Here is a 57,671-nt window from a genome sequence, read left to right on the forward strand (position 1 = left end):
TCTACGTCGATGCCATAACTGTCAACCGGAATCTTCAGGAAATGCGCACCGGCTTGTTGGAAATTGATGGTAGCGCCACTCCAGCCAGACTCCCCGACAGCAACATAATTTCCTGGTTCGATCAGCGCTGTACTCGCCAGGTGAAGCCCCATCATGGTACCTCTTACGATCAGAATGTTGTCCAGGGTGGTGTGCAGGCCGCGGGTTTGGTTAAGGTAATCCGACAGCTCGTGACGGAGCCAGTGGGATCCCCTGGTGTCGCCATACCCTAGTTTCTCATAGATGTTTCCGGTCATGAGCTGTGTTCGGTATGCCCGTGAAAGCTCTTCCAGCGGAGCAATTCTGACGTCCGGAAAACCATCGTCCAGGTGATAAGGAGAATGGATCCTTAATACAGGCCTGTTCAGGAAGTCCGGCGTTTTAAAAGCGAATCCGGCATTGATATTTTGACTTTTCCCCGTTCCTATTTTGTCACCTGCATCGGGCTGGAACCGGGGTATGTGCGACGCAACAAAGGTACCATTCCCGGTTTTGCTTTGCAGCCATCCCTGTGCCAACAGCTCGTCATAGGCGAGTACAACAGTCCTCCTATTGAGATGGAGCAGCTCAGCAAGCTGCCTGCTGCTGGGCAGGCGCTGAGCAGGTAGTAAAATTCCGGTTCGTATGAGTTCACTTATTTGCGTGGCTATCTGAAGGTACAGAGCTTGTTTCGCGGGTTTGTCAAGATGAATCAGCGATGCTAACGCTTGCATATTATTGGTCTATCAGAATTTTAAAAATTGGATCATTTTAGTAATCCAATAAACATAGAATTTTGTAAAAAACAAAAAACTATGACATCCATTCCACCGTACCTGATACCCAGTCGTTCTGCCAAACGTGCGCATTACGATCCGGCTGTTCTTCATTCTATTCTGGACGAAGCCCTGGTGTGTACTATCAGCTATTCTGTTGATAATATGCCATTTATGATCCCTACTGCATTTGTGCGGCATGAAAACAAAATATACATTCACGGATCTGTTGGCAGTCATTTCCTTCGTGAGATTGAAAAAGGAATTCCGGTTTGCATATCTGTAACGCTTATCGACGACCTGGTGGTAGCAAAATCCGCTTTTTCTCACTCGGTCAATTACCGTTCTGTTATTATTTTTTCCAAGGCTGAGAAAATAGAAGATTTCGATCTTAAAACTGCGGCCTTTGAATGGCTTACCGACAAAATGGTTCCGGGGAGCTGGGAGTACCTGCGTCCGATGAAACAAAACGAGGTGAATAAAACGATGGCACTGGCATTTTGTATTGATGAGGCATCTGCCAAGATCCGTACGGGAATGCCAAAGGACGAACCGGAAGATCTGGAGTTGCCGATATGGTCGGGACTTATCCCGGTAAGTGCCAAAAAACAGGCTCCGGTTCCCGATGAGTCAAGCGCAGGCATCCCATTGCCAAAGCACTTGAGGTACTGAATCGTCTTGAAATGCGGTTAATTTAAATCTTCTGATCATTTATTGTTTTGTAGTTCGTGATACCAAGACTACCTTAGCAGGTATAAGTTTTGATAAATACCTTTAAACCGGCTAAGCGTTATATGGAATACAGACAACTAGGGGCCTCCGGATTGAGGGTTCCCGTTTTGAGCTTTGGAACAGGTACTTTCGGTGGCACAGGCAACTTTTTTAAAGCCTGGGGTAATACACAGGTGGATGAAGCAACCAGGATGGTTAATTTGTGCCTGGACGCCGGATTGACACTCTTTGATACTGCCAATGTATACTCTCAGGGGCTCAGCGAAGAAATTCTGGGCAAAGCTATCACAGGTTTAAGAGATAAGGTATTGCTTTCGACAAAAGCAACTTTCAAAATGGGAGCGGGGCCGAATGATTTCGGTTCTTCCCGCTTTCATATTACCAAGGCCTGTGAAGACAGTTTGAAAAGGCTCAACACTGATTATGTGGATATTTATCACATGCATGGGTTTGATGGTATCACACCGGTTGAAGAAACACTGAGTGCTCTCAACGATCTGGTGCAAAGCGGAAAGGTGAGGTATATAGCCTGTTCCAACTTCTCTGGCTGGCATCTGATGAAATCATTGTCGGTATCGGAGCGCTATGGCTGGTCAAGATATGTGGCCCATCAGGCACATTACTCACTTCTGAGTAGGGAATTTGAGTGGGAACTGATGCCCCTTGCACTGGACCAGAAAGTTGGCACCATTGTATGGAGTCCGTTATCCGCCGGCAGGCTGGGAGGGAAGTACAGGCGTGGAGAGCCGCTTCCTGCGGAGGGGCGTATTGCACAGGGAGGCGGCGAAGGGCCTGCTATCCCGGAAGATTTCTTTTATCATATTATTGATACACTGGATGAAATTGCCGTTGAGACCGAAAAAACGGTAGCACAGGTTGCCCTCAATTGGGTTATACAGCGCCCTACAGTAAGTAACGTGGTGATTGGTGCGAGAAACGAAGAGCAGCTTAGGCAAAATTTGGGTGCAGTTGGGTGGAAATTATCTGTAGATCAGATCAAAAGGCTTGATCAGGCGAGCGAAAAGGCGCCGGTATATCCTTATTGGCATCAAAGAAAAAATCCGGACTTAAATCCTTTGCCGGAATTTTACAGATAGTAGGGTGGTACGTGAAGCTAGGTTATCTTTTGAATGCAGGACAAACAGTATTTATTTTAGACTAAGGGTTTAATTCTTTCGCTATTATTGATAAAATTGTCAATCCTTTATAGGTCGATACTTAACTTTTCCGGAAATGCCTCGAAGAAGAAACGCCAGGTTAAAAAAGAAGATAATTACAGCTGTTAAATGGTTGAGTGCGATTTTGCCCGTTGTGACATTCGTTTATATACTTTATTACTATCACCAGTTTGATTTTCTTTTCAAACAGGACGGGAAAGTGGTTAAAACGGTTGTATTGAATGAAGCCGGTTCGGGAGGCCAGTCGCAGAACGTGGCTACAGAAGTTTTAAAACAAGTAAAAGTGGCCTCTAATGAGTGGCATAGTGTGGGTGGGATAGCTGTCCATGATGTTACCATTGAAAATAATAGCGATCAGGCGCTTACAGGTGTTGAGATAGAGTTTAAATACCTGTCGGAGACGCAATCAGTACTCACCACGAAGGTGATAACCATTAAGTCTGCACTGCCAGCTAAAAAGGTTACCAAAGTGCCCGAAGTGAGTGTGGGGTATATTAACCGGTCTGTAACAGGCTGTGACACACGGATAATAAGAGCGTTTTACTAATATATTTTCACAGGATTATTTGTTCGGCCTTTTACGAATGTCTGGTACGGTTTTTTAATAATCAGGACATTGTAGAATCTAACAGAGAAGGCTATGGCAAGTGTAATGGAATCCGCTTTATTTGTGCTGCCCTATTTTTTGCTTTTTATTTTTGCATTGGCGTTTGGTGCGGCTTTTTGGTTGTTGTACAGTTTATCCAAGTCAGACAGTTCTTCACGAAGTTCGGGTTACGCTTCCTATTTCCGGAAGCGGCATACACACAAGTTTGCGTAGGTTACCTAAATTCCTTTTTTACGTCTCATTCACAGAATTACTTATACTGGTATAAAAAACATCCCTGAGGCAATGCCACGGGGATGTTCGATTTTACTCAACGTTATGAGAACCATTTTACTGGTTTTCAGATACAAAGATAATTAATTCTTTAATAGAAACTATGGGTTCAGGCCATTTAAATTGGCTGGATTCCTGGAGTTTAAGAAAGCAGAGCCCCCCTTTTTTGGACAAGATTAGTAAACGGAGGATTGTCACTCGTTTATTTTTCATCCATTATGATCATCGTTCTCCCTGCAAGGCGTAAACAGAAAGTTTATGGGAGGAATGAAAATAATTCTTCGCTTAATCAATGAAGTAACACTGTCCAGGCGTAATAACACTTTTTAAGAGGGGCGCATCAGAAATATAGATTAAATTTGTAGAATTAGTTTTCTAAATTTATTTAGGCGGTTATACTATTTTGACCCAATGCTTATTCTAGGGCCCCTATTTTATCAGCAGGGTCTTTCGATCTGATTATTAGGCAGAAAGAAGTTTTTTTCTAGAATTTATTCGATTATCTTTGTCCAAATTCACTATGCTCCTGTATCTTACATTTGATTCCTGATTCATGAGAACCAAAGCTGATATTATTCAGAAGTATGCCCTATTCGGTTCCCCTCTCAGAGGTACAGAGAAGGTGGAAAATGCTTTGAAGCAGCTCCTGGATGAAATGCAGACCCCTGAAAATATTCATAAACTGGGTGAGGCTATCGGGTTGGAATGGAATTCCTCTGAGGATAATGTAGCCGCACTCAGGAAAACTTTCAACAGGGCGGACAGGTTTGAAGGTTCCCGGTTAAAAAAGGAGAATATCAAGCCCAGAAAGTCCTCCAAAGTTAAGGTTAAGGCTTCTCCTGCTCCCGAAGGTAACACAGTGGACTAAGCATGCCTTAGTACTTGTACCAATCTCCCCACCATTGTCTCAGTTTTTTCCTTAATTCTTCCTCCTTGGCATTCAGGCCGGGTTCATAAAATTTGGTGCCCTTTATTTCATCAGGTAAGAAGTCCTGGACAGTAAAATTATGAGGGAAGTCATGCGAATATTTGTAGTCCTTTCCGTAGCCTATTTGTTTCATCAGCTTGGTAGGAGCGTTTCTCAAATGCAACGGGACCGGTAAATGGGCCGTATTTTTGGCAACCGCCAGTGCATCGTCAATGGCAACGTAACTGGCATTGCTTTTGGGCGAAGTGGCCAGGTAAATTGCTACCTGGGAAAGAATAATCCGGCATTCAGGATATCCTATAACATTCACGGCCTGCATGCAGGCGTTAGCCATGATAACAGCCGTGGGGTTAGCATTCCCGATGTCTTCAGATGCCATGATCAGCATGCGGCGGGCTATAAAAGCAGGATCTTCGCCTGCCACTATCATACGAGCCATCCAGTAAACAGCGCCGTTGGGGTCACTGCCGCGCAGCGATTTGATGAATGCCGAAATGATGTCATAATGCTGTTCCCCTGACTTGTCGTACCGGGCTATATTCTGTTGTGCCACCTCCGTTACGTATTCGTCGGTAATGACAATTTCAGGAACTTCACCTTTGCCCAGAACCACCAGCTCCAGAAGATTCAGGAGTTTTCTGCCGTCGCCTCCCGAAATGCGGAACAGGGCGTCGTATGACTCAAAACTAATATGCTTAGATTTCAGCCATTCATCCTTCTCAAGAGCTCTTTGGATGAGTGCAGTCAGTTCATCTTGCCCGAAAGCTTCCAGGATATATACCTGGCATCGCGACAATAGTGCCGAATTGATTTCAAAGGAAGGGTTTTCGGTGGTTGCACCGATTAGCGTAATTTTTCCTTTTTCAACGGCTCCCAAAAGTGCATCCTGCTGTCCTTTGTTATAGCGGTGGATTTCGTCAATGAAGAGGATAGGTGGGAAAAGGCCTGAGGGCCGGGATAGAATCTCTCTGAGCTCTTTGACTCCGGAACTGATAGCGCTCAGGTTGTAAAATTGCCTTTTGGTAACCTCTGCAATCAGTAAGGCCAGTGTTGTTTTCCCAACTCCCGGCGGGCCCCATAATATAATAGAGGGTACTGTGTTCTGCAATATGGCTCTTCTCAGAGGTCCGTTGGGACCCAGCAGTTTTTCCTGGCCAACATAATCATCCAGGGTGCGGGGTCTGAGGCGTTCGGCGAGCGGTGTGGTTAATGATACCATTCAAAAGATTGAGATGAAAAATCCTTCTACAAATTTTAACAAAAAAAGCGTGGCTAAGTTCTCGCCACGCTTTTTTTGTTAAAATTGAAAGGTTTTGTTCAGAAGGTCAGCCGTTCCAGTGTCATCTGTTTTTTCAGGTTCCCCAGTGCACCAAAAACAAGATTGTAAACCGACTGAATATTGATTTTCATAAGGTCAGCGATCTCATGATTATTCAGGTTCATATAAAACTTAAGAAAAATTGCTTCCCGCTGGCGCCTTGGAAGGCTGTTTATAGCCACATTGAGGTGCTGATTGGTGGAGTCAAACTCTTCCTCGGAAATCAGATGATTTTCGTGTGAAGGGGTGTTGATATGCCAGTACTCCACGGGAATATCCTCGTTGCTGGTATGCTTTTGCTGTGCGTTCAGATGGCGTACGAGTTTTCTCTTGATGGATGCCATAAGATAAAACCGGACAGAAGTGGTATCACCCAGTGTTGTCCGGTTTTTCCATAATTCAACGAATAAATCGTGAATACAATCTTTAATGAGTGGCTTGTCAATGGTGAACTGCGAACAATACTGGTAAAGAATGTGGACGTAAGAGCGGTACAGGCAGGCGTAGGCATTTTCATCGCCTTTTCTAAACTGATCCCAAAAGCTGAGTTCTTCTTCTTGTTTGTAGCGTAAGTGAGCCATTTTAAGGTTAGGAATTTAACTGGGGTTAGGAATGGTTAATAATAAAGGTCATTATTACACTTGTAAATATATTTATAAAAAAACAGATAAAAAAAATATTTTCAGGATAAAATTACATTTCTGAAAGTTTATGTTACAATTTCGAAGATTTATGTATATAGTTCCTGTGAAACAGGCACAAATTGAAACTTTTCGCCGTCAAATAGCCCTTTATCGCTTAATTTGAGGGAGGGAATGACCAGTAAGGCCATAAATGATAAAGACATATATGGTGACTTGAGTGTGGATTTTAAAGCGTCTTTGACAAAACGGTCCATCGCTGTGTACATGTCTGCCACCTGGTACCCGTCCGTATCGGTCATAAGTCCGGCAATAGGCAACGGCAGTACGTGAGCCAGTGAATCGTTAACGGCAGATATCCCTCCCTTGCACTCAATAATCAGATTAACGGCCTTGGCAATGCTGGCGTCATCGGAGCCGATTGAGATGATATTGTGGGAATCGTGACCCACTGAGGAAGCGATGGCACCCGCTTTCAGACCGAAATTTTTAATAAAAGCAACAGCTGGCTTCTCATGACGGTACCTGTTCACGACGGTTATTTTTAGTATATCTTTTTCGGGGGCCGTTTGCCACAGGCCATTTTCCTGGGATAGCGTAGCAAGTACTGCATTTGTTATGAGTTGGCCCTCAATGGTTTCAATGACCCTTACCTGGGAAGATCCTTTTTCTGCGGGGCATTCAAAATCTGCCGCAGTCTTTGGCAGGCAGTCAAACTGATTCACGTGCAGGCTTCTTAAATCGGGCAGAAGGGAAGCGCCGTTTGCTGCCACAAGTGCACCGTTTAACCAAGTCTGTAAAATGTTGAAATCGGTGAGATTGTCAATGGTAATAAAATCGGCTGGGTCGTTTACGCGTAAAAGCCCAACGGGTAGCCGGTAATGCAGAACGGGGTTGAGACATGCCGCATGTAAAACATTCCAAAGATCATAACCAAGGGCCAAAGCTCTTTTCACCAGCAAATTAATATGACCTTCTACGAGATTATCCGGATGTTTGTCGTCCGAACAGAACATGATCTGTTCGGGAAATTCTGCGAGTAAAGGTATGAGCGCGTCGAAATTCCGGGCTGCACTTCCTTCACGGATCAGGATTTTGACGCCGTAACTAATTTTTTCGCGAGCTTCGGCATAAGTAAAACATTCGTGGTCAGTGGTCATTCCGGCCTCCGCATAGGTTTTTGCCTGAGTACCTCTCAGGCCAGGCGCGTGGCCGTCAATGGGTTTTTGGTAATGTTTGGCCCAGTTAATTTTGGCAATCATCTCCGGGTCATTGTTTAGTACGGCAGGGAAATTCATTACTTCGGCCAGGTATCCTATTTCCGGCTTTTCCAGCAGTTGTCTGATATCTTCCGGATCAATAACCGCTCCTGCGGTTTCAAAAACCGTTGCGGGCACGCATGAAGGCGCTCCAAAGCAGAATTTGAACGGAACTCTTTTTCCGTCTTCAATCATATAATGTACCCCGTCCACTCCCAGTACGTTGGCAATTTCGTGCGGGTCGGACACTGTGGCAACGGTACCATGTACAACTGCCAGCCGGGCAAACTGTACAGGTGTTAGCATGGAGCTCTCAATGTGAACATGAGCATCCACGAATCCGGGCAGTACATACGGAAAGGCAGGGTTTTCCGGGCCAAGTATGTTCAGGCTGGAAATAAAACCGTTGTCAATGAAAATCTCAGCTTTTTGAATTGTTTTATCAAACAGGTTGACCAGATTGGCTATCATAATCAGGAAATAGTTGAATGCTCCAAATGTACTTTGAGAGTTTTTTATGAATGTTATTTCAAATCAATGTTTGTTTTAATGAGCTGCTGGTTGCGCATCACTTCAATGGCTGACTTTCCCGTCCAGTTTATTTCCTGATAGATATCAATCAGATCCGTTATACTATTTACCGGTTTGTTGTTCATCGTCCGGATCACGTCAGAAACTTTTAAAGCTGATTTTGATAAAATACTGGTCGCCGGGATATTTTCGATGATCACACCTTTTTCATCCGGTAAGCCATATGCAGACCGGTCTCCCAGGCCCTGGACGTTCCGTAACTTGGACCCCAGCCAGGATATTGCCGTTACGGCTTCCTTTTCCGATTCAATCATCGTAATGGGCAAGGGTACCTTGGCTGCCCTATTTTTCAGATCGCCAGACATGACACCGAACTGATCCATCGGGAAGTTTTTAAATCCGGTTTTTAAAGCCGGGCTTTCCGGTTTTACCCGAAAATCTCCGTTCGCCGGATCCATAAAAAGCGGATCGCCGTACATACTATGTTTGTCCGTACCATTTTTTCTGGCTGCTTCAATGGCCTTTTCGCTCGGGAAAAAATTATAATCCACTTCCTTGCCCCATGTAGTAATACCAATTGGATAGTATGGTTTCAGGACAATGTTTTTTCTGAAAACGTCTTCACTTTCCTTAAACCAGACGTGGGGGTGGAATGAGTTGTTAATAATGATATTGTTCTCAACTATCCGTTTGAAACCCTCGCGTAACTTTAAACCGCCATTCAGACATACATTGTTATAGATGTGGTAATTGCTGCTACCGTCGTCCAGGTCAATATCCCAGCCGTGGTCACAGCGGAACCGGTTGTTGCGGATGATTATCGTTTTTTGTGCATCCAGCAACACCAGTTCAGGGTGTTCCGAAGTGATCCGGTCCATTTTTTCACGGTCGGGATGCCAGTAACGGTCGCGTCCCCAGGAGTTAAAGGAGCCATGATCACCCGTTTCCAGAACGGTATTAAAAACCTCGTTGAATTCGATGATATGCCCGCCCCAGGTACCTTCACTTATGTTGATTCCCGACCGGGGTACATTATATATGGTATTGTGGCTTACCGTGATATCCATGGCCATAGATATCTCAACACCTGCTACTTGTTTTTCCACCTGGCCCAAGCCAAACATTAAATTGTCAGAGACGGTACATTCGGCGGGGTAATTGCTGGTTTTGGGACCCGGTGTTTTGTCTATCTTGTCAAGAGCTACAAACTGATTGTACTCAAAACTAGGGGAGCGTACTGCTCCCGGGTCTCCCACAAAACACACCCCGCTGGCACCTGCATGGGCTATGGTATTTCCCGAGACCTCATCTTTCCGGTTATAGTTGCTGAAGAAAACGGCATTTCCGCCCACCTGGTTAAAATAACATTTACGGATCGCACAGTTTTCGGTGCCTTCCAAAACGACGGCTCCGCCCCTGTAAATTGCCCAGTCGCTGCGCAAAAGAGGTTCTTTGGTTTCCATGAACGTTCTGCGTACATGAGCAAACTCAAAACCTTCCAGCGAAATATGCCGCACCGGTTTATCGCTGCTGCCGCGAAATTCGAAGAGATGTTTTAATTGTGGGGACAGAACCGATGCTTTTTCAAGATCGGTTTTGGCAGAAGGCCAGGCATACAATGTTTTTGTTTTTTTGTCAAAATACCATTCTCCGGCAGTATCCAGCTCTTCCCGGACATTTTCTATGAATCTGTATTTATCATGCATGCCCATCTGCCGATTATTCTGGAAACCGCCTTCCATTTCCAGCTTGCCCTGCGCGTCTTTTCCTTTGACTATGTAATGGTAGCCGCCCCACTCGTGTTTGTGAAGAGCATGGATATAAGCACCTTCCGGATTCTTCCATTGCTTCGTGTGTACCTCACTGAAAAGGTCTTCGGCATATCCCCCGAAATGACTGCTGGCTGGATGGTAGTTGGGGTACCTGGCCATGCGCTGCTGTTCATTGTTGATATAGAGCTGATCAAACTGTATGTCATTTGCGATCACCGCTTTTTTGATATCGCCCTCATAGGTTTCCCAGCGAAGGTTTAGGGCAGCACCACCACTTATTACGACTTTTTCGCCAGGATAGGGCTTGTATGTAACCGGCGCGCCTGCAGGCCGTGAGTCTTCTGCCGTAAAGATGACAGGCTTGTCAAGATAATAAATCCCTTCCCTCACCAGTATGGTTACAGGGCCTTTGATTTTTCTTGCTGCCAGTTGCGCTTTTGCAATCGTGGCAAATGGCCGGGTTTTTGAGCCAGGATTTTTATCATTTCCGGTTCGGGCGACATAAAGATCAATGCCATAACCATTCAGAGATAAAAAAAAGCTGATGAAAAAGAGAGCGATTGCTTTTGGAGAATTCAAATAATAGAAAGGATTCATGTATGAGGTATTATCCGTTTTAGTACAAAAGAAGAAGTAATAAAGTTAAAACTAACCTCTGTAAAATACCATGAATCTGGAGTAATTCAATTGGTGTATTATGGCATATTTTACAATAATTTTGGCGAAATAGGTGTGGAATAGAATGGAATCTGCCAAAATATCAACAGTTGCCCCAAGAATGGACGATGGTGACGCGAGTATTACCGGTAATTCTTCTGGTACTGAAGCGGACTCATGCCGGTATTGATTTTAAAGTACTTATTGAAATTGGCAAAATTATTGAACCCGCTTTCGTAGCAAATCTGGGCTACACTCAGTTTTTCTTCGATCAGCAGCTTGCAGGCGTGGCCGATCCTGAGTTCCAGAAGGAACTGGGAATAAGTTTTCCTGCTACGGCTTTTGAAATACCTGCAAAAGGAATGCGGGCTGATATTAGCCACGCCGGCAATTTCTTCGATACTTATTTTTTTGTGAAAATTGCTGAGCGAGTACTTATAAATCTCATTGATGCGGTCGGTATCGTAGGCGTCAAATTCCTGATGATAATAGGTATTGGACAGCATCTTTACTTCGGGGCATTGGGCAAGTGTTTCGAGAATCTCCAGCAAAAGGATGATAGAATTCCCGCTCGAATGGTCCAGCAGGCTTTGCATCAGCCTTTTCACTTTTTCACTCGTATCTCCTAAAAGCTTTATTCCCCATTGTGCTTTTTGAAAAAGATCTTTAATGGATTTATTCTCGGGAAGATTCAGGAAAGTTTTACCAAAAAGATCGGGCAGGAAGTGCAGTACCGTAGCCTGCGCATACAGGTCGCTTTCACCTTTGAAGTACTTTTCATCACAACGCCAGTAATGCGGCAGGTTTGGGCCGATCAGGAGCAGGTCGCCATTCTGGAAATTCTGAATATTGTCCCCAATGAACTGTGTGCCTGATCCCTGCTCAATATGCACAAGTTCCATTTCCGGATGGTAATGCCAGCGGTTATAGAAATAAAGTACCACGTCCCGCCTGATGCTGAACGACTGCTGAAGATCCTTGGGTACTTTTAATAGCTGAGGTTTCACGCTTATAATTACATTAATTTTGGCTATGTAATCTATTTTATGCCAATATAGTTTAAAAAATTGCTATTATTACAAAATATTGGATTCAAATATTTCTATTCATTTGTGTTATAATTCAAAAACGTAAAAAAGTATTTTTCATCAGGTAATTTATGTACCATTTTGCCTCTTACGCAGTATAATAGTAAACCGGCTTTTCTGCTTACTAAAATCTGCACAGATTCTGTTCCGGCAAATTGTTATACGGTTCTCTGAGATACTTTTTTTATTAAACTATGGCGTCTAATCTCTTAAAAATTCATCCATCCGACAATGTTATTGTCGCCCTTCGGGACTTGCCTAATCATGCTGTTGCTGAGTGGGATGGGCAGCAATACTCACTTCCTTACGGAGTATCAGCCAAGCATAAATTCGTGACCGAAGATATAGATACGGGCGGTGCTATCATTATGTATGGTGTGCTGGTAGGGCGTGCAAAACAGCCGATTAAAAAAGGTGAGCCTATCACAACCTTTAATCTTGCGCATGACTCACAGGATTACAGTACTGCCAACCGGCAACCATATACCTATGTTCAGCCAGATGTCACCAAATGGCAGGATCGTACTTTCAGAGGGTATCACCGGGAAGACGGGCGTGTGGGTACCTACAATTACTGGCTGGTGGTTCCGCTGGTTTTCTGTGAAAACCGTAACGTGCTCATCATGAAGGATGCTTTTGAGCGGGAGCTAGGTTATGCTCAAACCGATATTTACCGCGAGCATGTGAGGGAATTCCTTCATTTGTATCAGGCGGGTGATATGCGCAAGGTTAAAAGCCTGGAAGTTTTCACTGAACAGCCGGCCGTTAAAAAAATCACGGACCGTCCTTTCCAGAATGTTGATGGGGTGAAGTTTTTGACGCACGAAGGCGGATGTGGCGGCACCCGGCAGGATGCTAATACTTTGTGCGCTCTTTTTGCGGCATATGCCGTTAACCCGAATGTTGCCGGTATTACAGTATTGAGCCTTGGCTGCCAGAACTCGGAACTTAAAACACTGGAAGATGAGATCAAAAAACGTGATCCGCATTTTAACAAGCCGTTTTTCGCGTTTGAACATCAGAAAGGTACAGAGTATTCCCTCATGTCAGGAGCCATAAAGGAAACGTTTATGGGGCTCACAAAAATCAATGAATTTGAACGAGCGGACGCACCGCTTTCAAAATTGTCGGTTGGTCTGAAATGCGGCGGTTCAGATGGTTTTTCCGGGATATCAGCCAATCCGGTTCTGGGGCATTTGTCAGATATCGTGGTGGGCTTGGGCGGACAAACGCTTCTGGCTGAGTTTCCTGAATTAAACGGTGTGGAGCAGGAATTGCTCAACCGGTGTGTGACGGAAGAAAAAGCGGCGAAATTTGAAAAGCTCATGCGCGATTATGCCGGTAAGGCAGAGGCCGTAGGTTCAGCTTTTGCATTTAATCCATCGCCTGGTAATATTAAAGACGGGCTCATTACCGATGCCATAAAATCTGCCGGTGCGGCACGCAAGGGAGGAAATGCCTACATATCTGACGTACTTAATTATACAGAACGGGCAACGGTACCGGGTCTGCAGCTGGTATGTACGCCGGGTAATGACGTAGAAGCAACAACCGGACAAACGGCTGCGGGTGCCAATGTGATTCTCTTTACAACCGGCCTGGGTACTCCTACGGGTAATCCAATTTGCCCGGTTGCCAAGGTAGCTACCAACAGCGCACTGGCGAACCGGATGCCCGATGTGATTGACTTTGACTGTGGTCCGGTGGTGGATGGTACCCAGTCTATCGAAGAAAACGCAGAACATCTGCTGGAATATGTCATCAAGGTGGCAAGCGGCGAACTGACCAAAGCACAGCAACTTGGCCAGAACGATTTTATTCCATGGAAAAGGGGAGTGTCTCTTTAAACGACCGGCTGGAATAAACATATAATAAAAGGAAAGGGTATGCCGGATAAATTGAGTAAAGAACTCTAAGGATACCCTTTTCTGCATATACCGGGTGAGGTGTTTTAACTGATTATATTATTGATAAAAATAAATTCATGTTTGATTTAAATGGTAAAGTTGCCCTTGTAACCGGCGGGGCCAGCGGTATCGGGTTGGCAATCAGTAAGACATTTGCCAGACAGGGTGCCCAAGTGCATATCCTGGAACTGAATGCAGAGCTTGCACAGCAGGTAGCTGAAGAAATTTCTAAAGAGGGCGGAAAAGCACAGGCACATTCCGTAGATATTTCCAAACAAGCTGATGTAGTGAAAGTTATTGATGCTATTGCAGCAGAACAGCAGATCAACATACTTGTCAATAATGCAGGAATAGCACACATCGGGAAAGCGGATACTACTTCCGAGTCTGATTTTGACCGGATCTATAATGTCAATATCAAAGGTGTTTACAACTGTCTTTTCGCTACCATTCCTCATCTTAAAGCCAATGGAGGCGGGGTTATTCTCAACATGGCATCCATTGCCGCAACGGTAGGTATTCCCGACAGGTTTGCATATTCTACCGCAAAGGGTGCGGTGTACTCTATGACTTTATCCGTTGCGCGGGATTACCTGGGTGAGAACATCCGTTGCAACAGTATTTCTCCGGCCCGGGTGCATACACCTTTCGTAGATGGCTTTATCAGCAAAACCTATCCAGGCAAAGAAGCTGAAATGTTTGAAAAACTATCAAAAACCCAGCCTATAGGGCGTATGGCCAAACCTGAGGAGATTGGTGCGCTGGCATTATACCTCTGTTCAGACGAAGCAGGATTTATTACCGGCTGTGATTATCTGATCGACGGTGGTTTTGAGAAACTCAATAATTAAAAAAATGGCAGGCGGATCGTAAATGCCTGACGTAGATATTAAACCTGAATTACAATTAATAGCTGAGGGCAGCAGGCCGACAGCTTAACTAAACCATTTCATAATGAAACTTTTTCGCTTTGGTGCTTTTGAACAGGAAAAACCTGCAGTGGAGCTTCCTGATGGAACACAGATTGATGTATCTGCTTTCGGAGAAGATTATAATGAGAAATTTTTCGGAACCGATGGCGTAAACCGTCTCAGAACCTGGCTGGAAACCAATGCTGAGTCGGCTCCCCGAATTGAAAAGGGTTTTCGATATGGCTCTTGTATTGCCCGCCCGTCCAAGATCGTCTGCATCGGAATGAATTATGCCAAACATGCTTACGAATCCGGCGCTACGGAACTTCCCAAAGAGCCGATCATTTTTTTTAAGGCAACATCCGCATTGTGCGGCCCATTTGACCAGGTGATTATTCCCCGTAATTCTGAAAAGACAGACTGGGAGGTAGAGCTCGCGGTGATCATCGGTAAAAAGGCAAGTTATGTAGACGAGGCTAACGCGCTGGACTATGTTGCCGGATATGCCGTTCACAATGATTATTCGGAACGTGCTTTTCAGCTGGAGCGCGGCGGACAATGGGTGAAAGGAAAGAGCAATGATACTTTCGCTCCGCTCGGACCCTATTTTGTTCCTGCTTCGGAGATCAAAAATGCGAATAATCTGGACCTTTGGTTATCATTAAACGGTACCAAAATCCAGGATAGCAATACTTCGGATATGATTTTTCAAATACCGTTTCTGGTTAGTTATCTCAGCCAGTTCATGAGCCTGCTGCCGGGAGATATGATCACCACAGGTACACCGGCTGGTGTAGGACTTGGGATGAAACCGCAGGTATATCTGAAAGCTGGTGATGTGGTAGAGCTTGGAATAGAAGGCCTTGGGGTGCAAAAACAGGAAGCCATAGCTTGGAAGGCATGACGATTGATGCGCATCAGCACTTCTGGATTTTTGACCCTGTGAGGGATTCGTGGATTACACCTGAAATGGCTGTGATCCAAAGGAATTTTCTTCCGGAGGATTTAGAGCCGTTTTTGAGGCAAAACGGGGTGGATGGTTGTGTGGCGGTTCAGGCAGATCAGTCGGATGCGGAAACGGAATTTTTACTGCACCTGGCAGAGGCCAATGATTTCGTCAAAGGTGTTGTGGGCTGGATTGATCTGTGTGATAGCAACCTTTACAATCGGCTGGAGGCATATTCCAGTTTCGAAAAACTGAAAGGTTTCAGGCATGTTGTACAGACCGAGGCAGACGGCTTCCTGCTCCAGCCGGATTTCATAAAAGGTGTCGGCACGTTAATCGCTTTTGATTTTACCTATGACATACTGATCTATCCGCATCAGCTGAAAGAAGCGTATGACTTTGCCAAACAATTGCCGAAAGTTCGTTTTGTACTGGATCATATTGCTAAGCCTTACATTAAAAAAGGTGAAGTGGAGCCCTGGGCTACCGACATAGGAAGACTGGCAGAATTACCTAATGTCTGCTGTAAAGTGTCGGGCATGGTAACCGAGGCGGATTGGAAACAATGGGAGGGCGCAGATTTCAGACCTTACCTGGATACGGTCTTCGAAGCCTTTGGTACGGATCGGATAATGTTTGGATCCGACTGGCCGGTATGCCTGGTAGCCTCGGATTATGGCCGTATGAAAAGTATAGCCGACGAATATCTCAGCGCCTTTTCTCCAGAAGAAAGGCAAAAAGTAATGGGTGATAATGCCACCCGCTTTTATAATCTTGACTGATTTAAACAATAACCTAACCTGAAAACAACTATATCGAATGGCACAACTTCAATCTACTGGTAATGTAACTGTGAAAGATGGCTCCGGCTCTGGCCAGAAATATCTTATTCCCCTGGCGCTGGTCACGAGCTTATTTTTCCTCTGGGGATTTGCAATCAGTATGTTGGATGTGCTCAATAAACATTTTCAGGAAGTACTTGGTCTGAGTATTTCGGAGTCGGCCTGGGTGCAGGTGTGTACCTATGGTGCTTATTTTTTCATGGCTTTGCCCGCTGGTTATTTCATGAAAAAATACGGTTATAAAAAGGGGATAATTGCCGGGTTGTTACTGTACGCCATCGGGGCATTTTTGGTATATCCGGCAGGAGAGGCGCAGTCCTGGCCGTTTTTTCTGGTGGCCTTGTTTGTGCTGGCCTGCGGCCTGGCCTTTCTTGAGACAGCTGCAAACCCTTACACCACTGTCCTTGGCTCACCAGAAACCTCAGAGCAGCGCCTTAATATGGCACAGTCTTTTAATGGGTTGGGTGTAATTATCGGACCGCTGGTTGGAGGTTTGTTCGTTTTTGCCAATAAATCCGAAAGTATAGAGGCCGGTTTCGATTCGGTTCAGCTGCCCTACATGATCGTGGGCGCAGTGGTGCTTTTGGTAACTGTTCTTTTTTTCCTGACACCGATGCCAGAAGTACAGGAAGAAACGTTGGTGGAGGATACTTCCGGGCATGTTGGCAAAAGTCTTTTTCAACACACCCATTTTACCCTTGGTGCATTTTCTCAGCTATTGAACGTTGGGGCGCAAAGCTGTACCTGGGGATTTTTTATAAACTACGCTACTGAAAGTATTAATATTTCCAACCAGGAAGCCTCCATTTTGCTTTCGAGCGGGATGGTGGTTTTTATGGTGGGCCGGTTTGCAGGTACCTTTTTTATGCGCTTCGTGAAAGCCAGTACCTTGCTGGGTATTTACGGAGCGGCCATTGTGGTACTGTTGCTGATCGTAACTTTTAACTTACTTGGACAAGCGTCCATATATGCCTTTGTTGCTTTCTTTTTCTTTCAAAGTATCACTTTCCCTACCATTTTTGCGCTTGGGGTAAAAGATATGGGGAAATTTACAAAACAGGCATCGTCCTATATTATCATGGGGATTGTGGGAGGAGCATTGTTTCCACCGGTAATGGGTGCCATAGCCGATGCCACCAGTACTGCCTTTTCGTTTATCCTGCCCGTTGTGTTGTTTGCATTCATTTCCTGGTATGGATTCAAAGGTTCACAGATACGCTAATAAGATTGTTATTCAATTAATCCGGTTGATTGGAAAATTATGAAAAGATATTGTCTGGCCGTAGATCTTGTTGATGATCCTGTTATGATTGCCGAATATGAGGCATACCACAAAAAGATAAGGCCGGAAATCGAAAAGAGTATCCTGGATGCCGGTGTTACCCAAATGGAGATTTTCCGTACGGGCAACCGGTTGTTCATGATCATGGTAACCGAGGACGATTTCAGTTTTGAAGTAAAAGCCAAAATGGATCTGGAAAATCCGAAAGTGCAGGAATGGGAGAAGCTCATGTGGGGATACCAACAGGCGCTTCCGACAGCAAAAAAAGGGGAGAAGTGGGTTTTGATGGATCAGATTTTTGCTTTGGTATAAAACCCCGGAGCGCATCAGGCTGGTAAAAGAATAATTCGCAACGTTGAAATCTTCCTGGAAAATTACTTAAAAGCCGGGAGCTGTTGTATGCCCTCTGGCCGGAATTGTAACCCTTGCGGCTTTTATTTTGAAGAAATTTGTACCCTATCTGTTTTTGTGCTTTTTGAGTGTGGTATTGATTGCCTCACAGCCACCCCGCCGGGGTGCTGAGATCAAGGTCATGAGTTTCAATGTCCGTCATGGGGAAGGTATGGATGAGAAGTCTAACTTGATGGGTATCCTGAGGATAATCAGAGAACAAAAGCCTGATATTGTCACGTTACAGGCGGTAGATAGTTTGGTATCCGATAGTAAAACGCAATTTCAGTTACGGCAACTGGCCGTACAAACCGGGATGCATTATTTGTATGGCGTTGCGGAGGAGTCCGAAAACGGTTCGCAGGGCGTAGGTATTTTGTCCAGATGGCCTTTTGAAAATTCACAGGTGATCAAATTACCCTCCACTCCAGGAGCTGACCCGAAAATATTGCTGTGTGGGCTGATCAGCCATTCGAGGTACCTGACATTTCGTATCTGTAATTCGAGGCTTGAATATGCCTCCGTGATTGACAGGGCGTTACAGGCTGCCTATATCAACAGAATGCTCGAGGAAAGCATACAGCCGGTTATGCTGGGGATGGATATGGGAGCGAGGCCAAATGAGCAGCCTTATTTTTCTTTCAGGAAAAAATGGCAGGACGCAGGGCAAGGCTCTCAGTTAGGTACCTGGGCTGAGGGGCTCCCGGGCGACAGGCTGGATTATATTTTTGTATTACTCAACAACAAGGTGCGTGTTAAAAACTATAGGGTAGTCAGAGGTTACCCACAGGTTTCGGATCACTTTCCCATCGTTGCCACCATTGAATTCTGGTAATCACATGAACTTCTCAAATCTTAGAATAGGCCTTTTTATTCCCTGTTATGTGGACCAGTTCTACCCGCAGGTAGGTATTGCCACGCTTGAACTGCTGGAAAAGCTGGGTTGCAATGTTGTTTTTCCTCTTAATCAAACCTGTTGCGGGCAACCCATGGCAAACTCTGGTTTTGAAAGTATGACGGGTTCATGCAACAGCCTGTTTTATAATTCTTTCTCGGATTGCGACTATGTGGTGTCTCCTTCGGGAAGTTGTGTGCTGCATATCAAGGAGCACCTGAAGGTGGAGGACAAACCGGAGGAATCGAAGGTTTTAAGAAAGAGAGTGTACGAACTGGTGGAATTTATTACTGATGTTTTGAAAATTGATTCAATCCAGGCAGAGTTCCCACATCGGGTAGGATTACACCAGGGATGCCACGGGCAACGGGGGCTTCACCTGTCCCAGATGTCGGAACTGAATGCAGCACCTTATTCAAAGCCCGAAACGCTGCTTAAAAGTGTCAATGGATTGGAACTTATCAGCTTGGACAGGAAGGACGAGTGCTGTGGTTTTGGAGGTACTTTCTGCGTGAGCGAGGAAGCAATATCCGTTAAGATGGGTAAAGACAGAGTTGCGGACCATGTCAGACATGATGCCGAATATATTACGGGTTCCGATATGAGCTGTCTGATGCACCTGGAGGGAATCTTAAAACGAGGTAATTCAGGTGTAAAGGTGAAGCATATTGCAGAAATCCTGAACAGTGCTGTAAAACAAATACCGGCACCCTTATGAGCACCGGTATTTTACAAAGTTTACGGAAGTTCAGAATCTGAGAAGCGTCTGTCGTTAGTTGATAGAAGAAACGACGCGGCTCGTCTTGGTCAAAATATCAAACGATTGAGCATACTTCTCTTTGCCATCCGTGATTTCGAAGGTATAAGTACCGTCCATCAGGGTCGACAGGTCAAAATATTTCAGATAGTTTGAATCAGTACGTCTGTTTTCTGAAAAAAGAACATTTTTATCAGTATCCAGAATACGTACAGCAACTATTTTTGACTGAGGTGTGATATATGAAACGCGGAATTGCATGGGTTTAACCTGCACAACGCTTAACTTCTCGGAAGTAGTTTCGCTTTTGTCTGCAGTAGCTAAGTTATTCTGTGCATTAGAAGTAAATGCCGAACCTGATAAAAGCATGCCGGTCAGGGCTGCTGCGAATAGAGTGTTTTTGGTTTTCATAGGAGTTGAAATTTGTTTGTGTCTAAAAAAAGTTAAAATTAAACTTTGATCAGACTCCGATGCCCCGATCGAAAAACTTTGTAATTCAAAGGTATAAGCTATTGCAATACAATCAAATAGCATTTTTAAGATATTTTTAAAAATGTTTAATAAATAATCTGTTGACTTTAAATAGTACAATGAATGTGAAAAGTACAATTTAAGTTCTTTAAAAAGTACTATTAACTAATTGTTAAGAGAACCATGACGAAGGTAACGATGGATCACGCAGCAGCTTCCGAGGTGTTTAACCGCGATGAAAGTTATGTAGACTGGCATGACGAAACGCTGTGGTTTGTGCGCCAGAAACGTGACAGATCTTCCAAGCAGCTTCCTGAATGGGAAGCTTTGAGGGAATCGGCATCACAGATCAAAAATTATGTTTTGTCGCATCTGGATGAATTGCTGGTCGCTTTCGAAGAAAAGGCGAAGGCGAATGGCATACATGTGCATTGGGCAACAGACGCGGCGGAGCATAACGAGATTGTACTGGGTATCCTGAAAAAGCACAATGTGAAGCAAATGGTTAAAAGTAAATCCATGCTCACAGAAGAATGTCATATGAATGATTTCCTCTCGCGTAACGGGGTTGAGGTGATTGATACCGATTTGGGTGAAAGGATCGTTCAGCTGCGTGAGGAGCCGCCTAGCCACATTGTATTACCTGCGATTCACCTCAAGAAAAAAGATATTGGCGACTTATTTCATGAACATCTGGGGACAGACGAAGGTGCAACGGACCCGCAGTATCTGACCGAAGCGGCAAGGCAGCATTTGCGCGACAAATTCCTGACCCGCAAGGCCGCACTGACCGGGGTAAATTTTGCCATTGCGGAAACGGGAGGCTTTGTGGTTTCGACCAACGAAGGGAATGCGGACATGGGCGCCCACCTGGCCGATGTGCACATTGCCTGTATGGGATTTGAAAAGATTATCCCGAGGCAGGAACATTTGGGAGTATTCCTGAGATTACTCGCCAGAAGTGCCACCGGCCAGCCGATCACCACTTACAGCAGCCATTTCAAAAAACCACGGGCCGGGCAGGAGATGCATATCGTGATCCTTGACAATGGACGCAGTACCCAGCTGGGCCGGGCCGATTTCCGTAATTCGCTGAAATGCATCCGTTGCGGTGCCTGCATGAATACCTGCCCTGTTTATCGCCGTAGCGGGGGGCATAGTTACCACAACGCGGTTGCGGGGCCGATCGGATCTATTCTGGCACCCAATCTGGATATGACTAAAAACGCTGATCTGCCTTTTGCCAGTACCCTTTGCGGAAGCTGTTCCAATGTATGTCCCGTAAAAATAGATATCCACGACCAGCTTTATAAGTGGCGCCAGGTACTGGCAAGTCAGGGATATATACCCAAAAGTAAGGAGGTGGGAATCAAGGCAATGTCCGTAGTATTATCTCAGCCAAGATTTTATCAGTGGTCGGGGAGGTTGGGAAGAGCGGTGATGCGTACGGTTCCGTTTGTGGTTAACAACAGCCTCAATCCCTGGTTTAAACAACGGGAAATGCCCGAACCTCCCAGGGAAAGTTTCAGGGACTGGTATGTAAGAAATAGAAAAAACTAGTTGTATCGTATGAATGCAAGAGATAAGATACTGAGCCAGGTGAAAGCAAATAAACCAGCGGCAACGGCGCTGCCGGAGGAATTTACTTACCAAAGTGATTATTCGGATACGCAGCAAACTTTCACCGATGTACTGGCTGCTATTTATACCGAAGTGATTTCTGTCAAAAATTTGCAGGAACTGCTGGATAAAGCAATGGAAATGTACGGAGAGGTGGTTAACCGCGCCACAACCATTCCTGCACTTTTGCCCTGGGCTGATTTCAGCCTGGAAGTTTCCGATCCGCATGAACTTGAGCTGATCGAGATGGCCATTCTGAGGGCGGAATTTGGGGTGGCTGAAAATGGGGCGGTCTGGATATCAGATCAGTACCTGCCGCATCGGGCACTTCCTTTTATTACCCAAAACCTGGCTTTCGTCATTCCCAGGGACGCGCTCGTCAATAACATGCATGAGGCATACAATCGTCTCCAGGATACTACCGGTTGGGGATGTTTCATTGCCGGACCCTCCAAAACGGCAGATATTGAGCAATCGCTGGTGATTGGGGCGCATGGTGCCCGGAGTATGGTGATATTTTTAGTAGATGAGCTGTAATTAAAACGGGTACAGACCGGTTTGAATATTTCTTCAAACAAAAGCGTTCAAAAATTACGCCCCCTTATTCTTTCTTCTAATTTTGCACAGCTCATCTGTTGCTGTGTTTTACATACACGGACCATATGGAGGTTTTAGACAATGCCTGATTAGATACCTTATGCCCAAAATTATTGTTGCCATCGACGGCTATTCAAGTTGTGGAAAAAGCACAACCGCCAAACTCGTTGCAGGCCAATTAAATTACCCTTATATAGACACCGGAGCTATGTACCGGGCTGTTACCTTGTATTTTCTCCAGAACCATATCTCGCTCACCAATCCCAGGGAAATAGAAAATGCCCTGGACAACATTCATATCAGCTTTCGGCGGCATCCGGAATTAGGCAGAAATGATACCTATCTGAATGGCCTCAATGTGGAAGATGAAATCAGAAAAATGTATGTTTCAGAAAGAGTGAGCGATGTGAGTGCTGTGGCAGCGGTACGGCATGCACTGGTTGCCCAGCAGCAGCGTATGGGTAAGGCCAAAGGTATTGTGATGGATGGCCGGGATATAGGGACCGTCGTGTTTCCACAAGCCGAACTGAAAATATTCATGAATGCCGATCCGCTCATCCGCGCTCAGAGGAGGCAGCTGGAACTGCTTCAAAAAGGCGAAATGGTCGGTTTTCAGGAAATTGTAGATAATCTTAAAAACCGTGACTATATCGATACCCATCGAGCGGAAAGTCCGCTCAGGCAGGCGTCAGACGCCGTTTATATTGATAATTCCCTGATGACTCTGGACGAACAGGTGGAGCTGGTGGTACGGCTGGCTGACGAACAAATAGGGTTGTCTCTCAGAAAGCGGGAAATGCGCCATGACTAACAGGGGCGGTATATCTGTTGATTACGATTATCTTATCGTGGGGCAGGGAATAGGAGGTACTGCACTGGCCTGGCACCTGCATAGGCTTGGGAAAAAAATCAGGGTGGTGGGTGATTCATCCCTGCCCTCTTCATCCAGAGTGGCGGCGGGGATTTTCAACCCTTTGACGGGAAAAAAGCTGGTAAAAACCTGGCTGGCAGACCAACTCTTTCCTTATGCCAGTGAATTTTATGCATCTCTCGAAAACAAGCTGAATATAAAGCTTGTTTATCCTCTTCCGGTTTATCGACCTTACCGATCCATCGAAGAGCAGAATACGTATCTTGCTCAGACGGCTAACCCTGGCATAGCACAGTACATTACCAGCCAGACTGACGATTTGTTGCCGCTGGATTATATTAGCAATCCCTATGGAGGTCTGAAAGTGGGGCAATCGGGTTGGGTAGATCTGCCGCTTTTACTGGATCAGAGTAAGATTTATTTTGAAAAAGAGGGTATATACACCGAAGAAAGGTTTGCCGCCGAAGATCTGATCTTTACTTCGGATACTGTGGAGTGGAACGGGAAAACTTTTAATAAGGTGATTTTGTGCCAGGGAGTGATGGCGCTGGAAAACTCATTTTTTAACTGGCTGCCTTTCAGTCCTGTAAAAGGTGAGATTTTAGACATTGCCGTGGAAAATATTCTGAAACCTTATATCGTTAATCAGGGGATTTTTATTTTACCGCTGTCAAAGGACTCGGCACGGGTTGGAGCTACTTATTCCTGGGATCCGCTGGATTGGGAAACAACAGATGCGGCCAAAAATGAGCTGGCCGACAAGATCAGATCGTTACTGAATGTACCCTTTACCGTAACAAAACAAAATGCCGGGCTGCGGCCGTCCGTGAAAGACAGGAGACCTTTAATCGGGATACATCCCGAAGAAAACAGGGTGGGGATTTTTAACGGACTCGGTACCAAAGGAGTTACTCTGGCGCCATTTTTTGCAAATGAATTCGCTCAACATCTGGAACATGGCAAAGAATTGAATCCGTTAGTGAATATTAAAAGGTATTTTTCGTTATATTTCCATTGAAGTCAGCCGTCATACTATGAGCATAAGATCTATATTTAAATTGACCTTGCCGGTCAATCTTTTGATATTAATAGGATTATATACAGATACAATAGCACAGCGTTATCCGTCGCAGGAAACTTTCGGCAAAAACCGTGTGCAGTACAGGACTTTCGACTGGAAGATTTTCAGGACTACCAATTTTGAAATTTATCACTATCAGGGCGGAACAGCACTGGCCAAGCTGGCAGCGCAGTATGCTGAAAGCGAGTTCGACCGGATTACGGATGTACTGGGTTGGACGCCCTATAACCGCGTCAAGATTTTTCTCTACAACTCGCCTTCCGACCTTGAACAAAGCAATATGGGATTGTCCACGCTGGATAATCTGGAAGATCAGAAACTGGACCTGGCCCAGTCGCGGGTGGAGGTAGCTTATACCGGCGATCAGATCGGTTTTCGCAAAACACTGGTAAAAGATATCAGTCTTCTTTTTGTGTATGACATGCTTTACGGCGGAAATATGAAAGAAGCGCTGCAAAGCTCCCTGCTGCTCACCGTTCCGGAGTGGTTTATGAGCGGAACAGCGGCGTACATTTCGGAAGGCTGGTCTCCGGAGCTAAGCGATTATATGCGCGACTTTTTTAAAAACAGAAAGATCAGAAAACCAACGTTGATGACAGGGAATGACGCCACGCTGATCGGTCATTCTATCTGGAACTATATAGCGGAGAGATATGGCAAGGATAAAATATCCGATATACTGAACCTCACCCGTATCATACGCACTGAGCAAACCAGTATCACCAGTACGCTGGGCGTGCCTTCCTACAACCGTTTTTTAAGAGACTGGCGAGCCTATTACCTGGATGCAAACAAAAATGCAGAACAGTTTTACATTGATCCGAAGCCAACCTGGAAGCACCAGCTCAACGAATTCGGCTCAACGGACGTGAACGCAGTGGTAAAGCTTTCACCGGATAAGAAATGGACAGCCGTGAGTGAAATCAAAAAAGGAAGGTATCGGGTATATATCATTGACAGTGAAAGAGGAAGCCGGAAGGTGATTCGGCAGGGTAAGCTCGAAGTAGTAGGAGGAAGGGCCAAAAACTTACCCCCGCTGCTCGGCTGGACACGCACCAATAATCTGGCGGTGTTGGCCACGGAAGGAGACAGAAAAAACCTGTACGTTTATGAAAACGTAGGTACTAAAAAACTGAGAGTCAAAGTGAAAAGAAATATCCGTGGGCTGGATCAGATCGTGGATATGGATATCTCACAGGACGGAACCATGCTGGCGGTAAGCGCAGACAAAGGAGGCCAGAATGACCTTTACCTGATCAGCGTTGCACGGGCTTCAGCATTGCCCTTAACCAATGATTTGTATGACGACCTGTCTCCAAGGTTTGTCCAGGGGTCATCAAGAAGGGTAATTTTCGCATCCAATCGCCCCGCCGACACTTTGGGGACAGGGAAGGGCGATTATAAGTCTATTACACCTTATCTTTCCTTGTACGAACACGATGGAACCCCCAAATCCGACCGGATTCCCAAACTGATGCAGGGTAGCGGGAAAACCAAGGTAATGCCGGTATATGCCAATGATAAGGAAGTGATTTACTTATCTAACGAAAAGGGCATTAATAACCTTTATAAATTTGATAAAGCCTCGGGAAGTTCTTCACAGCTCACCAATTACATTTTTAATATACGGAATGCGGATGTAAACCTGGCTTCGGGAGGAGCTCTGGCTTATACCTACCTGAACGACGGTTATTACACAGCGGCTTTTACGAATTCATTTGATCCTAATGCTTCCCTGAATGTTCCCTCAGTGACTGAAAAAGGGCCGAAGGTTGATCAAAAGGCTGCTGGACAGACTGATACTAAAATAGATTCGGCAGCGAAAGCAAAAGCACAGGAATCCAGGATTGTGCTCAAAGATGGTGAGGTGGATACCGACAACTATGAGTTTGATGAAGATGTACTAAAGACATTTGAGTCACGCCAGCGCAGAGGGACTTTTGCAAGCAGCCCGAGTGCACTCACACGTACAAAGGCGGTGCGGGAGAACATAGCGATAAAGGGCCCATATCCTTACAAGGGGCTTTTTATCAATAATGATGCAAGTTCCGACTGGCGGATCGATCCTGTCCGTGGTTTCGGGTTTTCGCAATCAATTTCAATGAACGATTTGCTTGAAAACCATGTGATTAAGGCCGGTATTTTCATAAATTCCAACTTTCGTAACAGTGACCTTTTTGCGGAATATTGGAATAATACGCGCCGTATAGATTTTGGTGCAAGAGTTGACAGGAAGAGCCTTTATATAGATTCAGAAGGTGCGCCGCAGAAATATCGTTATAACCAGTTTACTTTTTCAGTGTCCTATCCGTTCTCTACGACAAGCAGGATCACGGTGTCTCCCATGTATACCTCAACGCGGATGATTGATGTATATATTCTTGCCAACCCAGATCTCACGTCTAGTTATGGTGGCTTAAGAACAGAATATGTTTTTGACAATACCCGTGTGAACGGGCTGAATATGCTGGAAGGTACCCGTTTCAAGATCAGATATGACAACCAGCTGGGCCTTACCAATACCAATCAGAGCTTCAACCGGGTCAGTCTTGATTTTCGGCATTACCAAAAAATACACAGGGATCTGATCCTGGCCATCAGGGCTTCGGCAAGCCATTCGGGAGGCAAGGCTCCCAAGCAGAATATTCTGGGAGGGATGGAAAACTGGATTTCTAACAAAAAAGATAGCAGGACGGCCAATGATCCGCTGCAATTTGGCCCGACAATCGATAACCGGGATATCTTCTTTGCAGATTTTGCCACCAATCTCCGGGGATTTAATCTGAACCGTTTATCCGGAACAAGTTACATGTTGCTGAATGCAGAGCTACGTATTCCGCTCATTAAGTATCTTTACCGGGGTGCGATTACTTCCAGTTTCCTGAGAAATTTCCAGATCGTAGGATTTGGGGATATAGGCACCGCCTGGACGGGCAAAGGACCATTCAGTGAAAATAACAGCCTGAATACGCAAATCATAGGTGGAGACGAGGACCCATTCAGAGCAACAGTAACCGACTTCAAAAATCCTTACCTGATGGGCTATGGCCTGGGTGCCAGAACAACTGTTTTCGGTTTTTATGTTAAGTTTGATTATGCCTGGGGCGTGGACAACGGCTATACCAACAAGCCAATTCCCTACGTAACACTTGGTTATGACTTTTAGTGGTAAAACTGAGTATAACGGCAACGAAAAAGTTTATTATTGTGGCAGGAGATTGTTCTCCTGCTATTTTTTTAATATCAAAAGGTAAAAATGTTAAAGCTGATCAGGGTAGCCCATCTCATAAAATGGTTCGTAATATTGGGGATATTGCTGGAAACAGATGGCGTGTACGCGCAGAAAGAGGTGATCTTTGAACAATACCTCCAGAATCCGATGGCGATCAACCCGGCTTTCACGGGTGTTCGGGAGACATTTAATATGACGGCCATGTTTCGCAGGAAATGGTTTACGATACCCAATTCCCCTTCAAGCCAGACTTTTGCCGCGGATGGTACTACTGCGGGAGGTAAATTGGGTATCGGGTTTCAGGCTATGAATGACCAGACAAGTTACTTTACCACCACCGGTGTATATGGCTCATTGGCCTATCACCTTGACGTGACGGAAAGCTGGAAATTTTCGTTGGGTGCACAGGGAGGAATCAACGTACTGCCCGTGGCTGGCGGAGGGTTGGGGGGAAATAACAGAGCATTGGGGAGTTTTGGACTTGGAGGATGGCTTTACTCCGATAAATGGTACGTAGGGGTATCCAAGCCGGAGATACTGGGCCAGAATTTTGGTGATCAGATCATCTCAGCTTTTTACCGCCGCCCGCTTTACGTTATGGCAGGCGGCAGCTATTACCTGAACCCCGACCTGATGATGCTGCCGCATTTGCTTCTGGTACAGGAGAAAGATCATAAACTTCGCGCAGATTTCGGAGCGAGATTCTGGTTCAGTGAAAAAGTTGGCATTGGTGCATCTTATCGTGTTGGCGGGGGGATCAGTAATGCCTCGGTACCAGTTAATTACCTGCAGTTTTCAGCTGAGGTACAGGTGGGCAAGAATGTAAGGCTGGGATATTTTTACAGTACACGGCAAGTGGAGGCGATTTATCATGTGCAGTCCGGCCCGAAAGGTATTCATGAGCTGATGCTGAAATTTATTCCCTCGCCAAACGGCTTTCAGAAATTTTAATTTTAAGTAAAGCAGATAATGTTTATGAGGTCCAGAGATAAGAAACTGACTTTTAGGCTTATATGTTGAAATACAAAATAAAGGTGATGTTGAATCTGTAACAGCTTGCAGAGAATTTGCCTTAAAGCATTAATTAGATTGCTAAAAAGGAGATTTTTTATACTTATGTAAACATAAGTCTTGTAACTTTGTCGTGCAAAAGAAATAATCACATTTGTGATGGATAAATACACATATATAGCAAATTCCGAAGGTGCTTACATAGAGGATTTATATAATTCCTATAAGCAAGATCCTGCTTCCGTTGATGAAGGCTGGCAGAAGTTTTTTGAAGGTTTTGATTTCTCTCAGAAATACCCGGTTAATGGTAATGGCCATTCCAATGGGGCTGTTAACGGGAAAGAAGCCGCTGTTGTAGGTAAGGTAGATGCTGCACAGATCCGAAAAGAAATGGAAGTGGTACACCTGATCCGCGGATTCAGGTCAAGAGGACACCTGCTTGCAACCACAAACCCGATTCAAAAGAGAAAGGACAGGCAACCACAGCTTGATATAGCAGATTTTAACCTTGGTCCGGAAGATCTGGACCTTGTTTTTGAAGCAGGGGTGGAAGTTTTCGGCAGACCGGCAACGCTTCGTGAGATTGTTGATTCACTGAAAACGATTTATACCAAAAATATTGGTTTCGAATATCTGTATATCCGAGACAGAGAGCAAAAAAGCTGGCTGCGCAAGAAGATTGAGAAAGAAGCCCTGAATATGAATTTCTCGATTGATGAGAAAAAGCATATTCTTTCAAAACTGAACGAAGCGGTAGTTTTTGAAAACTTCCTGCATACCAAATATCTCGGCCAAAAACGTTTCTCCCTCGAAGGAGGAGAGACAACCATTCCGGCCCTTGATGCGATGATCAATCGTGCGGCTGAAATGGGTGTGGTTGAGGTCATGATCGGGATGGCGCACCGCGGCCGTCTGAATGTGCTGGCCAACATCATGCAAAAAACCTATGGCCAGATCTTTAATGAATTTGAAGGTAATCTGCCGGACCAGGTCTGGGGAGATGGCGATGTGAAATACCATATGGGTTATGCAAGCCAGATTACCACAAAGGAAGGCAATAAGGTACATTTGAAGCTTGCTCCTAACCCCTCTCACCTCGAAGCAGTAAATCCGGTGGTGGAAGGATACATCAGAGCCCGTGCAGACGGTATGTATGATAGCGACTATGACCGTGTCCTGCCTGTATTGATTCACGGTGATGCAGCTGTTGCAGGTCAGGGGATTGTTTATGAGGTAACGCAGATGTCAGGGCTGAACGGATACTATACCGGAGGTACCATACACTTTGTAATCAATAACCAGGTTGGTTTTACAACTGATTTTATTGACGCAAGGTCAAGCATCTACTGTACGGATGTTGCCAAGATCGTTGACGCTCCTGTATTGCACGTAAATGGTGATGATCCCGAAGCAGTGGTGTTCTGTATGCGCCTGGCTGTGGAATATCGCCAGAAATTTAATAAGGATATTTTTATTGATATGGTTTGTTATCGCCGCCACGGACATAACGAAGCCGACGAACCGAAGTTTACGCAGCCTGTACTGTACAAAACCATTGAAACACATCAGAATCCGCGCGAGATTTACCAGAAAACACTGGCAGATCGTGGAGATGTGGATGCGCAGCTGGCAGCCAATATGGACAAGGAGTTCAAGCAGTTATTGCAGGAACGCCTTGATATGGTGAAGCAGAAAGCGCTGCCCTACGTTATGCCCAAGCTGGAACAGGAATGGCACTCGTTAAGAAAAGCAAAACCGGAGGATTTCGAAAAATCACCTGAGACAGGTATTGCTCTTGATATTCTTGAAAAAATAGGCAAAGCACTGATCACTACCCCTGATGGCTTTAATCGTCTTAAGCAAATTGATAAATTGCTGAAAGACAGGGAGCAAATGATATTTGAGAAGAAGGAGGTAAACTGGGCAACGGCCGAGCTGCTTGCTTACGGATCGGTACTGGCGGAAGGTAACATTGTCCGGCTAAGCGGCCAGGATGTGCAGCGGGGTACTTTCTCCCACCGCCATGCCGTGCTGAAAGATGTTGAAACCAACGCGGCGTATAGCAGTCTGGCACACATTGAAGAAGGGCAGGGTGAGTTTATGATTTATAATTCGTTGCTGTCTGAATATGGTGTACTGGGTTTTGAATTCGGATATTCCATGGCCAATCCTAATGCACTGGTTATCTGGGAGGCTCAGTTCGGGGATTTCGCAAATGGTACACAGGTGATCATAGATCAGTTTGTGACCTCCAGTGAAACCAAATGGGACCGCTGGACAGGCTTGGTGATGTTGTTGCCCCACGGCTATGAAGGACAAGGGCCCGAGCATTCTAACGCTCGCCCGGAACGGTATCTGCAGCTTTCGGCTAACTATAACATCATCGTTGCGAACGTTACCACGCCCGCTAACTTTTTCCACCTGCTGCGCCGTCAGATGAAGTTTCCTTTCCGGAAGCCACTGATCGTGATGTCGCCAAAATCGATGCTGAGACATCCATTGTGTGTTTCTCCGCTGGACAGCCTGGTGAACGGAAGATTCCAGGAAACAATTGGTGATACCTACGCAGATCCCGCAAAAACCAAAAAGATATTGTTCTGTACCGGCAAACTGTACTATGAACTGTACGAGAAACAGCAGGCTGATAAACGGGACGATGTAGCAATTATACGTCTTGAGCAAATGCATCCGTTCCCACAGAATCAGATTGACGAACATCTTGCCCAATTCAAAAATGCCAAAGCCTACTGGGTACAGGAAGAGCCTTTTAACATGGGCGGATGGACATTTATGCTGCGTATGTACAAAGGAAACAAACCTCTGGAAGTAATTGCGAGGGAGTCGAGCGCGTCGCCATCAACTGGTTTCTCCAAAATACATGCGAAGGAGCAGGCTGAGATCGTAAGAAGAGCTTTTGAATAAAAACGAGTAAATTAAGATACTTATTCTGATAACAAGATTGCAGATAAAATGGCTGAAATTGAAGTAAAAGTACCGCCCGTTGGCGAGTCAATCACGGAGGTTACAATAGGAAACTGGTTCAAGAATGATGGCGATTTTGTGAAAATGGATGAGGTTATTTGTGGACTGGATTCTGATAAGGCAACGTTTGAATTAACGGCTGAAGCTGAAGGTGTGCTACACATAAAGGCTCAGGAGGGAGATACCCTCAATATAGGGGACCTGATTGCAACGATTGATGCTGCGGCGAATGGTGCCAGCAAACCCAGCGAACCAAAAGCAGAAAAACCTGCGCCGGCTCCCGCACCGGTTGTTGAGGCGAAACCAGCTCCTGTTGCGGAGGCTCCACAAGCATCCGCCGCACCTGCAAAAGCATACGAAATGAAGGTACCTGCTGTGGGTGAATCCATTACAGAGGTAACGATAGCTTCCTGGAGTAAAAAGGACGGAGACCAGGTGGCAGTAGATGAAATACTTTGTGAGCTGGAATCTGATAAGGCAACGTTTGAATTACCCGCTGAGGCTGCCGGTACACTACGTATTGTGGGTAAGGAAGGTGAAACGCTGGCGATAGGAGCGGTAATATGTATCATTGAAGGAGGTACTGGTGTATCTGCTGCTCCGAAGCCTGCAGAAACTGCATCCGTAGCTGCACCAGAAGATAAAGGTTTTACAGAGAAGCATACTTCACCGGTTGCTGCCAAAATACTTGCAGAAAAAGGTATTGACCCGAAAGATGTGAATGGCTCTGGAGCTGGCGGACGAGTGATGAAGGAGGATGCGCTGAAGGCGGGAAGCAAGCCTGCTGAAACTGCTGCCCCTGCTAAGCCTGCTGCTCCTGCCCCGGCCAAGGTTGCCACGGCTCCTGCGATTCCGGGGTCACGTAATCAGCGCCGTGAGAAAATGTCGTCATTGCGGAAAACCATTGCACGGCGCCTGGTGGCTGTGAAAAATGAAACGGCAATGCTCACTACATTTAACGAGGTAGACATGAAGCCGGTGATGGATCTTCGTGCCAAGTTCAAAGACAAGTTTAAGGAGAAACATGAAGTGGGCCTTGGTTTTATGTCTTTCTTTGTGAAGGCAGTTACCGTTGCGCTTAAGGATTTCCCTGTGGTTAATGCGTACATTGACGGCGAGGAATTGGTATATAATGATTTTACAGATATTTCTGTGGCAGTATCAACCCCGCGCGGATTGGTGGTGCCTGTGATCAGAAATGCGGAGACACTTTCCTTTGCAGGGATTGAAAAAGAAATAGTTCGGTTGGCAGTACGTGCACGTGACGGCAAGCTAGGCCTGGACGAAATGTCTGGCGGTACCTTCACAATTACCAACGGCGGTACCTTCGGTTCGATGCTATCAACCCCCATCATCAATGCACCACAATCTGCGATCCTGGGTATGCATAATATTGTTGAGCGCGCTGTGGTGGTGGATGGACAGATCGTAGTTCGGCCGATTATGTATGTCGCGCTTTCTTATGACCACCGGACCATTGACGGGAAGGACTCAGTGAGCTTCCTGGTTCGTGTGAAGCAGTTACTCGAAGATCCGATGAGATTGTTACTCGATATGTAAATAAAAGGCCCGCTTTTGGCGGGCTTTTTTCTTTTAAGACAATTTTTCATTTTCCTTATGGCGGTCCTTGTCCCGGACCGTTTTCTTAGCCATGTTCTTCTCAAAGGCTTCCGTTAAATTAACACCGGTTTGGTTGGCCAGGCAGATCAGCACCCAAAGTACATCGGCCATTTCATCCCCAAGATCTTTTCCCAGATCTGATTTTTTAAAAGACTGATCTCCATACGTTCGTGCCATGATCCGCGCAAGCTCACCGACTTCTTCGGTAAGAATCGTCATGTTGGTCAGTTCCGAGAAATAACGGACGCCATAGGTTTTGATCCAGTGGTCCACCGTATTTTGTGCTTCCTGCAAGGTCATAATACTGAGTTTATATTCTGTTTTTAGAATCGATAATGATGGTCACCGGGCCGTCATTGAGCAATGATACTTTCATATCGGCACCAAACCTGCCACTTTGAATAGGCTTTCCTGTCTCTTTTTCCAGAAATGAGATCATTTTTTCATATAAAGGAATGGCAATTTCTGGCCGCGCCGCCTCTATAAAGGAGGGCCTGTTTCCTTTTTTTGTACTTGCATGAAGCGTAAACTGGCTGATCAGCAGGATATCTCCCGCAACACCCCGGAGGTCAAGGTTCATTTTCCCTTCGGGATCACTGAATACTCTAAGGCCAGTAATTTTACGTCCCAGCCATTCCACATCCTCGTTTGTATCGTTGTGTGTGATACCTAACAAAACCATAAAACCCAACCCGATTTGCCCTTCTATCTTTTCATCGATGGATACTGAAGCCTGAGATACCCGCTGAACTACTGCAATCATATCAAAACACAAATATTAAGTAAAGTAATGGCACGTTATGGAGGAAATTGATGATGTTCTCCATAGATCAAACAGCCTTTGAAACAGAGCGCAATCACAGCGGCTAGTTAACAAATTACTACGCCGTACCGCAATAGTTTAAATTAATAAGATTAATTGATAGAATTTATATCCGGATGTTTCTAACTTAGTAAATTAATGCTCCATTTTATTCTGGTTATTTGCAATAGATGGCTTTGTTTAATGAAGAACTTTTACTGATCAACGTTTCTCAGGGCAACCGGGAATCATTTTCGGAAATATACAATATGTATTTTTCCGACATTCATAAATATGTCTTCAAGTTTGTAAAGGCCGATGATTATACCGATGATCTTTGCCAGGAAATATTTATGAAAGTTTGGGAAAACCGTGAAAAACTCCCGAAAATTATTCACTTCCGAGCTTATATTTTTACCATTGCCAAAAATCAGGTATATGATTTTCTTCGTTATACCTCCCGTGATGAGCGGGTGAGGGTACAGATACAGAACGGGATCAGACTAACAGCAAACAGTACAGAAGATACCTTTCAGTCGGAGGAATATATGAGCCATGTACAGGCTGTACTGGATTCTATGGGCCGTAGTCAGGAAGTTTTTACCCTCTGCCGTGAGATGAATCAAACTTATGATCAGGCGGCCGAGACGTTGGGGATATCCCGCAATGCGGTTAAAAGACACATGATCAAAACCATGAAATATCTGAAACATTCGGCCCGGAAGAATTTTGGATTATCATTTAATTGAAGAACCGGCATTGTCTCAGTTGAGAGAGCCATAACAATAAAAGACCATCTCTGACAGGGGATGGTCTTTTGCCTGGTATCAGAATGTAATCTAAAACCGGGCGGTAATATTTATAGCTTTTCACATTTAATTTAACGCTCGTAACGTTTGATCCTGACTTTGGAAAGGCCGCCTTCAAATTTAACGTGCACCTTTTTAGCAGCACCATCATAACCCGGAGAGCGGTACAAACCATCGCTGACTTTTTCCAGGTCATCAAAAGACCTGATGTTCATAGCACCGTCCAGCCTTACCTCACAGCCCACGGACTCGGGTATCTCGAGAGTTACCGAAGCAACTCCTGCTTCTACAAAAACGTTGGTTTCTGCTTGTTTGTCACCAAGTTTGACATCCATTTCTGCAACCCCGGTACTGACTTTAAGGGATTCTACTTTATAATTGCTGAAATCAAAATCACCCTTTCCTGCTCCAATTCCCAGGTCAATATGCCAAACAGGCCTTTCGTTTAGTTGAATACTGGCTTCATTGGATATCTTTCCGTTTTTGATGGTTACATTTCCTTCTTCCATTTTCAGGTTCACTGTGGCAGAGCCTTCGAGCTTATTGACGGTACGGTTGGAAATAAAACCAACGGAACTCGAGCGGGTATTGGCTGCAAAAAGCTTATCGGTATTTCCTTCGAGTTTAAACGATCCGGCCCCTCCTTCGAGGTTCAGGTAGGCCTTTTGAATAAATTCCTCCATTTCGTACTGATAGTTCCCATTCAGCTGTTTTTTGCTGTCTTCCTGGCCGTTGTCGTCATTTTCATCCTCATTCTGATCTCCGTCATCATCATAGTCGTTATTATGTTCATCATTGTCATCATCATCGTTCCAGTTGAAATGCCAATCCCGGCCAGAATGATCAAATGCACGGTCGGTTTTATTGACAATTGCGCCAAAAACAGCGAGTGTGATCAAAAGGCCAACTGCACCGCCTGAGGCACCCCTTTCCTTGCCAGAAACCAGCAATATAAAACCAGCCAGGATAAGCAGTATGGGCCAGTATGGCAGGATACCATACCAGTCAATATCTATCAGGTCCAGATTACGGAGCAGCCACAGGATACCCAAAATAACCAGAAGGCCTCCCCAGAAAATTCCTTTTGAAGTTTTCATATCCATTATAAATTTGAACGGTTAGAAGAATGAGGATCCAAAAAGTTGCGGGCAAGCAACAATGCGCCGGTTGTAATGAGGATGATAGGCAGAAAAAAGCGGCCGAAATCAAAGTCTGTCAGTTCTTCAACCAGAAAGAGAGTGCCGGTAATGATGAGGATAATTCCCCAGAAAATGTTTCGGAAAGTCATGGCTGTGGTGTTAAAGTGAAAAATTTAGATATTAAAGAGTGCCGGTCTGACTAATTCACTTTAATGATATCATCATCATTGTCTCCGGGCCTTTTATTTTCAGGATCCTCCGGCCAAACCGTTGGGGAAGAATTTTCGGATGTAAAAGGGGTATAAGGTTGCGGGTCTGGTTCCACGGGCGGGGCTGGGTCCGCAGGCGGAGGAGTAGGATTATTGACACCATTATTATTTTCATGTTCTTTGTCGCGCTGGCGCAGAATAAGAAAGGCCCCGATGGCTATGAGCAAAACCGGCCAGAAATAATGCTTCATCTTATACCATATTGAAAAGTCATCCAGCAGCATAACGGCCCCAAAGAATATCAGCGCACCTCCCAGCACCATAATGGTCTGGTCGGATCTTTTCTTATCTGCCAAAGGATCAAAAGGTTTGGCAGTATCATTCGCCACGGGACTGATTTCAGCAGGTCCCGTAGGTAAAACGGCCCATAGGACAATGTATATCAAACCAGTCCATCCGAAGTTTGGCGGGATAGGAAGCAGCAACATGACGACAAGAATGACCCTGACGATGACAACATCTATCTGCATGTACTGTGCTATACCGGATGCGACTCCCCCGAAAACTGCCTGGTCGGGTATGCGGTGCAATTTCTTTTCCATAGTTGATTAACGTTTATTTGTAATCAAAGGTAGTAGGTTATGCAAGATACTGCAAGCCGGGAAATTATTAATGGTTTGAAAGCGGGTTGAAAGGTTATTTAAAAGGGCGGACCAGCAAACAGTGGCCCGTTTTCCTTCTGGAATCAGTTTTCTTCCAGTGCTTCCAGGATGTCCATCATACTTCCAAAGTCTTTAAAACCAGGACGTATTTCTTCACTTCCCTTCAGCGCAATACCAATTTTGGGGAAGAGCGTCGTGAGTGCAGTAACGGTAGATTCGTTTTCCAGGCCAAAGCCAACAAGTATCGGATATTCTTTGGAAAGATTACCTGAAGTTTGAATCCATTCGTCCGAAAGCGGGGAATCATCGTCACTTTCCAGGAGGAAATGGGCAACGTCATCAGCATACCTGCTCATCAGCAGTTCCATTTCGCCGGCATCATACTGGTCTGCACTCACCCGCAGGATGAGTGGTAAACCTAATTCACTTTTAAGATATCCCAGCAGATTTGATTCCGTTACCTGAATAGAGTGAACGGGGTACGGCGCCAGGGCCTGGATGATTTTCTCAGGGTCGGTCAGGGAGGTTTCTGCTACAAGGGTAACGCCAGCCAGCCAGGAGCAGATGTCTTCAAATTTTTTAGGAGAGATATAGGCAGCAGCATTTTCGTCAATTGAAAAACCAAGCATTTCCACACCCATTCCGGCGCAATACCGGGCATCGGACAAATTGGAAACGTTGCTGATTTTTACGGTATTAGTAAGCATTGCGGTGTTATGAAGTTGTATCTGACTGCAAAGATAATTTTTAACGAGAGAAATGCTTCATCTTATTTTAACGCTGGCGGCAACGTGGGGTAATAGCATTATGTAAAACAAAAAACGGGAACAGTGATAACCTTGTTATCTCCATTCCCGCTTTGATGAATCTTACGTCTATTGGTTATTTGGCAGAAAACTTATACATCGTAGCCGAGCTGTAAGTTTCGCCAGGTTTCAGTTCGGTGGTTGGGAACTGGGGCTGGTTTGGTGAGTCGGGATAATGTTCCGTTTCAAGACATAGGCCAAAACGTTTGGTATAAGTAGCATTTTTCCCTTTCAGGTTGCCATCCAAAAAATTTCCGGTGTAAAACTGTACCCCGGGCTCGGTTGTGTAAGCTTCCATAATTCTTCCGCTTTCGGGCTCGGTTACCGTGGCAAAATGCATTAGACCTTTATCTGTACCCCTGTTGATCACCCAGCAATGGTCATAACCTTTGCCGTTTTTAATTTGCTCATCCTCGGTTTTGTCGATCCCTGCACCTACGACAGTGGGTTTACGAAAGTCAAAAGGAGTTCCTTCCACCGCCCTTAGTTTGCCCGTCGGGATTAAGGTCGAATCCACGGCCACCATGCTGTCGGCCTTGATCATCATCTCATGATTGAGAATATCTCTTTTCAGACCCGACAGATTGAAATAAGAATGATTGGTAAGGTTGATAATGGTAGGTTTGTCCGTCGTAGCTGAATATTCGATCAGCAAAGCGTTGTCATTAGACAATGTATACGTGACCTTTACGGCGAGATTTCCGGGATACCCTTCTTCTCCGTCCTTGCTGGTATAAGTAAGCTCGAGGCCTACTGTGGAATCTTTTTTAATTTCAGTAGTTTTCCAGATCACTTTATCAAATCCTTTCAGCCCGCCGTGCAGGGCATTTGGTCCGTTATTGATGGGTAAGTTGTACTCCTGACCATTCAATTTGAATTTTCCTTTGGCGATGCGGTTTCCGAAACGTCCCACCAAAGCACCAAAAAAAGGATGACCATTCAGATAGGGAGGCAGAGAATCGAATCCAAGGACAACGTCGGCCCATTCCCCGTTTTTGTCCGGAGCGGTAAGTTTTGTAATGATTCCTCCGTAATTGGTGATATTCACGGTCATCCCGTTCGCATTCGTTAAGGTGTACAGGTCGGCGGTCTGACCGTCGGGAAGCTCGCCGAATACTTCTTTGGAAATCGTACTGATCATAGTTTGTTCTTTATTTTGGGTTTTGTTACAGCCTGTCAGCCATAAGCCAGCAAGTGCTGAAAAAAGTAAGATTGATTTTTTCATTGTTACGGATTTAAAGTACAGAAAGATCCACTTATTGCACCTGCTACTGATGCACTGCTATTGTATCATTATTTCTTCCGTACCATCTGTAATGACAACGCGATAGCAGGGAAGATCAATTTTGTATTTTTCCAGATACACTTTTTTCATTTCTGACTCAAATTCGTTTGCCGCATCTGCACGTACGAGATTTATGGTGCAGCCGCCAAATCCTCCGCCCATCATACGAGCTCCCAAAACATTTTCATTGCCAAAGGTTTGTTCAACCAAAAAATCAAGTTCGGGGCAGCTTACTTCGTATTCATGCTGAAGTCCATAGTGGGTTTCATACATTTTTTTACCAAAACTTTGCAGATCGCCTGCCGTCAGGAAATCACAGGCTAGCCGGACCCTTTCAATTTCTTCGGTTATAAATTTGCTGCGCCGGTATACTACGTCTCCTAGTTCCTCACGGTGTTCATGCACAAGCGAAATGGCAGCATCACGCAGACTATTGATTGTCTCGTCATATTTTTTCAGGATGGCTACACCCTGTTCACATTCCTGCCGACGGGTATTGTATTCTGAATTGGCCAGCGAATGCTTGACTTTGGTGTCACAAAGTACCAGAAGGTATTCCTTCATAGGGAAGGGAAAATACTCGTATTCCAGCGACCGGCAATCCAGCCGGATCACGGATTCTTTCTTCCCAAATGCAGAAGCAAACTGATCCATGATACCGCATTGTACGCCAACATACTGATTTTCGGCTTTCTGCGACATTTTTACGATTTCGAATCTGTCGAGATCCAGCCCGAAGATTTCGTTTAGTGCGAACAAAAGGCAGCACTCCAGTGCGGCAGAGGAGGATAAACCTGCACCAACTGGTACATCCCCTCCGAAAGCAGCCTGAAAACCATTTATCGAAAGTCCTTTTTTAAAGATCTGTTCAATGATACCGAGCTGGTAATGAGCCCATTCCTGTGATGGTTTTGATAAATCATTTACCAAAAAAGTATAGGTTTGGTCCAGATCTGCTGCATACAGTATGACCTGATCGTCCTCCCGCGGCGCTATCACAAAATATACTGCTTTGTCAACGCTGGCGGGAAGCACAAATCCGCTATTGTAGTCGGTATGTTCTCCAATCAGGTTTATTCTTCCCGGTGAGCGGAAAATTCTTGGGGAAGACTGGTTGGTCTCCGTTCCAAATTTCTTAAGGTATTCTGCCTGAATTCGTTTCGCTGTAACAGCTTCGTTTGAATGCATTTCTAAATGTATGGGACTAATAAAAATCTTTTTTCGGAGTGGTAGCCGTATCTTTTACACAAATTTTACCGGTTACAGGCTCAGTACCCTTTGGACAAGGTAATCTGATCAATGATTTCAGCACCGGATTCCAATGCAAAAATGTTATTGAGGAATAAATCTACTTTGCCCATATGTTCATTTTTGTGTCCCCCGCCGGTATGCTGCGTCAAAATCACATTTTCCATCTGCCATAACGGACTTTCGTAAGGAAGCGGCTCGGTTTCCGTTACGTCCAGCACGGCGCCATCCAGGTGGCCCGACCGCAGTGCTTCCGTTAAAGTGCTTTCATCTGTAGTACTTCCTCTTCCTACGCTGGCGTAAACACTGCTTTTTTTCATTGCGGCAAAAAACTCATCATCAGCAAAATGATACGCGGTTCCAGGTAACGTATTAATAACCAGATCAAAATTTGATAGCTCGCGCAGCAGTTCTTCTCTCGAATGTAAAGTGGCCATGGGAGAAGTCCGTGCCATAATATGGATATTACAGCCAAGCCCTTTGAGTATTTCATTAACCGCCTGACCAATGGTACCAGCACCAAGAATGACCACATTTTGTTTGTAAATAATTTTTAGGTTCTGCCGCAGGGGCGTACCAATCCACTCAGGTTTTTGTTTTAATAAAGTGAGTTTATCCAAGCCGCGGTAAAGTGCCAGCACACCGCCTATAATACTTTCAGCACAGGGCCTAGCAAACCAGTCTCCCATGTTGGCAACTTTGGTATCGTTGCTGAGTACCACCCCGGAATATTGGTCAAAACCGGCGGAGTCCAGCTGCCAGAAGACCAGATTATCGTGCGGTTTGTTAAACCAGGCAATGGGAGGATTTCCGAGAATGAGATTAGCTTTTTCAAAATTCTGCTGATTTTCGGTATCGCTTTCGGTACGAAAAAATATCTGATATTCTGAAGGGATCGCTTCGGATAAGCGCTGACGAAGCAGATCGTCAAATATGGAGTGACAGTATACGATCATTTTTGTAAAGTAATAGTGGTTTGATAATTCGTAAAAACGCATGCCTGTTCCATTTCACTGTAAAATAAAAGGACCGGAAGTTTCACGAAGTTAAAACGAATTATTCTCTGTGAGAGGTACTGACGGGATTTTCCCGATAATTATGGGCCTTAATTCCAAGCATATGTGCTGAGGCTGAGGATTTCTCCCGGTTTGGTTTAATCTTTCAGACGGCCCAGGTCCCGGTATCCGATGAGCTGGATACCCTTTTGTTTAATTATTTCTTTTATTTTTTCATTGGTAAACAAATCTGTCACGCCTTGCCGGTCCATGGCAACATCTTCATAGCCAATGTGATGAATGGCACGCAGTTCATCATTGTCCAGCCCCGGGTGATCCACAAATAGGTAGGTTTTACCTGTTTCAAGCTTATCCAGCATTTTGGTGAAGCTGTCCAGTTTTTCTTGCGGAGTTTTGTGTGGGCCTTCATAACCCACTCCCTGGTAGTTATCATTAACCGCAATTTTGTATTCTTTTGCCAGCCTGGCAGTTAGTTGCTGTACTTCCTGTGAGAGGTTTGTACATCCCATGTGAGAAGATAAATGACTGATGCGCGGGATATACCTTAAACCTGTTTCGATCTGGGCACGAAATTCCTTTTCTATATCTTCAATTTTCCATTGATTTTCTTTTATAGACCTGCCGGGGTAATTTTTATTGGCAAATACCATAGGGAAAAAGTATCCGTCCGCGTCTCTAAGGCTTGGGGCGTTTGTTAATGGCCGCCATTTTACATTATCCCACTCGCTGGTGAGGGCAAGGTGGATACCTACATCCACCCCAGGTGTTTCTTTCAGCATTTTAGCCGCTTCCGGAAACCAGGGGGAAGGTACTATCACCTCAATGGAAGTCATGAAGCCGTCCCGGTAGGATTTAATAAGTGCTTCGTTTCCCGAATGACTATACCCCATATCGTCCCCGCGAACGATCAGGCGAGCTCCGTTTTTCTGGGCGGTTCCGGTGAGGGAAAACAGGCTGAATAGCAAAATGGCGAGATATCGTTTCATGATTTGTAAAGTTTGGATATTTCTATCTTTAAAGTATCAATCATCGCTTAACTACGCATGGAGCACGTCGTGTCAATTTGAAGTTTTTTTACTTATCGTTTCACCACCTGGGTTCCTGGTAAGGGTGAAGGCTCAAAAGGCAGCCGGTTACAATTTTGCCAAAAACTTCCTCCCGCGTGAACGAAACGAGGGACTTTCATAATCCAGATTCTCCTCAATAATGAGCTTCAGTTCCTTTTTGATCTCAGGATAAAGGCTGGTCAGGTTAAAAAGGATTTTCATAGCAAATGCCTTGACTGCGACCGGGGTAGGTCTGGCAGAGATAAAATCAAAACATAAACTGACGATTTCTCCGTGATATTGTTCAGGGATTTCTATATCCTCCAGAATTCTGGTGCTGTTCCGGAGCACGGCCGGATGTACATCTTTTCTTTTTAGCTGAGATACCAGTTCACCGATATACGGACGGATTATTTCTGGGGTATGCAGGGCTGCAAACCGAACACACCAAGCAGCGCGCTGGGCAAGGCGGTAATCCGGAGACATAAAACAGTTCATCAGTTCCCGGAAGTTTTCATCGCATATCACCGCAAACTCAGCAATGCGCAAAGCTACCACCTTGGATTGAACCGGTTGTTTTAAGAGTTCCTCTCGAATGATCATCAGAAAATGAATCTTACCAAACGGATACTTATCTGAAACTCCCAGCCATGACCGTCTGTGGTTTGCCTTTTACCAGCGTTACTGTTACGGTTTTGGTTCCGTATCGGAGCGTTTGTTTTTGAGAATCAGGTGATACCAGCTTTACTGATACCAACTGGCCCGCTTCCCATTTCTCGTCGACTGTAATATTACCACGAGCTTTAAGGCCTTTTACCTCACCGGATTTCCAGGCTTGGGGCAGCGCAGGAAGTATTTCCAGTATCCCCGCCTGCGACTGCAGGAGCATTTCTGCTACTCCGGCCGTCGAGCCCATGTTGCCGTCGAGTTGGAATGGTGGGTGAGCGCACAACAGGTTGGGATATGACCCACCCCCGTTACTCATGTTGGTGCCTGTGTCTCCCACGGGGCGCAACACACTTCTGAATAGTTTGTAGGCTCTGTTGCCGTCCTGCAGGCGGGCCCAAAAGTTTACTTTCCAGGCAAGGGACCAGCCGGTCCCGTCATCGCCGCGTGCGTTCAGGCTTACCCTTGCCGCTTGTGCTTCTGCGGGAGTCTTTGTTAAAGAAATTTGTTTCCCGGGGTGGAGCCCAAACATATGAGATACGTGGCGGTGTTTGCTGGTAGAATCATCCACGTCTTCTTTCCATTCCTGCAGTTGCCCCCATCGGCCGATTTTTAAAGGAAGAATTTTGTCTTTTATCTTCTGAGCCTGGGCCGCAAATGCCTGGTCTGTATCCAGAACTTTTGCAGCTTCAATGGTATTGGTAAGGATATCCCAGGCTATTTCGTGATCCATGGTGGCACCTGTTGATATTCCTCCGTGTTCAGGAGAATAAGAAGGCGAAGATACCAGCTTGCCGTTTTCGTCCTCGGACAGATAGTCCATCCAGAACAAAGTAGCTTCTTTCATGACAGGGTACGCCGTGTTTCTGAGATACTCCTTGTCGTTAGTAAATGCGTAGTGCTCCCACATGTGCTGGCACAGCCAGGCAGCACCTCCCGGGAAAAATCCCCAGGGGAAATCCCAGCCCGGAGAGGTATACCCATAGGCGTTAAGCATGGTGTTGACGGTCCAGCCGCGTACATTGAAAAATTCTTTTGCTGTTAGTTTGCCTGGTTCGACAATGGATTTGGTAAAATCAAATAAGGGTAAATGGCACTCCGACAAGTTTGTTACCTCGGCCGGCCAGTATAACATCTGAATGTTGATATTGGTATGATAATCATTCGTCCATGGCGGATCAGTACTGTCGTTCCACTTACCCTGCAGGCTCATAGGCATGGTTCCCGGACGGGTGGACGAAATCATCAGGTACCTGCCGTATTGAAAGTATAACTCCTCGAAACCCGGATCGGACCTTCCTTCAAAATAAGCTTTTTGTCTTAGATTGGTAGGCAGCTGATTGTCGGCTGATGCCCCCACTTTCAATGAAACCCGGTTAAAAAGACTATGATAATCTTTTTGCTGTTCTGAGAATAAAGCAGCAAAGGTTTTTCCGGCAGTTAAGGCCAGTGCATTACGATTGAATTTCTTATAGTCGTTGCCTTTGTAATCAGGGAATTTTAAGAGATAATCGGTTGAGGCCGTATGGACGAGCATGACACTTTTGGCATCTGACACGGTCAGAACCCCATCCTTGTAGCTGGCTTTTCCATCCGTTACGACCCGGTACACCGTTTCAAATTCCTGGTGATTGTCTTTCAGGCTACCGCCAAAGGTATATTGCCCATTATTAAAGGACTCATATTCCTTTTTGTGCGGAGTACTGTATCGGACGGAATAGGTTTCCGGAGAGCTGGATGAAAACTGATATACCATTACCCTTGAAGGGTAATTCCCGAAGAAAATCCGCTCAAATTTTGACGTCCCTGCCTCATAACTTACCTTGCCGGTGGCGCCGGAGATATTCAGCTCCCTGCGGTAATTTTTAATTGTTCCTTTATGGGAAACAGTTACATAAATATCTCCCATGGTTTGCTGCGCCCCGAAATCACTTGAAGGTGTATTTTCTTTTTTCTCATGGATAGCACCGGTAAGTTCCTGATTGGCCAGCTGATGTGCCTCCTCCAGTTTTCCCTGTGCGAGTAGTTTTCTTACTTCCGGCAGATTTTTACAGGCATCTTTTCTCAATCCGAAATTATATTCCTTATTGGCGTTTTTACCACCGGCCCACAGTGTTCCTTCTGAAAACTGCAGCCGCTCTTCCGCCGGGTCTCCAAAAAACATAACACCCAGGTAGCCATTTCCAATCGGTAGAGCTTCAGTCATCCAGTTTTTTGCCGGAGTATCATACCAGAGCCTGAGCGGGGCGTTCTGAGAGAAAGCAGGAGTCAGAGATGCACAAAGACATACCAGCATAAAGGCTTTAAGGAAAGAATATCTCATGGGTAGGTGGTTTGGGTAATGGGAAGTGCAAAGTAACGCAAAAACGAATTATCCCTCATTGTAGGGATAAAGAATCCTTACATTTGGCAGAGTTTTCAGCCTATAAGGCTCTCCTGTTCCTGTAAATACCTGATTCGCCAGCGCCCTTTAGTTGGGGATGAAAATATGGCATTTTGATTGTTTGTTAAAATATTTCGATACCGGTCTGTTACTATTTCTCGCCTCAATTTCAATAACCTTAAAATGTTCAAACAAGCCAATCCGTTGCATAATTATCGGATTGTAAATAGCTTATACCCAAATGCATTTATTAATTCTTCAAGGTGCCCAAAATAGATAACTATGAAATCTTTGATACTATTATTCTCCCTGCTATTTACGATTAGCCAGGTGGTCTCAGCGCAAAAGCTTAAAGCAGGTCGATTGAAAAGTGATGCCCAAACCTTTGATGTTTCGAAAGTCAGAGATCACTTTGTTGTCGGTAACATTACCAACAAGGTTGTTGATAAGAACAGAAAACTTCCGGAACGCCTTGCTAAGGGTGGTTATGAACAATATTTGAGTTTCGGCTCGGAGGATATTTTCAAAATCAATTCTTTGGTATCTGCTGAATATTCGAAGGCAAGCAGAGATTTACCTACGGAAAACCCTCTTATTACCTATTATGTAAGCGAAAACGGTGAAATACTCGCTATGGAATTTTTGATATCCTCTTCTAGCAGCCTAACCATTGATGACCTTCGAATTATTGAATCTGCCATTAAAGGCAAATTCAAATTTAATACTGATCAAAAAATGTTGGCTGGGGCGGGCTACGTGGGTTGGACCTCACGATTGTCTTTGACTCAAATCTTGGATAATCCAAAATAGGTACTAAATTTCAATGAGACAGGAAGAAAGACTTGGCACACAATACTGGTTAGCTGTGCTCTGAATAATAAATCTGATTTAAGTTTCAAAACAGCCGGAACTTACAACCTCGTGACAATAGATTTTGGAGATACTCTACATTTTGCTTTACTAATTCATTTTAATGGTCTTTATTCTAGCGAAATACCCGCAAAAAGAATCCGGGACAAATATTAAAAGGCCTTCCCCGGAAAATTTTCCAGGGAAGGCCTTTTAATACTTGTCAGGAAGATTTTGAATGTCAGGCTGTCACCTGATTTCTCCTACCATATCTTCCGGTTTTACCCATTCGTCAAATTCTTCCGGCGTGAGATATCCCAGTCCAACGGCAGTTTCCTTTAATGTAGAACCGTTTTTGTGAGCAGTTTGTGCAATTTCGGCTGCTTTGTAGTAACCGATTTTGGTATTCAGAGCAGTCACGAGCATCAGCGAATTGTTCACATGTTTTTTGATATTGTCGTGCAGGGGTTCTATTCCAACAGCGCAGTTGTCGTTAAAGGAAACACATACGTCGCCTATCAGGCGTGCAGAATGCAGGAAGTTATAAGCCATCAAAGGTTTGAACACATTCAGTTCAAAATGTCCGTTGGAGCCACCGATTCCTATGGCCACGTCATTGCCCATTACTTGTGCCGCCACCATGGTCATGGCTTCGCATTGTGTGGGGTTCACTTTACCCGGCATGATCGAGCTTCCCGGTTCGTTGTCGGGAATGTGTATTTCCCCGATTCCCGAACGTGGGCCGGACGATAACATTCTGATGTCATTTCCAATTTTCATCAGGCTTACTGCTACTGTTTTCAGTGCGCCGTGGGCCTCCACAATGGCGTCATGCGCGGCAAGCGCTTCAAATTTATTTTCAGCGGTTATAAATGGAAGGCCGGTGAGCAGTGCAATATGTTTTGCTACATTTTCGGAATATCCCGGAGGCGTGTTAATACCGGTACCAACGGCCGTTCCACCCAAAGCAAGTTCCGAAAGGTGAGAAAGTGTATTGTGAATAGCCTTTAGGCCATGATCAAGCTGAGATGCATAACCCGAAAACTCCTGTCCGAGGGTCAAAGGAGTGGCATCCATGAAGTGTGTTCGTCCAATTTTTACTACATTTTTGAATGCTTCGGCCTTGGCCCGCAAAGTATCCCGTAATTTGGTAATGCCAGGGATGGTCACGTCGATCAGTATTTTATAGGCGGCTATGTGCATCGCCGTGGGGTAAGTATCATTGGATGACTGCGACTTGTTCACATCGTCATTCGGATGAAGGAATTTTGTTTTGTCGGCTAATTCTCCCCCTTGTATTACATGGCCGCGGTAGGCAATCACCTCATTGCAATTCATGTTGGACTGCGTGCCTGAGCCGGTTTGCCACACGACGAGCGGAAACTGGTCGGCCAGCTGGTCTGTCAGGATTTCATCACATACCTGGCCAATGAGATCGCTTTTTTCTTTTGGAAGTATTCCTGCCTCGTAATTGGTTATGGCGGCAGCCTTTTTTAGATAAGCAAATGCCTTGATGATCTCCTTCGGCATTTTATTGATATCCTGCGCAATCGGGAAATTCTGGATTGAGCGTTGCGTCTGAGCGCCCCAGTATACATGGGCAGGTACCTGCACTTCGCCCATGGTGTCTTTTTCTATACGGTATTCCATTTTTTAATTGTGAATTTTTAAAAGGTCAGAATTTGTGAAAGTCAGAGGTCAGAAGTGGTAGTATTGACTAAATTGGCAGATTGGCGTCTGTAAGCTACCGTCCATCGCCTGAGCTTCGGCGCGTAAAGTTAGGGTTGGACCGGGAGTTTTTGGTATTTTTTCTGATAAATGTTTGGAATAATAAAGTTAGAATTGTTCGACAAGGTAATGGGCAATCCGACGCGGAACAATCAAGGAACTGTTAATACTGCAAAGCATAAACTTTGAAGTGAAGGAAGGCCCGAAAACCCGGCCGCGACCTCAGATAACCTTGTTTGATAAGTATTCTGCTGCTACCTTGCCGTTCGAATCGGTAACCGTGGCGAAATAATTTAAGAATTTGCTTATTTTTTTGAATTTACCCGCGGTTGTTACCAGCCACGGGTAAACTTTTTATGATGGATAGTCTGGAGGAAAAAATCGAAAGGTCGGAAACAAGAGTTTTTAAAACTGTTTTTCCCAACAATACCAATCACTACGACACGCTCTTTGGGGGCACTGCCTTGTCCATGATGGATGAGGTTGCATTTATAGCTGCCACACGTTTTTCGCGCCTGCGTTGTGTAACGGTATCTTCTGATCGTATTGATTTTACGCACCCCATACCTGCCGGGAGTATTATTGAACTGGTAGGCAGAGTAGAGCATGTAGGAAATACAAGCATGAAAGTACGTGTTGATATTTATGTGGAGCAAATGTATCATGAAGGAAGGGAAAAGGCAGTTTCAGGGCTCTTTACCTTTGTTGCACTGGATGAACAGCACCAGCCTACACGTATTGCCAGGTAATCTGCGATGAAAGTCAGCAGCGTAGCGGGACTTGTGCTTTTCGGCTACCGTATACAAAGCTGGTGCGTATGGGCAGCGAAAGTAATATTTGGACGAGATAGGCATTGACTTATACTAAGATTCTTATCTGGACACAATCTTTTTTACAACCTCTGGATTTAGAATATGAGGTACTTTCCCTATTAATCAGTATTGAATCTTCAAAAGCAGAGGGCAATTGTCGGTTCTCCCGTTTCTTTCACTGTGTATGAACGTACGGAGAAATAGCAGTGTAATTTATTGACTATAAAGTTTTTGTAATTTACACTTTTACAAGATCCGGCCACCGCCGTTCAAAGTCGGCGTATTGGATTTATTCATAAAAGCGGCAGCTTACTGCTGGATTATCAGGAGTTGCCGTTTGATAACTTCTCTGATTTGTTTTTAGAATCGTGGGTAACTTGCAGAATTGTTAGGATATTTGCACATTCTCCCTTAGCAATTAAGGTAATAAAAAATATGATTAAAGTTAGTTTTAAATGTCACTGTCTGCATACTTATTTAACAGACTGCGACCAATAGTTTGGAGTTACTCATATTAACAATACTAAATTCCGCTTGATGAAGATTTTAGGTATTTCGGCCTTTTACCACGATTCCGCAGCTGCACTTATTGATAATGGAGAAATCGTTGCAGCCGCCCAGGAGGAGCGGTTTACACGGAAAAAACATGATCCCGGTTTTCCATCCCATGCAGTTGAGTTTTGTCTGGAATATGGAGGGTTAACGATTAATGATCTGGATGCAATCGTATTTTATGATAAGCCACTTTTAAAGTTTGAAAGGCTTCTTGAGACATACTATGCTTTTGCGCCTAAGGGTGTAAGGTCTTTTCTGACTGCGATGCCTGTTTGGATCAAAGAGAAAATGTTTCTTAAGCGGCTTATCAATGAAGAGCTTGAAAAACTCGGCTACGATAAGAAGAAAAAGGTTAAAATGCTTTTTCCTGAGCACCATCTGTCACATGCGGCAAGTGCTTACTATCCTTCTCCTTTCGAAAAATCGGCTATTCTGACCATCGACGGGGTAGGTGAATGGGCTACGGCTTCCATTTGTCTGGGTGAAGGAAAGGATATAAGTATCCTCAAGGAACTCAGGTTTCCGCATTCCTTGGGGTTGTTGTACTCTGCTTTTACTTACTTTTTAGGCTTCCGTGTCAATTCAGGTGAATACAAACTGATGGGATTGGCACCTTATGGAAATCCGTCCTCCCCCGATATAAAAAAATATGAAGACATTATCCTGAAAGAACTTGTTGATCTGAAGGAAGATGGTTCTGTCTGGCTCAATCAGGAATATTTTGACTATGCCACAGGCCTGAAAATGGTGAATGAGGAGAAATGGGAGGCCCTGTTCGGATTTAAAACAAGAAAACCCGAAGATTCCCTTGAAGCCATTCATTGTAATCTGGGGCTTGCCATTCAGAATATTACCGAGGAAGCGGTTTTAAGGATGGCCCGTGAAGCCAAAAAGATCACCGGCGCCGACTACCTGTGTATGGCAGGAGGGGTGGCGTTAAACTGTGTGTCAAACGGAAAGCTTCAGAAGGCTGGTATTTTTAAAGACATATTTATTCAGCCTGCTGCCGGAGATGCCGGAGGAGCCCTGGGAGCAGCGCAGGCAGCGTATCATATCTTCTTTGGGCAGGAGCGTAAGGTAACCTGGAAAGCAGATGCCATGCGCGGATCGTACCTCGGTCCCACCTTCTCCGATCTGGATGTTGAACTGACGGCAAAAAAATATAAAGCAGTGTACACTCACTACGATAATTTCGTCACGCTATCTGATGAGGCTGCGAAACTGTTAGCGGAGGGAAATGTAGTAGGATGGGTGCAAGGGCGCATGGAGTTCGGGCCAAGGGCGTTGGGAGGCAGGAGTATACTGGGAGATCCGAGAAATGCCGAAATGCAAAAGAAGCTTAATCTGAAAATCAAGTACCGCGAATCCTTCAGGCCGTTTGCGCCCTCTGTGATGGCGGAGCACTGTTCGGATTACTTCGATTATGATGGTATTTCGCCTTATATGTTACTTGTACATCCAGTTGCCGTCGAAAGACGTAAACCGGTTCCGGAAAATTATGATTCACTGGATTTAAGGGAAAAACTCTATTTCCAGCGATCGGATCTGCCTTCCATTACGCATATAGATTATTCCGCTCGTATTCAGACGGTACATCAGGATACAAACCCCAAGTACTGGGAGCTTATCAACGCCTTTAAAAAATTAACGGGTTATGCTGTAATCGTAAATACAAGTTTTAACGTACGTGGAGAACCGATTGTGAATACTCCCAATGACGCCTACCGTTGTTTCATGCGTACCGAAATGGATTATCTGGTTGTGGGTAACTATATTTTTGACAAGAAAAAACAACCGGAATGGATGGAAAAGGATAATTGGAAAGAAGAGTTTGTCCTCGATTAAAAAGAGAAATAATTAATATCCCCGTTATGGCTTCTAAAATAGTAACCAGTGTAGTTAGAATTGTTTTTCTGGTTATATTCTTCCTATTCTTATTTTATCCGGATAAACTTCATATCCGGTTTGACTATCCTGATTATCCGCGGAGTGACAACTGGTTCGTACGGCTTGCAAAACTTGCATTTTGGTTTTTGCTTATTATCGAAATTCTCAGGATTTTCTATTACGGTGTAGTCAAAGCCAAAGCGAAGGGGATATTGGCTAACCTTGTGACGATTACAATCCCGCTCATCGTTACACTGATCTTCCTGGAGATTATTTTTATGTATGTACCTCAAAGCCACGAAGGAGTGTTGTCGAAAGCATCCCAGATCTGGTGGGAGAAGTACTGGAAACCCGTCAATTCCCTTGGTTATCACGACAAGGAAGTAGAAGGAAATAAAACGGAAAAAACAACTATTCTGGTAATTGGTGATTCTTTTGCGGCAGGTCATGGCCTTGAAGATGTGAAGGACAGGTTTTCCAATATGCTGGAGGAAAAATTCGGACATGATAAAACGCAGGTATATAACCTGGGCGTTTCCGGTGCAGATACAAGGGATGAGGCAAAAAGGTTACAAGAGTTTCCGGTGAAACCTGACGTTATTGTGCTACAATACTTTCCCAATGACATTGAAAAAGTGGCACGGGAAAAAGGTGTGGAACTTTCAGGCGCGGAACCGTATGCGGATATTTCAGGTTTGTCGGCAAGCATTGTAAGGCGTTTTTATCTGCCTAATTTTATATACTGGCAATTGCCGCATACCGGTTTTAGTACTTTTGAGAAATTTGTTCAGACTGCCTATACCGATACAACCGTTCTGAATGCGCATCTGAGGGATATGTCACAGATGATTGCGTACCGCGATAGTACCAAAGCTAAAATGTATGCGGTTTTTGTCCCCTTCCTTTTTCAGCTTGATAAAAGTGCGGTTTATACCAAACCTGTTGAAGATTATCTGCGCAAAAATGGAGTTACTGTGGTAACCCTAACCGATGGTATTGCCAGAATCCCGGAAAAAGAAAGAGTAGTGGGCAAAAATGACGGGCATTCAAGTGCCCCCATTAATAAACTCATTGCCGACAGGCTGTATGACGTGATGAAGAACCGTTAGCAGAAGGATGTATATATAAATTAGGTATTAGTACTATTTTCAATAAAAATTAAATATTAAAACAATGGATTTTTTGACTGATTTACTGGCATTCATGAAGGAGCGTAAAAAATGGTGGCTCGCACCTGTCATTCTGGTTTTACTTCTCATTGGTATCCTGATCGTAATTGGTGGAGGTTCTGCAGTAGCTCCCTTCATTTATACATTGTTTTAATCCGGGAATTAACTTTAAAGATATTCAGGCCGGTTCTGAAAGTTGGAACCGGCATACCCTTTTATTCAATTGAAGATGACAGAAGCAGATAAGTCCAAGGCACAGCTTGTGATTGTAACAGGGCTGGTGGTGTTGTATTTTATTTTTAAATCGAATTATTTTCTTATAGCCGCAGCCGCGGTTGGGATTGTCAGTATTGCCATTCCGGTGGCGGGTGATCTTATCGTAAAGGGCTGGTATAAGCTGGCAGAAGTCCTGGGTGCTATCAATGGAAAGATTCTTTTATCCATTGTTTTCTTTGTGGTACTGTTTCCGGTAGCGCTCTTGGCGAAGTTTGGAAAGAAAAATCCACTGGCGCTTAAAAAGGAGGAAACGGATACGGTATTCCATACCAGAAACCATAGGTACACAGCCAAGGACCTTGAACAGGTTTGGTAGATAAGAAATTGTTTGGAAAGAATTACCCAAAGGCCTTTTCAGGCCTTTTTTTTGCGGCATGCCCTGTCGTAGAGTAACTGGAGCATCCCGTCTTTCAGGCCAACGTCAGGAACATGAATGACTTCGGCACCCGCCCATCGCATGGCCGAAGTATAAATATCTCCCGCTGGCACAATCACATCGGCGCGGTCCGGATTGAGCTGAAGTTTATTAATCCTGTCCTGAAGCGAAAACTGGGCTATATAGTCCCGCATGCGCTGGATCTCATCCAGGCTGGTAGAACTTTCGGTCAGTTTGGAGGACAAATCAAATAGTTTGTTGATATTTCCACCGGTACCTACCGCCTGGATCGGCTGGGTGTAATCTACATGATCATTGATCCATTCTTTGATTTTTATCCAGGAATTTTTAGATTCTTTCCCTTCCAGTAACCGCACGGAACCCAGCTTGAAAGATTTAGCAATGATCTTGCTTCGGTCCTTGTAAAGGTTAAGTTCGGTACTTCCGCCACCTACGTCTATATGGATGTACTGGCCTTCACCAAGCGACTTTACGACCACATTATTGACAAGATCCGCCTCGCGTTGTCCGTCTATGATCTGAATATGAATGCCGGTTCGCTGTTCGATATTATCTCTTACCAGATGACCGTTTTCAGATTCACGCATCGCAGACGTAGAGCAGGCCATGTAGTCGTCCACCTCATGCAGTTCCATCAGCAACTGGTAGGCCAGCATCAGTTTGATCATCCGATCCTCACTTACAGCTGATATTTTGCCCTGGGTGAAAACATCATGGCCCAGACGTAAAGGGAAACGAACATATTCAACTTTTTTAAAACGGACAATACCCTCGTCGTTCAGTACCGACGAAATCTGCATACGTGCACCGTTTGATCCAATATCTATTGCAGCGAATTTCAAAACTTTGATGTAAGGGAAAACAAAAACCAAAAATAGAGCTTTTCAGTAAGAAAAGCTCTATGGTGGTAACTTCAATCCTGCTGCGCAGGCAGTGTTACATTTTTTTTCCTATCTGGTAAAGCAGCTTGAACCGTACCCCTGGGCCTGTTTTAGCGCTGGAAGGAGATAGTGGCGTGAAATAAGTATAAAGATAACCTTCGGCCTGCAGCACAATCGGGTGCCATGATTTTTCTATGCCAAGCGCAAAATTAAGGGAGTTGATCAATGGCATATCCGACTTTTTCTCGAACGATTTATTGAAAAAAATGATCGGCCCCGGACTTGGCGGTATGCAGTCGAACGAATATTGCTCTTTCGCCCTGACCGTTACATTGGTTCCGGCACTTACGTAATAATCCAGGTCCTTGTTAACACTGTTCCGAAAAGCAACTGTGAGCGGAATTTGGACCAGAGTAGGCTTAACGTTGATGTTTCGGACGTCAACCGCGAAAGGTACCTGGTCAGGATGGCTTCTTTTGAAGTCTTTTTTGTTTTTCTCACGGAATATCTTTTCAGTAAAAAAATCCATGGGTTTTACTTTGAGCCAGCTCACACCGGTAGAAATTGAGAATTTTTTCCCAACCAGCACCTCTGCCACCACCGATTTAGCCTGGTTCTTTCCTTCAAACTGTATTCCACCGCCGAAGCGGTAAGGTGTTTTCAACGGAAGCTGCGGGATCACATTTTCAGCCTGGTTGGTCCGGTTTACTTTCTGCTCAGCTGTGGGAGCCGTGGTTGTTTTTGCTATGTTTTCACGGGAAGAAACAGCCGATGTTTGCCCTTGAATCGCTTTTCTTACCTGTTTGGGCGAAATACGATTCAGCAGGGCGTAGTTCATGCTGTACGCAGTTCTTTCAGCGCTATTCTGCTGCACCGGCTGCCGTAAGACAAGTTGAGAACTTGCCATACGGGGCCGTTGGTAGTCTACGGTCGGGTCGGGAATACCGGTGTCTTTTTGCTCCGTTTCGGTGAGCCTGCTGCCTGAGTCAGCATTTTCGTTGCGGACGGTTTCCCTGCCCGAGGAGGTTTCACGATTGGCCACTGCATGAGAATTTTCTTTTCGCCGAATACCTGTCTGAGAGGAAGCCACTTTGTCGGTGTTCCGGGATTCATCAGGTACTAAGTTGCCGTTTTGCAATGAAGGATTGGTTGCATTGTCTGTCAGATTTTGACTCGGGCTAACTTCTCTTTCCGCCGCTGACTCCTTCGCTGCGAACTCGTTGTGTACGTTATTTATTTTTTTATCTATTTCATTATCAGTGATTTCTTGCTGATCTTCTCCTTTGCCTGGTGCAACCAGATAAGGTTGTGGAACAAGTTCTTTCTGCACAATATATACGGTATCTGTTTTCACTGCACCCGCAGCGGCTGGTGTATTTTGAATTACTTCGATCCGGGATTTGAGGTTTTTTACATCGGCAACCAGCTCGTTATTTTTATCAAGCTGGTTGATGTACATCAGGGAAACCACCGTCGTTACGGCAGCGGCGGCTGCGTATCCCAGCCAACTGCTGTATTGTTGCCAAAAACCAGGAGGTGTGTGCACCTGCATGTACTGCTGCATTTTGTTCCAGTCATCCTCATGGAATTCCGGCGAAATGCTTTCTAGTTTTCGGCGTATAGTTTTTTCAAATTTATCAGTTTTCATTGCCTTTGAAAGTCTTTACACCCCAATCACTTGGGAAGAGATGTGGGTAATTTTGTTTGATCAAATGTTGTAACCGGGCTCTTGCTCTCACATAATGTGATCTTACCGTTGCTTCATTGATCTCTAGAATATCTGCTATTTCTCTATGGTTATAGCCATCCACAACATATAGCAGAAACACGTTTTTATAAACCGGCTTGATACCTTGTATCAACTGAAGAATCTCTTCCGCGGTAATCTGCCCAACGATATCGTCATCAAACCGAGGGTATGGAGCATCCTCAAGGGATACCATATCTTCACTGTGTTTCTTATGCTTCCGGTAATAACTAATGGCTGTGTTGACCATGATCGTCCGCAGCCAGGCTTTAAAGGGATGCGCAGAATCATATTTATCCAGATTGTTGAATACCTTCAGAAATCCTTCGTTCAGTACCTCTTCGGCTTCCTCGGTTGTTGAGGTATAACGCAGGCAGATACTTTTGGAATAACCAAAATACTGTTTGTATAATAGCCTTTGAGCCTGGTTGTTACCGGCCATGCAGGCGGACACGATCGATTTGAAATCGTTCTCATCAAATGATATTTTTCTTCCAAATAGCAAAGTTAGGGTATCAAGTTGTCAGGGATTCGGTTTCTTATCTACCTTTTACGCCATTTACAATGACTATGTTGCAGCTGTCCTGAAAATAAATTTATCAAAAAAAACGGACAAAACTGCAACACCGGAAAAGCAGGCGGCGTAATGGCTTTCAAAAGGTTTTTAATACACATCACACAAAACAAACTGACAATGAAAAAATTATTAATACTGGCATTTGTGACAATCGGTGGACTTGGGTTTACAGGTTGTCAGAAGGATGAAACCGCGGTTGACCTGTCCACGGAAACGGCAGCGGATTTGACAAGTGTAGAAAATGCGGCTGCAAGGTATGCACTGCTGGCAGATTCGGTAACAACACAAAAATGCAAAGGTAAGCTTACCGAAGTCGCGACGAGCGAGCTTGCGGCTTCAATCACATCGTATATCACCGCCAGTTATGCAGGTGCTGAAATTAAATTTGCGGCGAAAGATGAGGCGGGAAGGGTAGTGGTGGCCATTGTACTGGCCGACGGAACAGCAAAAGGGCTGCTGTTTAATGCAGACGGTACTTTTAAAGAGGAGTTAAAAGACCATGGGCGTAAAGCAAAGCTGACCGAAGTGGAAGTAAGTTCTTTACCTGCAAGCATTACGGATTATGTAGCTGCGAATTATGCCGGTGCTGAGATAAAAAAGGCCGGAACCAACACAGACGGTGAATATTTTGTTGGCATCCTGGCAGATGGCACCATGAAAGTGCTGCTCTTCAATGCAGACGGTACTTTTAATAAGGAATTGGAAAAACCGGCAAAAGGCCACGGTAAGAAAAGAAAATAAATTTTGTTAGGGGTGAGTTGGAATACGGAGCAGGATTTTCCAGCTCCGTATTTATTTTTTTTCGACCCTGGTTTCAAGATGTGTGGAGTTCTTGATCTCACCCATAACAAATAAGCTGTGCGTACTTCCGATATTGTCCAGAGAGCCGAGTTTTTGCATCAAAAATTGCTGATACTGAGACATATCTTCCACCACCACTTTAAGCAGAAAATCGTAATCACCGGAAATATTAAAGCACTCCATCACTTCCGGCATGGCGCTTACCGCCTTCACAAATTTCTCCCCCATTACCTTCGAGTGCTCTTTGAGGGCAATGTTACAGAACGCCATCAGTTTTTTTCCGACTTTCTCGCGGTCTACCAGCGCAACGTAACCCTTGATAATGCCTTCTTTTTCAAGGCGCCGGACACGTTCATAAACCGGTGTATAGGATAAATTGAGCTTTTCTGATAACTCACGTGTTTTCAGAGTGGCATCCTGTTGCAGGAAATGTAAAATCTTGGCATCGGTTTCATCAAGGCTATGCATAGATAGAATATCTTTATTCACTTTAAAAGCTACAATATTATAGACAATAAGTTTAGCAAGTATGTATATGTCAGACTTATAGTCTGTTTTTTTTAATTTTTTTGAACAAAACATCTATTAAGGATAAATTTGCAAGCTTCTGTAAGCCTATTCCGGAGATGCAGAAGAATTGTTAACACCAGACTGTTAGAAAGGAATAAGAAATGACAATAACACAGCAATACGATATCCGTGAGATTTTGAAGAGCCGTATTCTGGTT

At 44.8% G+C, this 57,671-nt stretch carries 53 protein-coding genes (2 of these 53 cut by a window edge); 30 read left to right on the top strand and 23 right to left on the bottom strand.

The genetic code is table 11. The features are described 5' to 3' along the window. Positions 1-752, bottom strand: the 5' portion of a protein-coding gene (locus tag KOE27_RS05430; protein WP_215237810.1) for an aminotransferase-like domain-containing protein. Its footprint begins 724 nt before the window's first position; only the first 752 of its 1,476 coding nucleotides appear in the window; its start codon is at positions 750-752; its stop codon lies off the left edge, out of view. An 81-nt stretch (positions 753-833) separates the two neighbouring features. On the opposite strand from KOE27_RS05430, the gene KOE27_RS05435 reads away from it, so the two are divergent. From KOE27_RS05435 to KOE27_RS05450, 4 genes are all read left to right on the top strand, one after another. Next, positions 834-1,466, top strand: coding sequence for a pyridoxamine 5'-phosphate oxidase family protein (locus KOE27_RS05435; protein WP_215237811.1), 633 nt, complete (start codon positions 834-836; stop codon positions 1,464-1,466). Between the two features lie 122 nt (positions 1,467-1,588). Then, complete coding sequence (locus KOE27_RS05440) at positions 1,589-2,623, top strand: aldo/keto reductase (RefSeq protein ID WP_215237812.1); 1,035 nt, start codon at positions 1,589-1,591, stop codon at positions 2,621-2,623. 136 nt (positions 2,624-2,759) lie between these two features. Beyond that, positions 2,760-3,251, top strand: a complete 492-nt coding sequence (locus KOE27_RS05445; protein WP_215237813.1) for a hypothetical protein — start codon at positions 2,760-2,762, stop codon at positions 3,249-3,251. An 886-nt stretch (positions 3,252-4,137) separates the two neighbouring features. Then, entirely contained in the window at positions 4,138-4,452 is a 315-nt protein-coding gene (locus KOE27_RS05450) for a hypothetical protein (protein ID WP_215237814.1), read from the top strand. 7 nt (positions 4,453-4,459) lie between these two features. On the opposite strand, the gene KOE27_RS05455 is transcribed toward KOE27_RS05450, so the two are convergent. The 5 genes from KOE27_RS05455 to KOE27_RS05475 form a co-directional block, all read right to left on the bottom strand. Then, positions 4,460-5,731: a replication-associated recombination protein A gene (locus KOE27_RS05455; protein ID WP_215237815.1), complete on the bottom strand. Its 1,272-nt coding sequence runs from the start codon at positions 5,729-5,731 to the stop codon at positions 4,460-4,462. A gap of 98 nt (positions 5,732-5,829) precedes the next feature. After that, entirely contained in the window at positions 5,830-6,411 is a 582-nt protein-coding gene (locus KOE27_RS05460) for an RNA polymerase sigma factor (RefSeq protein WP_215237816.1), read from the bottom strand. A 149-nt stretch (positions 6,412-6,560) separates the two neighbouring features. Then, positions 6,561-8,201 carry an adenine deaminase gene (gene ade, locus KOE27_RS05465; RefSeq protein WP_215237817.1) on the bottom strand — a complete coding sequence of 547 codons (1,641 nt, stop codon included), beginning with the start codon at positions 8,199-8,201 and terminating at the stop codon, positions 6,561-6,563. Between the two features lie 53 nt (positions 8,202-8,254). Beyond that, a complete protein-coding gene (locus KOE27_RS05470) occupies positions 8,255-10,630 on the bottom strand; it encodes a PDZ domain-containing protein (RefSeq protein ID WP_215237818.1) in 2,376 nt (791 codons plus the stop codon). Between the two features lie 203 nt (positions 10,631-10,833). Beyond that, on the bottom strand, positions 10,834-11,697 hold the full coding sequence (locus KOE27_RS05475) for an AraC family transcriptional regulator (protein ID WP_215237819.1): 864 nt from the start codon (positions 11,695-11,697) through the stop codon (positions 10,834-10,836). Between the two features lie 275 nt (positions 11,698-11,972). Between KOE27_RS05475 and KOE27_RS05480 the strand changes: the two genes are divergently transcribed. The 8 genes from KOE27_RS05480 to KOE27_RS05515 all read left to right on the top strand — a co-directional run bounded on the left by KOE27_RS05480 (position 11,973) and on the right by KOE27_RS05515 (position 19,669). After that, the gene (locus KOE27_RS05480; protein ID WP_215237820.1) at positions 11,973-13,625 is read left to right on the top strand and encodes a UxaA family hydrolase; all 1,653 of its coding nucleotides are present in this window, start codon (positions 11,973-11,975) and stop codon (positions 13,623-13,625) included. Between the two features lie 137 nt (positions 13,626-13,762). Beyond that, positions 13,763-14,536 (top strand): SDR family NAD(P)-dependent oxidoreductase, encoded by a 774-nt coding sequence (locus KOE27_RS05485; RefSeq protein WP_215237821.1) that lies wholly within the window; start codon positions 13,763-13,765, stop codon positions 14,534-14,536. 103 nt (positions 14,537-14,639) lie between these two features. After that, positions 14,640-15,500, top strand: a complete 861-nt coding sequence (locus tag KOE27_RS05490; RefSeq protein ID WP_215237822.1) for a fumarylacetoacetate hydrolase family protein — start codon at positions 14,640-14,642, stop codon at positions 15,498-15,500. Then, positions 15,497-16,324 (top strand): amidohydrolase family protein, encoded by an 828-nt coding sequence (locus KOE27_RS05495; RefSeq protein WP_215238387.1) that lies wholly within the window; start codon positions 15,497-15,499, stop codon positions 16,322-16,324. The genes KOE27_RS05490 and KOE27_RS05495 overlap by 4 nt, the downstream gene beginning before the upstream one ends. 37 nt (positions 16,325-16,361) lie before the next feature. Further along, on the top strand, positions 16,362-17,606 hold the full coding sequence (gene fucP / locus KOE27_RS05500; RefSeq protein ID WP_215237823.1) for an L-fucose:H+ symporter permease: 1,245 nt from the start codon (positions 16,362-16,364) through the stop codon (positions 17,604-17,606). A gap of 39 nt (positions 17,607-17,645) precedes the next feature. After that, entirely contained in the window at positions 17,646-17,978 is a 333-nt protein-coding gene (locus KOE27_RS05505) for an L-rhamnose mutarotase (RefSeq protein WP_215237824.1), read from the top strand. A 127-nt stretch (positions 17,979-18,105) separates the two neighbouring features. After that, a complete protein-coding gene (locus tag KOE27_RS05510; RefSeq protein WP_229252654.1) occupies positions 18,106-18,891 on the top strand; it encodes an endonuclease/exonuclease/phosphatase family protein in 786 nt (261 codons plus the stop codon). A 4-nt stretch (positions 18,892-18,895) separates the two neighbouring features. Then, entirely contained in the window at positions 18,896-19,669 is a 774-nt protein-coding gene (locus tag KOE27_RS05515; protein WP_215237825.1) for a (Fe-S)-binding protein, read from the top strand. Between the two features lie 54 nt (positions 19,670-19,723). Here KOE27_RS05515 and KOE27_RS05520 read toward each other — a convergent pair whose 3' ends face one another. Further along, the gene (locus KOE27_RS05520) at positions 19,724-20,119 is read right to left on the bottom strand and encodes a hypothetical protein (protein WP_215237826.1); all 396 of its coding nucleotides are present in this window, start codon (positions 20,117-20,119) and stop codon (positions 19,724-19,726) included. A 243-nt stretch (positions 20,120-20,362) separates the two neighbouring features. Here KOE27_RS05520 and KOE27_RS05525 point away from each other — a divergent pair, with 243 nt between their 5' ends. The 8 genes from KOE27_RS05525 (at position 20,363) to odhB (ending at position 33,133) form a co-directional block, all read left to right on the top strand. Continuing rightward, on the top strand, positions 20,363-21,739 hold the full coding sequence (locus KOE27_RS05525; protein WP_215237827.1) for a lactate utilization protein B: 1,377 nt from the start codon (positions 20,363-20,365) through the stop codon (positions 21,737-21,739). 9 nt (positions 21,740-21,748) lie between these two features. Beyond that, positions 21,749-22,336, top strand: coding sequence for a LutC/YkgG family protein (locus KOE27_RS05530; protein ID WP_215237828.1), 588 nt, complete (start codon positions 21,749-21,751; stop codon positions 22,334-22,336). A 160-nt stretch (positions 22,337-22,496) separates the two neighbouring features. Further along, positions 22,497-23,207 carry a (d)CMP kinase gene (gene cmk, locus KOE27_RS05535; RefSeq protein WP_215237829.1) on the top strand — a complete coding sequence of 237 codons (711 nt, stop codon included), beginning with the start codon at positions 22,497-22,499 and terminating at the stop codon, positions 23,205-23,207. Next, complete coding sequence (locus KOE27_RS05540) at positions 23,200-24,285, top strand: NAD(P)/FAD-dependent oxidoreductase (protein ID WP_215237830.1); 1,086 nt, start codon at positions 23,200-23,202, stop codon at positions 24,283-24,285. Before cmk ends, KOE27_RS05540 begins: the two co-directional genes overlap by 8 nt. 16 nt (positions 24,286-24,301) lie before the next feature. After that, positions 24,302-27,514 (top strand): hypothetical protein, encoded by a 3,213-nt coding sequence (locus tag KOE27_RS05545; RefSeq protein WP_215237831.1) that lies wholly within the window; start codon positions 24,302-24,304, stop codon positions 27,512-27,514. Between the two features lie 90 nt (positions 27,515-27,604). After that, positions 27,605-28,531, top strand: a complete 927-nt coding sequence (locus KOE27_RS05550) for a PorP/SprF family type IX secretion system membrane protein (RefSeq protein WP_215237832.1) — start codon at positions 27,605-27,607, stop codon at positions 28,529-28,531. A gap of 219 nt (positions 28,532-28,750) precedes the next feature. After that, positions 28,751-31,513, top strand: coding sequence for a 2-oxoglutarate dehydrogenase E1 component (locus KOE27_RS05555; protein WP_215237833.1), 2,763 nt, complete (start codon positions 28,751-28,753; stop codon positions 31,511-31,513). 48 nt (positions 31,514-31,561) lie between these two features. Next, complete coding sequence (gene odhB / locus KOE27_RS05560) at positions 31,562-33,133, top strand: 2-oxoglutarate dehydrogenase complex dihydrolipoyllysine-residue succinyltransferase (protein WP_215237834.1); 1,572 nt, start codon at positions 31,562-31,564, stop codon at positions 33,131-33,133. Between the two features lie 33 nt (positions 33,134-33,166). Here the strand turns inward: odhB and KOE27_RS05565 are convergent, their stop codons facing one another. Together KOE27_RS05565 and dtd are read right to left on the bottom strand one after the other, a co-directional pair. Continuing rightward, a complete protein-coding gene (locus KOE27_RS05565) occupies positions 33,167-33,493 on the bottom strand; it encodes a nucleotide pyrophosphohydrolase (protein ID WP_215237835.1) in 327 nt (108 codons plus the stop codon). Positions 33,494-33,503: 10 nt separating this feature from the next. After that, positions 33,504-33,956, bottom strand: a complete 453-nt coding sequence (gene dtd / locus KOE27_RS05570) for a D-aminoacyl-tRNA deacylase (RefSeq protein WP_215237836.1) — start codon at positions 33,954-33,956, stop codon at positions 33,504-33,506. Positions 33,957-34,186: 230 nt separating this feature from the next. Here dtd and KOE27_RS05575 point away from each other — a divergent pair, with 230 nt between their 5' ends. Beyond that, positions 34,187-34,744, top strand: coding sequence for an RNA polymerase sigma factor (locus KOE27_RS05575; protein ID WP_215237837.1), 558 nt, complete (start codon positions 34,187-34,189; stop codon positions 34,742-34,744). Between the two features lie 131 nt (positions 34,745-34,875). Here KOE27_RS05575 and KOE27_RS05580 read toward each other — a convergent pair whose 3' ends face one another. After that, positions 34,876-35,901, bottom strand: coding sequence for a LiaF transmembrane domain-containing protein (locus KOE27_RS05580; RefSeq protein ID WP_215237838.1), 1,026 nt, complete (start codon positions 35,899-35,901; stop codon positions 34,876-34,878). Between the two features lie 29 nt (positions 35,902-35,930). Here KOE27_RS05580 and KOE27_RS05585 point away from each other — a divergent pair, with 29 nt between their 5' ends. Then, entirely contained in the window at positions 35,931-36,146 is a 216-nt protein-coding gene (locus KOE27_RS05585) for a hypothetical protein (RefSeq protein ID WP_215237839.1), read from the top strand. On the opposite strand, the gene KOE27_RS05590 is transcribed toward KOE27_RS05585, so the two are convergent. The 8 genes from KOE27_RS05590 to KOE27_RS05625 all read right to left on the bottom strand — a co-directional run bounded on the left by KOE27_RS05590 (position 36,143) and on the right by KOE27_RS05625 (position 45,204). Further along, complete coding sequence (locus tag KOE27_RS05590) at positions 36,143-36,754, bottom strand: PspC domain-containing protein (RefSeq protein WP_215237840.1); 612 nt, start codon at positions 36,752-36,754, stop codon at positions 36,143-36,145. The two genes, KOE27_RS05585 and KOE27_RS05590, sit on opposite strands and share 4 nt — an antisense overlap. A 143-nt stretch (positions 36,755-36,897) precedes the next feature. Further along, positions 36,898-37,521 carry a beta/alpha barrel domain-containing protein gene (locus KOE27_RS05595; RefSeq protein WP_215237841.1) on the bottom strand — a complete coding sequence of 208 codons (624 nt, stop codon included), beginning with the start codon at positions 37,519-37,521 and terminating at the stop codon, positions 36,898-36,900. 175 nt (positions 37,522-37,696) lie between these two features. Continuing rightward, a complete protein-coding gene (locus KOE27_RS05600; RefSeq protein ID WP_215237842.1) occupies positions 37,697-38,845 on the bottom strand; it encodes an aldose epimerase family protein in 1,149 nt (382 codons plus the stop codon). Between the two features lie 57 nt (positions 38,846-38,902). Further along, complete coding sequence (gene galK, locus KOE27_RS05605; protein ID WP_215237843.1) at positions 38,903-40,093, bottom strand: galactokinase; 1,191 nt, start codon at positions 40,091-40,093, stop codon at positions 38,903-38,905. 80 nt (positions 40,094-40,173) lie between these two features. Next, positions 40,174-41,109 carry a D-2-hydroxyacid dehydrogenase gene (locus KOE27_RS05610; RefSeq protein WP_215237844.1) on the bottom strand — a complete coding sequence of 312 codons (936 nt, stop codon included), beginning with the start codon at positions 41,107-41,109 and terminating at the stop codon, positions 40,174-40,176. Positions 41,110-41,306: 197 nt separating this feature from the next. Further along, on the bottom strand, positions 41,307-42,155 hold the full coding sequence (locus KOE27_RS05615; protein WP_215237845.1) for a polysaccharide deacetylase family protein: 849 nt from the start codon (positions 42,153-42,155) through the stop codon (positions 41,307-41,309). Between the two features lie 147 nt (positions 42,156-42,302). After that, entirely contained in the window at positions 42,303-42,818 is a 516-nt protein-coding gene (locus KOE27_RS05620; RefSeq protein ID WP_215237846.1) for a hypothetical protein, read from the bottom strand. A 28-nt stretch (positions 42,819-42,846) separates the two neighbouring features. After that, positions 42,847-45,204, bottom strand: coding sequence for a glycoside hydrolase family 95 protein (locus tag KOE27_RS05625; protein ID WP_215237847.1), 2,358 nt, complete (start codon positions 45,202-45,204; stop codon positions 42,847-42,849). Positions 45,205-45,546: 342 nt separating this feature from the next. Here KOE27_RS05625 and KOE27_RS05630 point away from each other — a divergent pair, with 342 nt between their 5' ends. Then, positions 45,547-46,074 carry a hypothetical protein gene (locus tag KOE27_RS05630; protein ID WP_215237848.1) on the top strand — a complete coding sequence of 176 codons (528 nt, stop codon included), beginning with the start codon at positions 45,547-45,549 and terminating at the stop codon, positions 46,072-46,074. Between the two features lie 288 nt (positions 46,075-46,362). Here the strand turns inward: KOE27_RS05630 and fumC are convergent, their stop codons facing one another. After that, positions 46,363-47,763 carry a class II fumarate hydratase gene (fumC, locus tag KOE27_RS05635; protein ID WP_215237849.1) on the bottom strand — a complete coding sequence of 467 codons (1,401 nt, stop codon included), beginning with the start codon at positions 47,761-47,763 and terminating at the stop codon, positions 46,363-46,365. Positions 47,764-48,200: 437 nt separating this feature from the next. Between fumC and KOE27_RS05640 the strand changes: the two genes are divergently transcribed. The 5 genes from KOE27_RS05640 to KOE27_RS05660 all read left to right on the top strand — a co-directional run bounded on the left by KOE27_RS05640 (position 48,201) and on the right by KOE27_RS05660 (position 52,856). Further along, positions 48,201-48,590, top strand: coding sequence for an acyl-CoA thioesterase (locus KOE27_RS05640; RefSeq protein ID WP_215238389.1), 390 nt, complete (start codon positions 48,201-48,203; stop codon positions 48,588-48,590). A 600-nt stretch (positions 48,591-49,190) separates the two neighbouring features. Next, complete coding sequence (locus tag KOE27_RS05645) at positions 49,191-51,053, top strand: carbamoyltransferase family protein (RefSeq protein WP_215238390.1); 1,863 nt, start codon at positions 49,191-49,193, stop codon at positions 51,051-51,053. 26 nt (positions 51,054-51,079) lie between these two features. Next, a complete protein-coding gene (locus KOE27_RS05650; protein ID WP_215237850.1) occupies positions 51,080-52,204 on the top strand; it encodes an SGNH/GDSL hydrolase family protein in 1,125 nt (374 codons plus the stop codon). A gap of 64 nt (positions 52,205-52,268) precedes the next feature. After that, positions 52,269-52,418 carry a DUF5989 family protein gene (locus KOE27_RS05655; RefSeq protein ID WP_215237851.1) on the top strand — a complete coding sequence of 50 codons (150 nt, stop codon included), beginning with the start codon at positions 52,269-52,271 and terminating at the stop codon, positions 52,416-52,418. 75 nt (positions 52,419-52,493) lie between these two features. Next, complete coding sequence (locus tag KOE27_RS05660) at positions 52,494-52,856, top strand: SxtJ family membrane protein (protein WP_215237852.1); 363 nt, start codon at positions 52,494-52,496, stop codon at positions 52,854-52,856. Between the two features lie 38 nt (positions 52,857-52,894). On the opposite strand, the gene KOE27_RS05665 is transcribed toward KOE27_RS05660, so the two are convergent. From KOE27_RS05665 to KOE27_RS05675, 3 genes are all read right to left on the bottom strand, one after another. Then, positions 52,895-53,779: a Ppx/GppA phosphatase family protein gene (locus KOE27_RS05665; RefSeq protein WP_215237853.1), complete on the bottom strand. Its 885-nt coding sequence runs from the start codon at positions 53,777-53,779 to the stop codon at positions 52,895-52,897. Between the two features lie 94 nt (positions 53,780-53,873). Next, positions 53,874-55,466, bottom strand: a complete 1,593-nt coding sequence (locus tag KOE27_RS05670) for a hypothetical protein (RefSeq protein WP_215237854.1) — start codon at positions 55,464-55,466, stop codon at positions 53,874-53,876. Continuing rightward, positions 55,456-56,070 (bottom strand): RNA polymerase sigma factor, encoded by a 615-nt coding sequence (locus tag KOE27_RS05675; protein WP_229252655.1) that lies wholly within the window; start codon positions 56,068-56,070, stop codon positions 55,456-55,458. Before KOE27_RS05675 ends, KOE27_RS05670 begins: the two co-directional genes overlap by 11 nt. 189 nt (positions 56,071-56,259) lie before the next feature. On the opposite strand from KOE27_RS05675, the gene KOE27_RS05680 reads away from it, so the two are divergent. After that, on the top strand, positions 56,260-56,883 hold the full coding sequence (locus KOE27_RS05680; RefSeq protein WP_215237855.1) for a hypothetical protein: 624 nt from the start codon (positions 56,260-56,262) through the stop codon (positions 56,881-56,883). A 51-nt stretch (positions 56,884-56,934) separates the two neighbouring features. Here the strand turns inward: KOE27_RS05680 and KOE27_RS05685 are convergent, their stop codons facing one another. Further along, positions 56,935-57,411, bottom strand: a complete 477-nt coding sequence (locus tag KOE27_RS05685; protein WP_215238392.1) for an Lrp/AsnC family transcriptional regulator — start codon at positions 57,409-57,411, stop codon at positions 56,935-56,937. 203 nt (positions 57,412-57,614) lie between these two features. On the opposite strand from KOE27_RS05685, the gene metH reads away from it, so the two are divergent. After that, positions 57,615-57,671 carry the beginning of a methionine synthase gene (metH, locus tag KOE27_RS05690; protein ID WP_215237856.1) on the top strand. The gene runs 3,768 nt beyond the window's last position, so the window shows 57 of its 3,825 coding nt (coding positions 1-57); its start codon is at positions 57,615-57,617; its stop codon lies beyond the right edge, outside the window.

This window comes from Dyadobacter sp. CECT 9275 (genome assembly GCF_907164905.1).
GTDB classification, from domain to species: Bacteria; Bacteroidota; Bacteroidia; order Cytophagales; family Spirosomataceae; genus Dyadobacter; species Dyadobacter helix.

Coding starts and splice junctions, on each gene's coding strand:
- KOE27_RS05435 (WP_215237811.1), top strand. CDS start 834: ATGACATCCATTCCACCGTACCTGATACCCAGTCGTTCTGCCAAACGT.
- KOE27_RS05440 (WP_215237812.1), top strand. CDS start 1,589: ATGGAATACAGACAACTAGGGGCCTCCGGATTGAGGGTTCCCGTTTTG.
- KOE27_RS05445 (WP_215237813.1), top strand. CDS start 2,760: ATGCCTCGAAGAAGAAACGCCAGGTTAAAAAAGAAGATAATTACAGCT.
- KOE27_RS05450 (WP_215237814.1), top strand. CDS start 4,138: ATGAGAACCAAAGCTGATATTATTCAGAAGTATGCCCTATTCGGTTCC.
- KOE27_RS05455 (WP_215237815.1), bottom strand. CDS start 5,731: ATGGTATCATTAACCACACCGCTCGCCGAACGCCTCAGACCCCGCACC.
- KOE27_RS05460 (WP_215237816.1), bottom strand. CDS start 6,411: ATGGCTCACTTACGCTACAAACAAGAAGAAGAACTCAGCTTTTGGGAT.
- ade (WP_215237817.1), bottom strand. CDS start 8,201: ATGATAGCCAATCTGGTCAACCTGTTTGATAAAACAATTCAAAAAGCT.
- KOE27_RS05470 (WP_215237818.1), bottom strand. CDS start 10,630: ATGAATCCTTTCTATTATTTGAATTCTCCAAAAGCAATCGCTCTCTTT.
- KOE27_RS05480 (WP_215237820.1), top strand. CDS start 11,973: ATGGCGTCTAATCTCTTAAAAATTCATCCATCCGACAATGTTATTGTC.
- KOE27_RS05485 (WP_215237821.1), top strand. CDS start 13,763: ATGTTTGATTTAAATGGTAAAGTTGCCCTTGTAACCGGCGGGGCCAGC.
- KOE27_RS05490 (WP_215237822.1), top strand. CDS start 14,640: ATGAAACTTTTTCGCTTTGGTGCTTTTGAACAGGAAAAACCTGCAGTG.
- KOE27_RS05495 (WP_215238387.1), top strand. CDS start 15,497: ATGACGATTGATGCGCATCAGCACTTCTGGATTTTTGACCCTGTGAGG.
- fucP (WP_215237823.1), top strand. CDS start 16,362: ATGGCACAACTTCAATCTACTGGTAATGTAACTGTGAAAGATGGCTCC.
- KOE27_RS05505 (WP_215237824.1), top strand. CDS start 17,646: ATGAAAAGATATTGTCTGGCCGTAGATCTTGTTGATGATCCTGTTATG.
- KOE27_RS05515 (WP_215237825.1), top strand. CDS start 18,896: ATGAACTTCTCAAATCTTAGAATAGGCCTTTTTATTCCCTGTTATGTG.
- KOE27_RS05520 (WP_215237826.1), bottom strand. CDS start 20,119: ATGAAAACCAAAAACACTCTATTCGCAGCAGCCCTGACCGGCATGCTT.
- KOE27_RS05525 (WP_215237827.1), top strand. CDS start 20,363: ATGACGAAGGTAACGATGGATCACGCAGCAGCTTCCGAGGTGTTTAAC.
- KOE27_RS05530 (WP_215237828.1), top strand. CDS start 21,749: ATGAATGCAAGAGATAAGATACTGAGCCAGGTGAAAGCAAATAAACCA.
- cmk (WP_215237829.1), top strand. CDS start 22,497: ATGCCCAAAATTATTGTTGCCATCGACGGCTATTCAAGTTGTGGAAAA.
- KOE27_RS05540 (WP_215237830.1), top strand. CDS start 23,200: ATGACTAACAGGGGCGGTATATCTGTTGATTACGATTATCTTATCGTG.
- KOE27_RS05545 (WP_215237831.1), top strand. CDS start 24,302: ATGAGCATAAGATCTATATTTAAATTGACCTTGCCGGTCAATCTTTTG.
- KOE27_RS05550 (WP_215237832.1), top strand. CDS start 27,605: ATGTTAAAGCTGATCAGGGTAGCCCATCTCATAAAATGGTTCGTAATA.
- KOE27_RS05555 (WP_215237833.1), top strand. CDS start 28,751: ATGGATAAATACACATATATAGCAAATTCCGAAGGTGCTTACATAGAG.
- odhB (WP_215237834.1), top strand. CDS start 31,562: ATGGCTGAAATTGAAGTAAAAGTACCGCCCGTTGGCGAGTCAATCACG.
- KOE27_RS05565 (WP_215237835.1), bottom strand. CDS start 33,493: ATGACCTTGCAGGAAGCACAAAATACGGTGGACCACTGGATCAAAACC.
- dtd (WP_215237836.1), bottom strand. CDS start 33,956: ATGATTGCAGTAGTTCAGCGGGTATCTCAGGCTTCAGTATCCATCGAT.
- KOE27_RS05575 (WP_215237837.1), top strand. CDS start 34,187: ATGGCTTTGTTTAATGAAGAACTTTTACTGATCAACGTTTCTCAGGGC.
- KOE27_RS05580 (WP_215237838.1), bottom strand. CDS start 35,901: ATGAAAACTTCAAAAGGAATTTTCTGGGGAGGCCTTCTGGTTATTTTG.
- KOE27_RS05585 (WP_215237839.1), top strand. CDS start 35,931: ATGAGGATCCAAAAAGTTGCGGGCAAGCAACAATGCGCCGGTTGTAAT.
- KOE27_RS05590 (WP_215237840.1), bottom strand. CDS start 36,754: ATGGAAAAGAAATTGCACCGCATACCCGACCAGGCAGTTTTCGGGGGA.
- KOE27_RS05595 (WP_215237841.1), bottom strand. CDS start 37,521: ATGCTTACTAATACCGTAAAAATCAGCAACGTTTCCAATTTGTCCGAT.
- KOE27_RS05600 (WP_215237842.1), bottom strand. CDS start 38,845: ATGAAAAAATCAATCTTACTTTTTTCAGCACTTGCTGGCTTATGGCTG.
- galK (WP_215237843.1), bottom strand. CDS start 40,093: ATGCATTCAAACGAAGCTGTTACAGCGAAACGAATTCAGGCAGAATAC.
- KOE27_RS05610 (WP_215237844.1), bottom strand. CDS start 41,109: ATGATCGTATACTGTCACTCCATATTTGACGATCTGCTTCGTCAGCGC.
- KOE27_RS05615 (WP_215237845.1), bottom strand. CDS start 42,155: ATGAAACGATATCTCGCCATTTTGCTATTCAGCCTGTTTTCCCTCACC.
- KOE27_RS05620 (WP_215237846.1), bottom strand. CDS start 42,818: ATGATCATTCGAGAGGAACTCTTAAAACAACCGGTTCAATCCAAGGTG.
- KOE27_RS05625 (WP_215237847.1), bottom strand. CDS start 45,204: ATGAGATATTCTTTCCTTAAAGCCTTTATGCTGGTATGTCTTTGTGCA.
- KOE27_RS05630 (WP_215237848.1), top strand. CDS start 45,547: ATGAAATCTTTGATACTATTATTCTCCCTGCTATTTACGATTAGCCAG.
- fumC (WP_215237849.1), bottom strand. CDS start 47,763: ATGGAATACCGTATAGAAAAAGACACCATGGGCGAAGTGCAGGTACCT.
- KOE27_RS05640 (WP_215238389.1), top strand. CDS start 48,201: ATGGATAGTCTGGAGGAAAAAATCGAAAGGTCGGAAACAAGAGTTTTT.
- KOE27_RS05645 (WP_215238390.1), top strand. CDS start 49,191: ATGAAGATTTTAGGTATTTCGGCCTTTTACCACGATTCCGCAGCTGCA.
- KOE27_RS05650 (WP_215237850.1), top strand. CDS start 51,080: ATGGCTTCTAAAATAGTAACCAGTGTAGTTAGAATTGTTTTTCTGGTT.
- KOE27_RS05655 (WP_215237851.1), top strand. CDS start 52,269: ATGGATTTTTTGACTGATTTACTGGCATTCATGAAGGAGCGTAAAAAA.
- KOE27_RS05660 (WP_215237852.1), top strand. CDS start 52,494: ATGACAGAAGCAGATAAGTCCAAGGCACAGCTTGTGATTGTAACAGGG.
- KOE27_RS05670 (WP_215237854.1), bottom strand. CDS start 55,466: ATGAAAACTGATAAATTTGAAAAAACTATACGCCGAAAACTAGAAAGC.
- KOE27_RS05680 (WP_215237855.1), top strand. CDS start 56,260: ATGAAAAAATTATTAATACTGGCATTTGTGACAATCGGTGGACTTGGG.
- KOE27_RS05685 (WP_215238392.1), bottom strand. CDS start 57,411: ATGCATAGCCTTGATGAAACCGATGCCAAGATTTTACATTTCCTGCAA.